General features: G+C 68.6%; 49 protein-coding genes (1 of these 49 running past the window's edge). 31 read left to right on the top strand and 18 right to left on the bottom strand.

The features are described from left to right. A protein-coding gene (locus C1I89_RS21745; protein ID WP_102774615.1) for an aspartate aminotransferase family protein crosses the window boundary here: on the bottom strand, positions 1–939 show its 5' portion. Its footprint begins 243 nt before the window's first position; only the first 939 of its 1,182 coding nucleotides appear in the window; the start codon lies at positions 937–939; its stop codon lies off the left edge, out of view. A gap of 229 nt (positions 940–1,168) precedes the next feature. On the opposite strand from C1I89_RS21745, the gene C1I89_RS21740 reads away from it, so the two are divergent. Beyond that, positions 1,169–1,459: a DUF3579 domain-containing protein gene (locus C1I89_RS21740; RefSeq protein ID WP_102774614.1), complete on the top strand. Its 291-nt coding sequence runs from the start codon at positions 1,169–1,171 to the stop codon at positions 1,457–1,459. A gap of 57 nt (positions 1,460–1,516) precedes the next feature. Here the strand turns inward: C1I89_RS21740 and C1I89_RS21735 are convergent, their stop codons facing one another. Next, entirely contained in the window at positions 1,517–2,215 is a 699-nt protein-coding gene (locus tag C1I89_RS21735) for a GntR family transcriptional regulator (RefSeq protein ID WP_102774613.1), read from the bottom strand. 157 nt (positions 2,216–2,372) lie between these two features. On the opposite strand from C1I89_RS21735, the gene C1I89_RS21730 reads away from it, so the two are divergent. Both C1I89_RS21730 and C1I89_RS21725 read left to right on the top strand, forming a co-directional pair. After that, complete coding sequence (locus C1I89_RS21730) at positions 2,373–3,083, top strand: aspartate/glutamate racemase family protein (protein WP_102774612.1); 711 nt, start codon at positions 2,373–2,375, stop codon at positions 3,081–3,083. Between the two features lie 4 nt (positions 3,084–3,087). Continuing rightward, positions 3,088–4,281, top strand: a complete 1,194-nt coding sequence (locus C1I89_RS21725; protein ID WP_102774611.1) for an amidohydrolase family protein — start codon at positions 3,088–3,090, stop codon at positions 4,279–4,281. 82 nt (positions 4,282–4,363) lie between these two features. Here C1I89_RS21725 and C1I89_RS21720 read toward each other — a convergent pair whose 3' ends face one another. The 3 genes from C1I89_RS21720 to C1I89_RS21710 all read right to left on the bottom strand — a co-directional run bounded on the left by C1I89_RS21720 (position 4,364) and on the right by C1I89_RS21710 (position 7,265). Beyond that, the gene (locus C1I89_RS21720; protein WP_102774610.1) at positions 4,364–5,641 is read right to left on the bottom strand and encodes a TRAP transporter large permease; all 1,278 of its coding nucleotides are present in this window, start codon (positions 5,639–5,641) and stop codon (positions 4,364–4,366) included. A gap of 32 nt (positions 5,642–5,673) precedes the next feature. After that, positions 5,674–6,174, bottom strand: a complete 501-nt coding sequence (locus C1I89_RS21715) for a TRAP transporter small permease (protein ID WP_102774609.1) — start codon at positions 6,172–6,174, stop codon at positions 5,674–5,676. Between the two features lie 116 nt (positions 6,175–6,290). After that, positions 6,291–7,265 (bottom strand): TRAP transporter substrate-binding protein, encoded by a 975-nt coding sequence (locus C1I89_RS21710; RefSeq protein ID WP_102774608.1) that lies wholly within the window; start codon positions 7,263–7,265, stop codon positions 6,291–6,293. Between the two features lie 114 nt (positions 7,266–7,379). Here C1I89_RS21710 and C1I89_RS21705 point away from each other — a divergent pair, with 114 nt between their 5' ends. The 9 genes from C1I89_RS21705 (at position 7,380) to C1I89_RS21665 (ending at position 16,197) form a co-directional block, all read left to right on the top strand. Further along, on the top strand, positions 7,380–9,911 hold the full coding sequence (locus tag C1I89_RS21705) for an ABC transporter permease (RefSeq protein WP_102774607.1): 2,532 nt from the start codon (positions 7,380–7,382) through the stop codon (positions 9,909–9,911). Continuing rightward, positions 9,911–10,336 (top strand): group II truncated hemoglobin, encoded by a 426-nt coding sequence (locus C1I89_RS21700; RefSeq protein WP_168202307.1) that lies wholly within the window; start codon positions 9,911–9,913, stop codon positions 10,334–10,336. Before C1I89_RS21705 ends, C1I89_RS21700 begins: the two co-directional genes overlap by 1 nt. Further along, on the top strand, positions 10,326–11,051 hold the full coding sequence (locus C1I89_RS21695; protein WP_102774606.1) for a 3-deoxy-D-manno-octulosonic acid kinase: 726 nt from the start codon (positions 10,326–10,328) through the stop codon (positions 11,049–11,051). The genes C1I89_RS21700 and C1I89_RS21695 overlap by 11 nt, the downstream gene beginning before the upstream one ends. Positions 11,052–11,162: 111 nt before the next feature. Further along, on the top strand, positions 11,163–12,266 hold the full coding sequence (locus C1I89_RS21690; protein WP_102774605.1) for a polyamine ABC transporter substrate-binding protein: 1,104 nt from the start codon (positions 11,163–11,165) through the stop codon (positions 12,264–12,266). A gap of 6 nt (positions 12,267–12,272) precedes the next feature. Beyond that, entirely contained in the window at positions 12,273–13,400 is a 1,128-nt protein-coding gene (locus tag C1I89_RS21685) for an ABC transporter ATP-binding protein (protein WP_102774604.1), read from the top strand. Continuing rightward, complete coding sequence (locus tag C1I89_RS21680) at positions 13,397–14,317, top strand: ABC transporter permease subunit (protein ID WP_102774603.1); 921 nt, start codon at positions 13,397–13,399, stop codon at positions 14,315–14,317. Before C1I89_RS21685 ends, C1I89_RS21680 begins: the two co-directional genes overlap by 4 nt. Continuing rightward, positions 14,314–15,123, top strand: a complete 810-nt coding sequence (locus C1I89_RS21675) for an ABC transporter permease subunit (RefSeq protein WP_102774602.1) — start codon at positions 14,314–14,316, stop codon at positions 15,121–15,123. The genes C1I89_RS21680 and C1I89_RS21675 overlap by 4 nt, the downstream gene beginning before the upstream one ends. Continuing rightward, positions 15,120–15,476, top strand: a complete 357-nt coding sequence (locus C1I89_RS21670) for an arsenate reductase (RefSeq protein WP_102774601.1) — start codon at positions 15,120–15,122, stop codon at positions 15,474–15,476. Before C1I89_RS21675 ends, C1I89_RS21670 begins: the two co-directional genes overlap by 4 nt. 16 nt (positions 15,477–15,492) lie before the next feature. Beyond that, a complete protein-coding gene (locus C1I89_RS21665; RefSeq protein ID WP_102774600.1) occupies positions 15,493–16,197 on the top strand; it encodes a DNA-3-methyladenine glycosylase in 705 nt (234 codons plus the stop codon). 192 nt (positions 16,198–16,389) lie between these two features. Here the strand turns inward: C1I89_RS21665 and C1I89_RS21660 are convergent, their stop codons facing one another. After that, positions 16,390–17,049, bottom strand: a complete 660-nt coding sequence (locus C1I89_RS21660; RefSeq protein WP_102774599.1) for a PhoP regulatory network YrbL family protein — start codon at positions 17,047–17,049, stop codon at positions 16,390–16,392. Positions 17,050–17,191: 142 nt separating this feature from the next. Here C1I89_RS21660 and rmuC point away from each other — a divergent pair, with 142 nt between their 5' ends. The 5 genes from rmuC to phoU all read left to right on the top strand — a co-directional run bounded on the left by rmuC (position 17,192) and on the right by phoU (position 23,512). Beyond that, positions 17,192–18,544 carry a DNA recombination protein RmuC gene (gene rmuC, locus C1I89_RS21655; RefSeq protein WP_102774598.1) on the top strand — a complete coding sequence of 451 codons (1,353 nt, stop codon included), beginning with the start codon at positions 17,192–17,194 and terminating at the stop codon, positions 18,542–18,544. A gap of 102 nt (positions 18,545–18,646) precedes the next feature. Further along, a complete protein-coding gene (locus C1I89_RS21650) occupies positions 18,647–20,176 on the top strand; it encodes an amidase (RefSeq protein ID WP_102774597.1) in 1,530 nt (509 codons plus the stop codon). A gap of 48 nt (positions 20,177–20,224) precedes the next feature. After that, positions 20,225–21,886, top strand: a complete 1,662-nt coding sequence (locus C1I89_RS21645) for an isovaleryl-CoA dehydrogenase (protein ID WP_102774596.1) — start codon at positions 20,225–20,227, stop codon at positions 21,884–21,886. Between the two features lie 38 nt (positions 21,887–21,924). Beyond that, the gene (rpiA, locus tag C1I89_RS21640; protein WP_102774595.1) at positions 21,925–22,605 is read left to right on the top strand and encodes a ribose-5-phosphate isomerase RpiA; all 681 of its coding nucleotides are present in this window, start codon (positions 21,925–21,927) and stop codon (positions 22,603–22,605) included. A 175-nt stretch (positions 22,606–22,780) separates the two neighbouring features. Continuing rightward, entirely contained in the window at positions 22,781–23,512 is a 732-nt protein-coding gene (gene phoU, locus C1I89_RS21635) for a phosphate signaling complex protein PhoU (RefSeq protein ID WP_102774594.1), read from the top strand. A gap of 6 nt (positions 23,513–23,518) precedes the next feature. Here phoU and C1I89_RS21630 read toward each other — a convergent pair whose 3' ends face one another. From C1I89_RS21630 to argA, 3 genes are all read right to left on the bottom strand, one after another. Next, the gene (locus C1I89_RS21630) at positions 23,519–25,462 is read right to left on the bottom strand and encodes a phosphocholine-specific phospholipase C (RefSeq protein WP_102774593.1); all 1,944 of its coding nucleotides are present in this window, start codon (positions 25,460–25,462) and stop codon (positions 23,519–23,521) included. 130 nt (positions 25,463–25,592) lie between these two features. Continuing rightward, entirely contained in the window at positions 25,593–25,865 is a 273-nt protein-coding gene (locus tag C1I89_RS21625; protein WP_102774592.1) for an oxidative damage protection protein, read from the bottom strand. A 100-nt stretch (positions 25,866–25,965) separates the two neighbouring features. Then, positions 25,966–27,324 carry an amino-acid N-acetyltransferase gene (argA, locus tag C1I89_RS21620; RefSeq protein WP_102774591.1) on the bottom strand — a complete coding sequence of 453 codons (1,359 nt, stop codon included), beginning with the start codon at positions 27,322–27,324 and terminating at the stop codon, positions 25,966–25,968. Positions 27,325–27,521: 197 nt separating this feature from the next. Here argA and hrpA point away from each other — a divergent pair, with 197 nt between their 5' ends. Beyond that, positions 27,522–31,418 (top strand): ATP-dependent RNA helicase HrpA, encoded by a 3,897-nt coding sequence (gene hrpA / locus C1I89_RS21615; RefSeq protein ID WP_102774590.1) that lies wholly within the window; start codon positions 27,522–27,524, stop codon positions 31,416–31,418. A 45-nt stretch (positions 31,419–31,463) separates the two neighbouring features. On the opposite strand, the gene lpxO is transcribed toward hrpA, so the two are convergent. Next, the gene (gene lpxO, locus C1I89_RS21610; RefSeq protein WP_102774589.1) at positions 31,464–32,363 is read right to left on the bottom strand and encodes a lipid A hydroxylase LpxO; all 900 of its coding nucleotides are present in this window, start codon (positions 32,361–32,363) and stop codon (positions 31,464–31,466) included. Positions 32,364–32,482: 119 nt separating this feature from the next. Here lpxO and dnaE point away from each other — a divergent pair, with 119 nt between their 5' ends. The 7 genes from dnaE (at position 32,483) to C1I89_RS21575 (ending at position 41,686) form a co-directional block, all read left to right on the top strand. Continuing rightward, complete coding sequence (dnaE, locus tag C1I89_RS21605) at positions 32,483–35,974, top strand: DNA polymerase III subunit alpha (RefSeq protein ID WP_102774588.1); 3,492 nt, start codon at positions 32,483–32,485, stop codon at positions 35,972–35,974. Beyond that, positions 35,971–37,071, top strand: a complete 1,101-nt coding sequence (locus tag C1I89_RS21600; protein ID WP_102774934.1) for a glycosyltransferase family 4 protein — start codon at positions 35,971–35,973, stop codon at positions 37,069–37,071. Before dnaE ends, C1I89_RS21600 begins: the two co-directional genes overlap by 4 nt. Beyond that, the gene (locus C1I89_RS21595; protein ID WP_102774587.1) at positions 37,068–37,916 is read left to right on the top strand and encodes a polysaccharide deacetylase family protein; all 849 of its coding nucleotides are present in this window, start codon (positions 37,068–37,070) and stop codon (positions 37,914–37,916) included. Before C1I89_RS21600 ends, C1I89_RS21595 begins: the two co-directional genes overlap by 4 nt. Continuing rightward, the gene (locus C1I89_RS21590; protein WP_102774586.1) at positions 37,913–38,665 is read left to right on the top strand and encodes a glycosyltransferase family 2 protein; all 753 of its coding nucleotides are present in this window, start codon (positions 37,913–37,915) and stop codon (positions 38,663–38,665) included. The genes C1I89_RS21595 and C1I89_RS21590 overlap by 4 nt, the downstream gene beginning before the upstream one ends. Beyond that, positions 38,662–39,771: a glycosyltransferase gene (locus C1I89_RS21585; RefSeq protein ID WP_102774585.1), complete on the top strand. Its 1,110-nt coding sequence runs from the start codon at positions 38,662–38,664 to the stop codon at positions 39,769–39,771. Before C1I89_RS21590 ends, C1I89_RS21585 begins: the two co-directional genes overlap by 4 nt. 66 nt (positions 39,772–39,837) lie before the next feature. Further along, on the top strand, positions 39,838–40,563 hold the full coding sequence (locus C1I89_RS21580) for a polysaccharide deacetylase family protein (protein WP_102774584.1): 726 nt from the start codon (positions 39,838–39,840) through the stop codon (positions 40,561–40,563). Further along, entirely contained in the window at positions 40,538–41,686 is a 1,149-nt protein-coding gene (locus C1I89_RS21575) for a glycosyltransferase family 4 protein (protein ID WP_102774583.1), read from the top strand. Before C1I89_RS21580 ends, C1I89_RS21575 begins: the two co-directional genes overlap by 26 nt. Before the next feature lie 14 nt (positions 41,687–41,700). Here the strand turns inward: C1I89_RS21575 and C1I89_RS21570 are convergent, their stop codons facing one another. From C1I89_RS21570 to C1I89_RS21560, 3 genes are all read right to left on the bottom strand, one after another. Beyond that, positions 41,701–42,123, bottom strand: a complete 423-nt coding sequence (locus tag C1I89_RS21570) for a hypothetical protein (RefSeq protein ID WP_102774933.1) — start codon at positions 42,121–42,123, stop codon at positions 41,701–41,703. A 106-nt stretch (positions 42,124–42,229) separates the two neighbouring features. Continuing rightward, on the bottom strand, positions 42,230–43,747 hold the full coding sequence (locus tag C1I89_RS21565; protein WP_102774582.1) for a tripartite tricarboxylate transporter permease: 1,518 nt from the start codon (positions 43,745–43,747) through the stop codon (positions 42,230–42,232). 3 nt (positions 43,748–43,750) lie between these two features. Beyond that, positions 43,751–44,236 (bottom strand): tripartite tricarboxylate transporter TctB family protein, encoded by a 486-nt coding sequence (locus tag C1I89_RS21560; protein WP_246842553.1) that lies wholly within the window; start codon positions 44,234–44,236, stop codon positions 43,751–43,753. A gap of 344 nt (positions 44,237–44,580) precedes the next feature. Here C1I89_RS21560 and C1I89_RS21555 point away from each other — a divergent pair, with 344 nt between their 5' ends. Then, positions 44,581–45,972 (top strand): sensor histidine kinase, encoded by a 1,392-nt coding sequence (locus C1I89_RS21555; protein WP_102774580.1) that lies wholly within the window; start codon positions 44,581–44,583, stop codon positions 45,970–45,972. Further along, entirely contained in the window at positions 45,965–47,287 is a 1,323-nt protein-coding gene (locus C1I89_RS21550; RefSeq protein WP_102774579.1) for a sigma-54-dependent transcriptional regulator, read from the top strand. The genes C1I89_RS21555 and C1I89_RS21550 overlap by 8 nt, the downstream gene beginning before the upstream one ends. Positions 47,288–47,345: 58 nt before the next feature. On the opposite strand, the gene C1I89_RS21545 is transcribed toward C1I89_RS21550, so the two are convergent. The 3 genes from C1I89_RS21545 to C1I89_RS21535 are packed head-to-tail and all read right to left on the bottom strand — an operon-like array spanning position 47,346 to position 49,366. Continuing rightward, positions 47,346–47,627: a YkgJ family cysteine cluster protein gene (locus C1I89_RS21545; protein ID WP_102774578.1), complete on the bottom strand. Its 282-nt coding sequence runs from the start codon at positions 47,625–47,627 to the stop codon at positions 47,346–47,348. Continuing rightward, positions 47,618–48,382 (bottom strand): YdcF family protein, encoded by a 765-nt coding sequence (locus tag C1I89_RS21540; RefSeq protein ID WP_102774577.1) that lies wholly within the window; start codon positions 48,380–48,382, stop codon positions 47,618–47,620. The genes C1I89_RS21545 and C1I89_RS21540 overlap by 10 nt, the downstream gene beginning before the upstream one ends. A gap of 15 nt (positions 48,383–48,397) precedes the next feature. After that, complete coding sequence (locus C1I89_RS21535; protein WP_102774576.1) at positions 48,398–49,366, bottom strand: glycosyltransferase family 9 protein; 969 nt, start codon at positions 49,364–49,366, stop codon at positions 48,398–48,400. 107 nt (positions 49,367–49,473) lie between these two features. Here C1I89_RS21535 and msbA point away from each other — a divergent pair, with 107 nt between their 5' ends. The 4 genes from msbA (at position 49,474) to C1I89_RS21515 (ending at position 55,116) form a co-directional block, all read left to right on the top strand. Further along, positions 49,474–51,249 (top strand): lipid A export permease/ATP-binding protein MsbA, encoded by a 1,776-nt coding sequence (gene msbA / locus C1I89_RS21530; RefSeq protein WP_102774575.1) that lies wholly within the window; start codon positions 49,474–49,476, stop codon positions 51,247–51,249. Between the two features lie 94 nt (positions 51,250–51,343). Beyond that, a complete protein-coding gene (locus C1I89_RS21525) occupies positions 51,344–53,149 on the top strand; it encodes a monovalent cation:proton antiporter-2 (CPA2) family protein (protein WP_102774574.1) in 1,806 nt (601 codons plus the stop codon). Between the two features lie 121 nt (positions 53,150–53,270). After that, entirely contained in the window at positions 53,271–53,501 is a 231-nt protein-coding gene (locus tag C1I89_RS21520) for a hypothetical protein (RefSeq protein WP_102774573.1), read from the top strand. A gap of 136 nt (positions 53,502–53,637) precedes the next feature. Then, positions 53,638–55,116, top strand: a complete 1,479-nt coding sequence (locus tag C1I89_RS21515; RefSeq protein WP_102774572.1) for a GGDEF domain-containing protein — start codon at positions 53,638–53,640, stop codon at positions 55,114–55,116. On the opposite strand, the gene C1I89_RS21510 is transcribed toward C1I89_RS21515, so the two are convergent. Beyond that, on the bottom strand, positions 55,113–55,814 hold the full coding sequence (locus C1I89_RS21510; protein WP_102774571.1) for a DUF3053 domain-containing protein: 702 nt from the start codon (positions 55,812–55,814) through the stop codon (positions 55,113–55,115). The genes C1I89_RS21515 and C1I89_RS21510 overlap by 4 nt on opposite strands. A 180-nt stretch (positions 55,815–55,994) precedes the next feature. Then, a complete protein-coding gene (gene rng, locus C1I89_RS21505; RefSeq protein WP_102774932.1) occupies positions 55,995–57,458 on the bottom strand; it encodes a ribonuclease G in 1,464 nt (487 codons plus the stop codon). Positions 57,459–57,671 lie beyond the last annotated feature (213 nt).

The following is a 57,671-nucleotide window of genomic DNA, read 5'->3' as shown; positions in this document are numbered from 1 at the left end:
GCGGGCCAGGGCGTCTTTCAGGTGGGCGCCCACGGTGTGGGCGTTTTCCAGCAGATTTTCGGATTCCAGGGCGTCCAGCACCGCCAGCCCGGCCGCGCACACCAGCGGGCCGCCGCCGAAAGTGGTGCCGTGGGTGCCCGGGGTGAGCACGCCGGCGGCGGGTCCGGCGGCCAGCATGGCGCCGATGGGCACCCCGCCGGCCAGGCCCTTGGCCAGGGTCATCACGTCGGGCCGGATGTCGGCCCACTGGTGGGCGAACCACTTGCCGGTGCGGCCGATGCCGGACTGGACTTCGTCGATCATCAGCAGCCAGCCGCGCTCCGTGCACAGGCGGCGCAATGCCTGCAGGTAGGCGATGTCGGACGGGCGGATGCCGCCTTCGCCCTGCAGCACCTCCAGCAGCACCGCCACCGTGCGCGGTTCGGCGTCGCCGGCGGCGCGCACCGCGTCGAGCTGGTTGTACGGCACCTGGATGAAGCCTTCGGGCAGGGGGCCGAAACCCTTGCGCGCCTTGTCGCTGCCGGTGGCCGCCAGCGTGCCCAGCGTGCGCCCGTGCCAGGACGAGTCCATGGTGATGATGTGGGCATGCGAGTTGCCGCGCTGGTAGGCGTAGTAGCGGGCCAGCTTGATCGCGGCCTCGTTGGCCTCGGAGCCGCTGTTGTTGAAGGCCACTTCCTGCATGCCGGACAGTTCGGCCAGGCGGGCCGCCAGCGCGGTCTGCTGCGGGATTTCGTAGATATTCGAGGTATGGATGAGGCGGGCGGCCTGCCCGGCGATCGCGGCCACCAGCGCGGGGTGGGCATGGCCCAGGCAGGACACGCCGATCCCGGCCAGCGCATCCAGGTACTTGCGACCCTCGGCGTCCCACAGCCAGACGCCCTGGCCGTGCGTGAACGATACCGGCAGCCGGGCATAGATGTTGGCCAGAGGCGAGGTCATTGCGGATCCTCCTGGGTAAGGCGGGGCGATTCGAGGGGCAGGTGGGCGCAAGTCGGGGTCGACTCGCGACCGGGCTTGCGGCCGGCCTTCCAAAACCCGCCTTTCTCCTGGGAAATCGGCGTTTTAAGGAGGGCAAAGGATCAATCATATACAATTCGCGGCGCAGGGCGCATGTTTGATCACGCCGAAGATCCGGCTTTCGTGAAGGGCGCGCTGTAGTGAAGAACTCATGGCAACTCGCGTCAGACAATTCGTAATTCATGGCGTTACCGAAAGCGGTAGCCGCTTCCGCCCCAGCGACTGGGCGGAACGGCTCGCCGGCGTAATGGCACAATTCCGCCCCGCCGGCTGTGCCGGTAACCACCTCACTTATTCGCCCTATGTGCTGCCGGTCGTGATCGACGGCGTGCGCGGGATCGTGGTCGACCAGCGGCTGCGCGACCTGGAGCCGCTGGCGTACAAGTTCGTGGTGGATTTCGCCCACGACAACAAGCTCAAGACCGAAGAACGCGAAATCTAGGTCCCCACACCAAAAAAGCGCCCCAGACCGGGCGCTTTTTCATTGGGCCGCCCGCGTTCAGGCGCCGTAGCGGTCGAGGATCTTGCGGATATCGCGCTCTTCCGGGGCCGCGCTCAGCAGCGCGCGGGCGGTGACGGCCTCCAGGTGGTGCTCCAGCAGGCGCAGCACCCGCCGTTCGTCGCGCGCGCGCAGGCCGGCCACGATTTCGCGGTGCTCGCTCACCGCGCATTCGCTCGAATGCGGCCGGCCGTAGAGGGCCAGGATCAGCGAGCAGCGCGACACGGTCTCGTTGACGTAGCGCGCAAATACGGCATTGCCCGACAGCTCGGCCATCAGGATGTGGAATTCGCCCGAGAGGCGGATCGATTCGTTGACGCTGCGCCCGCGGGCTGCTTCTTCCAGCGCCAGGTGGCGCTCCAGCCGCGCCAGGCCGGCCTCGTCGATGTGTTGCAGCAGCCGGCGGGCGACGTCGCGCTCCAGGCAGCGGCGCGCCTCGAAGATGTCGTGCGCCTCTTCCAGGCTGGGGCGCGCCACCGCGGCCCCGCGGTTGGGGCGCAGGTCCACCAGCCCTTCGCTGAACAGGCGCGTCAGCACGCTGCGCACGATGGTCCGGCTGACGCCGTAACGTTCGCCGATGATGTCCTCGGGCAGCTTGTCGCCCGGCAGCAGCGCCTGCTCGATAATGGCCCGGCGCAAATTTTTGTATACGATTTCGTTGCGATTGGCGGGGGCGTCTGCCGGCGCGGGGGAGGTCATGGTGGGGTCGGCTCCTGGGCCGGCAACGCGGGCCGGCCCGGAAAGAATACTACAACGGCGGATCAGGGTTAGCGATAGCTGGCTGCGGCAGTGCCAGGCTATACATCGCCGTCCAAAAATCGTATACATTTATTTATACAAAAACTCAGGCCCGATCATGTCCGCAGCCCCCGATACCGCCACCCCGCCAGCCGCCGCGCCCCGCCGGCTGCTGGTGGTCAACGGCAACACCACCGCCGACCTCACCGCCAGCCTGGCCGGCCAGGCCCGCGCCTTCCTGGGCGAGGCCGCCCAGGTCCACGCCGTCACGGTCGGATTCGGCCCCGCCTACATCGCCAGCCGGGCCGAGGCGGCCATCTCCGCCCACGCCGTGCTCGAAACCGTGGAACGCCAGTTCGCCCAGGCCGCGCAGCCGTTCCATGCCTGCGTGCTCGCCTGTTTCGGCGAACCCGGCATCGGCGCGGTGCGCGAGCGCGTGGACGTGCCCGTGGTGGGCATGGCCGAGGCCTCCATCATGAGCGCCATGCAGCGCGGCGATCGCTACGCCATCGTGACGGTGGGCCAGCGCTGGCCCGCCATGCTGCGCGAACAGATCCGCCAGCTGGGCGTGGAGGCGCGCTGCGCGGGCATCCTGGCCCTGCCGGGCCATGCCCTGGATTACGCGTCGCGCACGCCGCAGTCGGCGCAGCGGGTCAGCCAGGCGCTGGACGCCGCGGTGGAGCAGGGCGCCGACGTGGTCATCGTGGCCGGCGCCGCGCTGGCCGGCTACCTGCCCGGCCTGCCGCGCCAGCCGCAAGTCCCCATCATCGACTCCTACCGCGCCGCGCTGGCGCAGGCGCTGGCCCTGGCGTCCCTGGAACGGAAGTAGAACCATGCAGAACGCCACCCTGTTTACCCGCGTTCGCCCCGCCGGCGGCGAGATGACTTCCGTGCTGGTGCGCGACGGCCGCATCCACGCCCTGGGCGGCCCCGCCCCGCAGGGCGTGCCCGTCGTCGATGGCGGCGGCGCGCTGCTGCTGCCCGGCCTGATCGACGCCCACGCGCACCTGGACAAGACCCTGTACGGCATGCCCTGGTACCGCAACGAGGTGGGCCCGCGCCTGATCGACCGCATCGAAAACGAACGCGCCGCAAGGCGCGAACTGGGCCTGGACCCCTGCCGCCAGGCCGCCCGCCAGATCGTGATGTCGATCGCCGACGGCACCAGCCACATCCGCTCGCACGTGGACGTGGACACCGACCTCGGGCTGGCCGCCATCGAAGGCGTGATGCGCGCCCGCGAGCAGTACCGCGACGCCATCGACGTGGAAATCGTCGCCTTCCCGCAAAGCGGCCTGCTGATCCGCCCCGGCACGCTGGAGCTCATGGACGAGGCGCTGCGCATGGGCGCCGAGGTGGTGGGCGGGCTGGACCCCGCAGGCATGGACCGCGACCCCAAGGGCCATCTGGATGCGCTCTTCGGCCTGGCCGAAAGGCACGGCAAACCCATAGACATCCACCTGCACGAAGCCGCCGAACTCGGCGCCTTCACCATGCAACTGACCATAGACCGCGTGCTGGCGCTGGGCATGCAAGGCAAGGTCACGCTGTCGCACGCCTTCTGCCTGGGCATGCCCGACACCCAGGCCGTGCAGGCCCTGGCCAACGGCCTGCTGGAAGCCGGCATCCGCATCGTCACCACCGGCTCGGCCTCGCGCCCCGTCCCCAGCGTCGCCCGCCTGCACGCCGCCGGCGTCACGGTAGGCACCGGCAACGACGGCATGCGCGACACCTGGGGCCCCTACGGCAAGCCCGACATGCTGGAACGCGCCATGCTCGTGGGCCTGCGCAACAACTTCCGCCGCGACGACGAACTCGAACTGGCCCTGCACACCGCCACCTACGGCAACGCCCGCGTGATGGGGCTGAAAGACTACGGCCTGGCCCCGGGCTGCCACGCCGATTTCGTGCTGGTGGACGCCGAAACCGTACCCGAAGCCATCGTCGCCCGCCCACAACGCAAACTGGTCGTAAAGCGCGGCCAAATCGTCGCCCGAGACGGCCAGGCGCTAGCCAAGGCGCCGTAGACAAAAAGGCCGGCCCTAAAAAACAAGGCCGGCCAGAAAATCACTTTAGCGATTCATGAAATCACGAGTGTGATTAAAGCCATCACTTGGCGTACACCAGATCCCGTAATCCCAGCGACAGCCCCGGCCAGTAAGTAATCACGAGCAGGCAGACCACCACCACCCCCACGAACGGAATCAACGGCTTGATCAACCGTTCGAGAGGCAGCTTGGCCACCGCGCACGCCGCGAACAGATTCACCCCGAACGGCGGGGTAATCATCCCCAGCGCCAGGTTCACCACCATGATCACCCCGAAGTGCACCGGCTCCACCCCGAACTTCAGCGCCACCGGCAGCAAGAGCGGCGCCAGCACCACGATGGACGCCGAGGTCTCGATGAACATGCCGATCAGGAACAGCGCCGCATTCATGCCCATCAGGAACGTGAACTTGGTGTCGAAGATCTGCGCCAGCCACACGCCCAGCGCGTCCGGGATCCCGGCGCGATTCAGCAGGAAGCTGAAGACACCCGCATTGGCGATCACGAACATGATCACCGCCGTCGACACCACCGACTTGTGCAGCGTCTGCGACAACTGCCTGAAAGTCAGCCGGCGGTAGATGAACTTGCCCACCACCACCGCGTACATCACCGCCACCACCGACGCCTCCGTCGGCGTGAAGATCCCGCCGTAGATGCCGCCCAGGATGATGACCGGCATCAGCAGCGCCAGCCACGCGTTCTTGAACGCCGGCCACAGCGGCAGGCGGCCTTCGCCGTCGCGCTTGCCCAGGCCGTTGCGCTTGGCGTAGAGCCACACGTAGAGCATCAGCGCCGCGCCGATCAGCACGCCCGGCATCACGCCAGCGATGAACAGCTCGCCGGTCGAGGTGTCGGTGGACACCGCGAACAGAATCATCGGAATCGACGGTGGAATGATCACGCCCAGCTCGGCCGCGCTGGCCTGCAGCGACGCGGCGAAGGGCGCGGGATAGCCGTGCCGGATCATGGCCGGAATCAGGATCGCGCCGACGGCGAAGGTGGTGGCCACGCTGGAGCCGGCCACGGCGGCGAAGATCATGCAGGTCAGCACGCAGGTGCAGGCCAGCCCGCCCTGGATGCCGCCCACCACGCTCTTGGCGAACTCCACCATGCGTTCGGAAATGCCGCCGGCTTCCATCAGGTTGCCGGCCAGGATGAAGAAGGGGATCGCGACGAGCGGGTACTTGTCCAGCGCGGCGAACAATTGCTGGGCCACCACCAGCCAGGGCAGGTTGGCGGCGCCGACTCCCGCCAGGCTGGCCAGGCCGATCGACACGGCGACCGGCACGGACAGCCCGAAGAAAATCAGCATCGAGACAATCATGAGTTGGGACATAACGATATCTGCGCTTGTGTTCTATGGAGGGCTCAGCCTTGGGCGTCGTTGCGCACCGGCACGTCGTCTTCCTCGCCGGCGCACCAGCGGGCGAGCACGGCGATGGCGGCGAGCGTCGCGCCCACCGGAATGGCCAGGTAGATCCAGGAGATCGAAATGTCCAGGCTGGGTACGGTCTGGAAGCGCACGCGGTAGGTCATGTTGCCGCCGATCCAGGCCAGAAAGCCCAGGAAGCCGGCGCAGATCAGGCCGATGACCGCTTCGAGCGCGCGGCGGCGGGCGCCGCCCAGCATGTTGCGCAGCAGTTCCACGCTGATCATGGCGCCGTGGCGGAAGGCCAGCGCCACGCCCAGCAGCACGGTCCAGATCAGGAGGGCGCGGGTCAGCACCTCGCTCCAGTCGGCGGGCGATTGCAGCACGAAGCGGGCGATCACTTGATAGAAGGCGGCGGCCGCGGCGGCCACCAGCAGAAGTTGGGCGAAGACCGAGACCAGCTTGAACAGGCCGCGGTCGAGAGCGCGAAGCAAACGCATGATGTATCCCGTTGGCGAGGTACGCGAAGGGTGGGGGACGAAAAACGGCGGGACCGCGATCCCGCCGCCTGGGACGAAACGCCCCGGGTAGGGGCGGGTCCCGATCTTCCTACTGATTACTTGGTGTCGCGGATCGCTTCGATCAGCTTCTTGTCGAACTTCTTGTAGTACTCGGGGTAGGCCGGCTCGACGGCGGCGGCGAAGGCGGCGCGGTCGACCTCGCTGACCTGCATGCCTTCCTTCTTCAGCTGCTCCACGCCGGTCTTCTCGATGTTGTCGACGTAGGCGCGCATGGCCTGGGCCGATTCCTTGCCCGCCTTGTCGAAATTGGCCTTGTCGGCGGCCGACAGGCCTTCATAGACGTTGGCCGACATCAGCACCAGGGCCGGGCCGTACACGTGGCCGGTCAGCGACAGGTACTTCTGCATCTGCGACAGCTTGGCCGAGGTGATCACCGACAGCGGGTTCTCCTGGCCGTCGATGGTGCCCTGCTGCAGGGCGGTGGCCACTTCGGGCCAGGCCATGGGCGTGGGCAGGATGCCGATCTGGCGGAAGGCCGTGATGTGGATCGGGTTCTCGGTGGTGCGGATCTTCAGACCCTTGGCGTCGGCCGGGGTCTTGACCGGGCGCACGTTGTTGGTCAGGTGGCGAAAGCCCTGCTCGCCCCAGGCCAGGGCGATGATGCCGCGGCCGGGGAACTTTGCCAGCATGTCCTGGCCTATCTTGCTGTCGAGCACTTTACGGGCGTGGTCCAGGTCGCGCAGCAGGAAGGGAATGTCGAAGACCCCGGTTTCGGGCACGAAATTCAGGGTGGCCCCCGTCGAAACGATGGCCAGGTCGATCGTGCCGATCTGCAGGCCTTCGATGACTTCGCGTTCGCCGCCCAGCGCGCTGTTGGCGAACTGCTGCACCTTGAACTTGCCGTTGGTGGACGCCTCGATGGACTTGGCCATGGCGTCGGCGCCGGCGCCGTAGTGCGACGACGTGGACAGCGCATAGGCCATCTTCAGGGTGGTCTGGGCCACGGAGGGCAGGGAGGTGGCGGCCGCGCAGGCGGCCAGAATCGTGGCGGCAAGCCAGGATTTACGCATAATCTTCTCCAGGGGTGAGACTTTGATCTTTGTATTTTGGGGGCGGCACAGCCTCCCGCCCCGGGATGATATCGGGATTCGGCCCCGATCTTGGCCGTTGGTTAACATTGCGGAATGATGGATTTCCCTGATATGTCGCGGGCCGGGCGCCCGGGTTTCTGGTCCACCCTGCGCCTGGGCGCCCGCATGATGATGCGCGACGCCCGGGCCGGCGAGCTGCGCCTGCTGGTGCTGGCGCTGGTCGTGGCGGTGGCCGCGGTGACCAGCGTGGGCTTCCTGGCAGACCGGGTCGGCCGCGCGCTGGAGCGCGACGCGGGACAGATGCTGGGCGCCGACCTGGTGCTGGACGCCGACGAGCCGGTGCCGCCCGCCTTCCTGGAGGAGGCCCGCGGGCGCGGCCTGGCGGTCTCCAGCACCTGGCAGTTCCCGTCCATGGTGGGCGCCGGCGACGGCGCGCAGCTGGCCGCGCTCAAGGCGGTCGAGCCGGGCTATCCGCTGCGCGGGGCGCTGCGGGTGGCCGATGCGCCGTTCGCGCCCGACGCGACCACGCGCGAGATCCCGCCCGAAGGCTCGGTGTGGGTCGACGCGCAGCTGCTGGCCCTGCTGGACCTGAAAGTGGGCGACAGCCTGAACGTGGGCGACGCCCGGCTGCGCGTGGACCGCGTGATCACCTATGAACCCGACCGCGGCATGCAGTTCGTGAACGTGGCGCCGCGGGTGCTGCTGCGGGCCAGCGACCTGCCGGCCACCGGCCTGATCGCGCCGGGCAGCCGCATCGGCTATGCCTTGCTGGTCGCCGGCCAGCCCGACGCCGTGGCCGGCTATTCGGCCTGGCTCAAGCAGAACCTCAAGCGCGGCCAGAAGCTGGCCACGCTGGAATCCGGCCGTCCGGAAGTGCGCCGCACGCTGGACCGGGCGCAGCGCTTCCTGTCGCTGGTGGCGCTCCTGGCGGTGCTGATCTCGGCGGTGGCCGTGGCGCTGGCGGCCGGGCGCTACATGGCGCGCCATCGCGACGGCGTGGCGGTGATGCGCTGCCTGGGCGCGCAGCAGTCGCAGGTCGCGCGCATGCTGACGCTGGAGTTCACCCTGGTGGGCCTGTTCTCGTCGGCGGCGGGCTGTCTGCTGGGCTTCGCGGTGCACCAGGTGCTGGTCGTGCTGCTGGGATCGCTGATCGACACGGCCTTGCCGGCGCCCTCGGCGATTCCGGCGCTGCAGGGGCTGTTGACCGGCCTGCTGCTGTTGCTGGGCTTCGCCTTGCCCGCGCTGGCCCAGTTGCGCCACGTGCCGCCGGCCCGCGTGCTGCGGCGCGACGCCGACGCGCTCAGCGCGCGCAGCGCCCTGGGCTACGTGCTCGGCGCCGCCGGCTTCGCGCTGCTGATCTGGTGGTTCGCCGGCGACGCCAAGCTGGGCGCGGTGGTGGCCGGAGGCTTTCTGGGCGCGTTCGCGGTGTTCGCGCTGGTGGCCTGGCTCTGCATCCTGGGCCTGGCGCGGGTGCGCCGGCTGGCCGCCGGCCTGCCGGCGCTGCGTTTCGCGCTGGCCGGGGTGGTGCGGCGGCGCGCCGCCACCATCACCCAGGTGTGCGCGCTGGCGGTGGGCCTGATGGCGCTCCTGCTCCTGACCATGACGCGCACCGACCTGATCCAGGGCTGGCAGCGGACCCTGCCGCCCGACGCGCCCAACCGCTTCCTGATCAACGTGCAACCCGACCAGCGCCAGGCCGTGACGGACGCGCTCACGCGCGCGGGGCTGGGCCGCATCGCGCTGGCGCCCATGGTGCGCGGCCGGCTCATCGCCATCAACGGCAAGCCGGTCGGTCCGGACGACTACGAGGAACCGCGCGCCAAGCGGCTGGTGGACCGCGAGTTCAATCTTTCCTATGGCGAGACGCTGCCCGCGTCCAACCGGATCGAGGCCGGCCGCTGGCTGGCGCCCGGCTCGGCCGAGGTCTCGCTCGAATCCGGGCTGGCCAGGACGCTGGGCATCGCGCTGGGCGACAAGATGACCTTCGACGTGGCCGGCCAGCAGGTCGAAGTGGACGTCTCCAGCATCCGCCGGGTGGACTGGGATACGATGCGGGTGAATTTCTTCGCCATCCTGACCCCCGCCGCGCTGGCCGACATGCCCCAAAGCTGGATCACTTCTTTCTACCTGCCGCCCGAAAAGGCCTCGGTGCTGCCCGAGCTGGTGAAGGAATTCCCCAACCTGACGGTGTTCGACGTGGGCGCCATCCTGCAGCAATTGCAGTCCGTGCTGAACGAAGTGGGCCGCGCGGTGCAGCTGCTGTTCCTGTTCACGCTGGCCGCGGGCGTGCTGGTGCTGTCGGCGGCGCTGACCGCCACGCGCGACGAGCGCATGCGCGAGGCCGCGGTGCTGCGCGCGCTGGGCGCCACCCGCAGCCAGCTGGCGCGCTCGCAGCGCATCGAATTGTGGGCCGTGGGCGGCCTGGCCGGCCTGCTGGCGGCCGCCGGCGCCACGGCCATCGCTTGGGCTTTGTCAACCCAGGTATTCGATTTCACGATTACGCTTAGCCTCTGGCCGTGGCTGGCGGGCATCGTCGCGGGCATGCTCGGCGCCTGGGCGGGCGGCGCGCTTGCCCTGCGCGGCGTCCTGCGCACGCCGCCCCTGGTCACCCTCCGAGAAACCTGATGACGTCTTCCGTCCAATCCATTACCGAACCCGTGGAAAACTCTTCCCACAGCATTTTCGACCTGCTAGGCGGCGAGGCCGGCGTGCGCGCCCTCGTCGATCGTTTCTATGACCTGATGGACATGGAACCCGACCTGAAGGAACTGCGCGCCGCTCACGGCCCCAGCCTGGACAGCGCGCGCGACAAACTGTTCTGGTTTCTTTGCGGCTACTTCGGCGGCCCGGACCACTACATCGAGCGCTTCGGCCATCCGCGGCTGCGCGCCCGCCACCTGCCGTTCTCGATCGGCGAGGCCGAGCGCGATCAGTGGGTGACCTGCATCGGCCGCGCCATGCAGGACCGCGACATCGAGCCCGCCCTGGTGGACCGGCTGCTGCAGTCGTTCTACGGCGTGGCCGACTGGATGCGCAACCGTGAAGGCTGAGGCCGCCGCCCGCCGCCAGTCCTGGCCCGGCCCGCTGGCCGGCGCCATGCTGTCCGACGCCGCGCGCCTGCCGGACGCCGGTCCGGAGCTGTTCAACCCCGGCCATTACGGCGAACAGGCCCGCCCGGTCGACGCCGGCGGACGCCAGGCGGCTTGGTTCGTCCAGGGCCAGGGCTGGCAGGGCGTGCTGCGGCGCTACCGCCGCGGCGGCATGATCGCCCGCATCAGCCGCGACGCCTATCTGTGGAACGGCGAGGACCGCACCCGCAGTTTCCGCGAATTCCGCCTGCTGGCCGCCATGCGCGCCCAGGGCCTGGCGGTGCCGGCGCCGCTGGCCGCCGCGTATTGGCGGCAGGGCCCGGTCTACCGCGCCGCCATCGTGGTCGAGCGCATACCCGGCGTGCGGCCGCTGGCCCAGGCGCTGGCCGAACCCCTGTGGCAGCCGGCGGCCGAGGCCATCGTGCGCATGCACCGGGCCGGCGTCTGGCACGCCGATCTCAACGCCTTCAACATCCTGGTGGGCAGTGACGGCCAGGTCTGGCTGATCGATTTCGATCGCGGCACGCAGGGCACGCTGTCGGAGCGGCAGCGCCAGGGCAACCTGGAGCGCCTGCGCCGCTCGCTGCGCAAAGTCGCGGGCGAGGACGGCGAACGCTTCTGGCTGCGCCTGCGCGACAGCTACTGGACCGCTTGGGGCGTGGGCATCCAGCCCTGAGGCCGCCGGGCCGATCCCCCGGCAAAGTTGGGCAGGCGATCGCTAAAAAGCTTTATCATTTCGCCTTTTAGGACTCCTGTCACATACACGGCATAACGCAAGGGGCTGGTAATGAAACTACGGGCGGGCATGCGCTGGGCGCTGGGAACGATGTTGGCTGCCGCGGCGACATCGGCGGCGGTCGCGCAGAACAAGGTCGTCAACGTCTACAACTGGGCCGAATACACGGCGCCGGACACGATTCCGGGTTTCGAGAAGGAAACCGGCATCAAGGTCCGCTATGACGTCTACGACAGCAACGACACCCTGCAGGCCAAGCTGCTGGCCGGCAAATCGGGCTATGACGTCGTTGTCCCGTCCACGCACTACGCCTCGCGCCAGATCGAGGCCGGCCTGTTCCAGAAGCTGGACAAGTCCAAGATCCCCAACTGGAAGAACCTCGACCCCGAGGTCATGGCGCTGGTCGCCTCGGTCGATCCGGGCAACGAGTACGCCATTCCGTGGGGCTACGGCACCAACGGCCTGGGCTACAACGTCACCAAGGTCAAGCAGATCATGGGCGACGGCGTCGACCTGGCCAGCTGGGACATGATCTTCAAGCCCGAGAACGCCGCCAAGCTGAAGGAATGCGGCATCTCCATGCTGGACGAGGCCGCCCAGGTGTTCCCCGCCGTGCTCAAGTACCTGGGCAAGGACCCCAACAGCACCAGCGCCGACGACTACAAGGCCGCGCTGGACGTGCTGATGAAGATCCGCCCGTACATCCGCCAGTTCAGCTCCTCGGGCTACATCGACGAGCTCGCCGTGGGCGACCTGTGCATGGTCTACGGCTTTTCCGGCGACGTGATGATCGCCCGCAAGCGCGCCCAGGAGGCCAAGAAGCCCTACGAAGTGAACTACTTCATTCCCAAGGGCGGCGCGCCGGCGTGGTTCGACCTGATGGTCATCCCCAAGGACGCCCCGCATCCCGAGGAAGCCCACGCGTTCATCAACTACATCGAAACGCCCAAGGTCCACGCCGCCATCACCAACACCATGTTCTACCCGAACGCCAACAAAGAGGCGCGGCAGTACGTGGTCAAGGACGTGGCCGAGAACCCCATGATCTACCCGCCGGCCGAGGTCTCCAAGACCCTCTACGTGATCAAGGCGCTGCCCTTGAACATCCAGCGCCTGCAAAACCGGATGTGGTCCGAGCTGAAGTCGGGAAGATAAGTCATCATGAGCGAAAGCCGTTACTCGGCGCAGCACTCGACCGATCCGGACGAGTTCGTCCGGATCTCCGATGTCGTAAAGATTTTCGGCGACGTGGTCGCCGTCCGTTCCGTCAACCTGTCGGTCAAGCGCAACGAGATCTTCGCCCTGCTGGGCAGCTCGGGCAGCGGCAAGTCCACGCTGCTGCGCATGCTGGCGGGCTTCGAGGAAGCCACCTCGGGCCAGATCCTGCTCGACGGCGAGGACATCACCCACGTGCCGCCGTACCGACGGCCCGTGAACATGATGTTCCAGTCCTACGCGCTGTTCCCGCACATGACGGTCGAGGCCAACGTGGCCTTCGGCCTGAAGCAGGAAGGCGTGGACCGCGCCGAGATCCATGACCGCGTGTTCGAGGCCCTGGACCTGGTGCAGATGGCCGGCTATTCGCGCCGCAAGCCCAGCCAGCTTTCGGGCGGCCAGCAGCAGCGCGTGGCCTTGGCGCGCAGCCTGGTCAAGCGTCCCAAGCTGCTGCTGCTCGACGAGCCCATGTCGGCGCTGGACAAGCAGATCCGCCAGAAGACCCAGATCGAGCTGGTCAAGATCCTGGAGCAGGTCGGCGTGACCTGCATCATGGTCACCCACGACCAGGAAGAGGCCATGACCATGGCCCACCGCCTGGCCGTCATGACCGAAGGCCAGATCGTCCAGTGCGGCTCGCCCCAGGACGTCTACGCGTTTCCGAACTCGCGCTTCGTGGCCAGCTTCATCGGCTCGACCAATATGTTCACCGGCACCATCGTGGTCGACGAACCCGACCACGTCGCCATCGAGTGCGGCGAGCTGACCCGTCCGCTCTTCGTCAACCACGGCGTGAGCGAACCGCTGGGCATGGAGGTCCACGTCTCCATCCGCCCCGAGCGCCTGGTGGTCTCGCGCGAGCAGCCCGAAGGCGAATACAACTGGGCCCACGGCATGGTCAGCCACATGGCCTGGATGGGCAGCTACGCGCTCTATCAAATCCGCCTCGATTCGGGCAAGACGGTCGAGGCCAGCGTGCCCAGCCAGCTGCTCGCCCAGATGGACGCGCCCGGCATCGACGAAGAAATCTTCGTCAGCTGGGACGCCGACAGCGCGACGGTGCTGGCGTCATGATGCGCTTCTCGCCCCGCGACTGGCTGCCCTCGGGCCGCGCGCTGGCGGTGGTGCCGCCGTACGCCTGGCTGGTGCTGTTCCTGCTGGTGCCGTTCCTGCTGGTCTTCAAGATCAGCTTCGCCGAGCTGAAGTTCGGCATTCCGCCCTATACCTCGCTGGCGGAATTCAAGGACGAGGCGGTGCAGTTCAGCCTGCACCTGCGCGGCTACATCCTGCTGTTCACCGACAGCCTGTACTTCGCCACCTACCTGAACTCGGTCAAGATCGCCGCCGTCACCACGCTCATCTGCGTGCTGATCGGCTATCCCATCGCGTACTACATCGCGCGCTCCTCGCCGTCGGTGCGCAACCTGCTGCTGCTGGGCGTGATCCTGCCGTTCTGGACCTCGCTGCTGCTGCGCGTCTACGCCTGGGTGGGCATCCTGCGCAACGACGGCCTGCTCAACAACCTGCTGCAGGGCCTGGGCATCATCTCCAGCCCGCTCGAAATCTACCGCACCGACGTCGCGGTCTATATCGGCATGGTCTACGCCTATCTGCCGTTCTTCATCCTGCCGCTGTACGCCACGCTGGTGAAGATGGACCTGCGCCTGCTGGAAGCGGCCTACGACCTGGGCGCCAGGCCCTGGCAGGCGTTCTGGCAGATCACCGTGCCGCTGTCGCGCCAGGGCGTGATCGCCGGCGCCATGCTGGTGTTCATCCCGTCCGTCGGCGAATACGTGATCCCGGAAATGCTGGGCGGGGCCAACACGCTGATGATGGGCCGGGTCATGTGGAACGAGTTCTTCAACAACGCCGACTGGCCCATGGCCTCGGCCGTGACCTGCGTGATGGTGCTGCTGCTGCTCGTGCCGCTGGTGGTCTTCCAGTACAACCAGGTCAGGCAGCAGGAGCAGGCCGCCGGAGGCCGCAAATGAACGGACCCAACAAGACTTTGCGCGGCGTCGTGCTGGGGCTGGGGTACTTCTTCCTGTACGTGCCCATCATCAGCCTGATGGTGTTCTCGTTCAACGAGTCGCCCACCGTCACGTCCTGGACCGGGCTGTCGTTCCGCTGGTATGAGTCGCTCTTTAACGACGACGCGCTCTTGCGCGCGGCCTGGCTGTCGTTTCGCATCGCCGCCCTGACCGCCACCGCCGCCGTCATCATCGGCACCTGGGCCGGCTACGTGCTCGGGCGCATGGGGCGTTTCCGCGGTTTCGCGCTGTACGTGGGCATGCTGAGCGCGCCGCTCGTCATCCCCGAAGTGGTGCTGGGCATTTCGCTCTTGCTGATGTTCGTGGAGCTGCGCGGCACGCTGGGCTGGCCGGCCGAGAACGGCATGTTCACGATCTGGGTGGGCCACGTGACCCTGTGCATGGCCTTCGTGGCGGTCATCATCCAGACCCGCATCCGCGACCTGGACCGTTCGCTCGAAGAAGCCGCGCTGGACCTGGGCGCCACGCCCATCACCGTGTTCTTCCGGATCACGCTGCCGCTGATCGCGCCGGCGCTGGCCTCGGCCTGGCTGCTGTCCTTCACCTTGTCGCTGGACGACGTGGTGCTGGCTTCGTTCCTGTCCGGCCCCAGCTCCAGCACGCTGCCCATGGAAGTCTTTTCGCGGGTGCGCCTGGGCCTCAAGCCCGAGATCAACGCGCTGGCCACCCTGTTCATCCTGGCGGTGGGCACCTGCGTGATCCTGGCCAACCGCATGCAATGGCGCAAGGAGTCCGAACCCAAATGAAGCAAACCACCCTGTATGGCCTGACCAAGTGCAGCACCTGCGTCAAGGCGCGCGACTGGCTGACCGAACATGGCGTAGAACACGAATTCGTGGACTACCGCGACCATCCCGTGCCCGCCGCCACCCTCAAGGCCTGGGCCGGCAAGGTCGGCGGATGGGAAAAGCTGGTCAACCGCGCTTCCATGACCTGGCGCAACCTGCCCGAAGCGCGCAAGACGGCGCACACCGACGCGCAATGGAGCGAACTGATCGCGGACTTCCCGGCGCTGGTGCGCCGGCCGGTCACGGTCACGCCGGACGGCGAGGTCAGCGTTGGCTTCAGCGAAAAGCGCTACGGCGAACGCTTCGCCTGAGGCGGCCGGCTCAGGCGTGGGCGCGCGCAAGCTGCCCGACGCGTTCTTCGACCGCGACGCGGCGCAGCTGGCGCGCGAGCTGCTGGGCAAGGTGATCCGGCATCGCGTCGGCGACCTGTGGCTGGCGGCGCGCATCATCGAGACCGAGGCCTACTACCTGGAAGAGAAGGGCAGCCACGCCTCGCTCGGCTACACCCACAAGCGCCGCGCGCTCTTCATGGACGGCGGCACGGTCTACATGTATTACGCCCGCGGCGGGGATTCGCTGAACTTCAGCGCGGGCGGTCCCGGCAACGCCGTGCTGATCAAGTCCGGCTATCCCTATACCGACGCGCTGTCCGGTCCGCGTTCGCTGGCCCGCATGCAGGAACTGAACCCGGACGCGCAGGGCCGGCCGCGGCCGCCGGGACGCCTGTGCGCCGGCCAGACGCTGCTGTGCCGGGCGCTGGGGCTGAAGGTGCCGGACTGGGACGCGCGCCGCTTCGACGCTCGCGGCCTTTACGTGGAAGACGTCGGCGAGGCGCCGGCGGCGCTGATCTGCACCACGCGGCTGGGCATACCGCAAGGCCGCGACGAACACCTGAGCTACCGTTTCGTGGACCCGGCTTATGCCGCCTTCTGCACCCGCAATCCGCTGCGGCGCGGCCAGCGCGCCGGCCACGACTATGTGTGGGTGGACCGCCAGGGCGTCGTGCTGGAGCGGGCGCCTGACGCGGTTTGATGGGGGAATGCCGGCTTTCGCCGGCCGATGGGTTCCGCGCGTTTGACGGTTTCGTTCTTGCGGATGGCATCTCGCGCTGCACCCATCCTACGGCATGTCGCGGGTGGTCGTAGGATGGGTGCAGCGCGGCAAGCCCCGCCAAAAAAATCGGATGCCCAACGCGCGGAACCCATCGGGCGTCCCAATCCGCCCCTAACCCAGGCGCGCCTGCAGGCGCGCGCGCATGGACGTGGACTTGCGCTCGATGCGGCGGCGGTTCAGGCGCTTGCTCCAGGCGTATACCGGGATCAGCGGCAGCCCGCCGAAGCCGTCGATCAGGTACAGGCCGGGCTTGCCGTCGGCGTTCAGGCCGCAGGCGATGTTGCTGGCGGAAATGTCGTGCAGCACCACGTGGGCGTCGGCCAGGTCTTCGAAGAACTCGTCGAGCTGCGCGTTCAGCGCCGCGTCCAGCTTGCCCTGGTAGGCCAGGTCGGCGACGGTGGGGGCGATGTTGCCCTCGGCGTCGCAGATCTTCTCGACGAGCAGGCCCAGGCCGAGCGTGGTCTGGGCCACGCCCAGGATGCGGGCCATGGGCACCTGCCACACGCCCGAAGGCCGGGTGGTGGTGGTGACGTATTCGGAGATCTCGTTCAGGTAGACGCGGTAGGCGCTTTCGCGCTGGTACTGCTTGTACCAGCGCTTGAACGGGCGCGTCTCCAGGTACACGGCGCGGGCGCGCATGTCCATGACCTTGACGAGCAGGGACGGCATGTGCGGATGCTGGAAGATATGCCGGTCGTGACCGGTGGCGAGCGGCGTTGCGGCGTCCAGATCCAGCGGGCCGAAAACCGACTGGAACGAAGCCGCGGACATACAGGAGAAAGGATCGGCGGGATTCAAGGCTGAGACCTGTTTGGTTGGTCCTGAGTGTAATCCCGTTGGCGGCCAAAAGCAGTCGGGCAACTCCGGATCGGGCGGCGACGGCCCTACAATCCTGGCTTTGGAGACGCATGCTTTGAACGATATTCTGCTTTGGGTCGCCGCCGGCGGCGCGGTGCTGGCTTTTCTGGCGGCCTTGCTGGCCTGGCTGCGGCCGCCCGCCCGGGACGCGCGCCTGGACGCGCTGCTCGACGGGCTGGAACGGACCGAGCGCGCGCTGCGCGCCGAGATCGCGGAAGGCCAGCGCGGGCTGCGCAGCGAATTCGCCGAAGGCCAGCGCGCGCTGCGCGCCGAAGCCGCCCAGTCTCAGGACGAACTGCGCGCGGGCCTGGCGCGCGACGCCCAGGCCGCCCGCGCCGAGTCGGCGCAATCGCTGGCGCGCTTCGCCACGGGCTTCTCGGAACAGCTGCAAGGCCTCATCCAGATCAACGAGCGCCGCCTGATGGAAGTGCGCGCCACCGTCGACCAGCGCCTGCAGGCGTTGCAAACCGACAACAGCGCCAAGCTCGAGGAAATGCGCCGCACCGTGGACGAGAAGCTGCACGCCACGCTGGAGCAGCGCCTGGGCGAATCCTTCAAGCTGGTGTCGGACCGGCTTGAAGCGGTCCACAAGGGATTGGGCGAAATGCAGGCCCTGGCCGCCGGCGTGGGCGACCTCAAGCGCGTGCTGACCAACGTCAAGTCGCGCGGCACCTGGGGCGAAGTGCAGCTCGCCCGGCTGATCGAAGACAACATGACGCCGGACCAGTACGCCAGCAACATCAAGCCCGTGCCGGGCAGCGACGCGGTGGTGGAATTCGCCATCCGCCTGCCGGGCCGGGGCGAGGGCGCGGGTCCGGTCTGGCTGCCCATCGACGCCAAATTCCCCAAGGAAGAATACGAGCGCCTCATGGACGCGCAGGACGCCGCCGACGCCGAAGGCGTGAAGACCGCCGGCGCCGCGCTGGGCCGCGCGGTCGAGCTGCAGGCGCGCGCCATCGCCGCCAAATACGTGGCGCCGCCGCACACCACCGACTTCGCCATCATGTTCCTGCCCACGGAAAGCCTGTATGCCGAAGTGCTGCGCCGTCCGGGCCTGCTCGACCGGCTGCACGACCTGCGGGTCAACGTGGCCGGCCCCAGCAATCTGGCGGCGCTGCTCAACAGCCTGCAAATGGGGTTCCGCACGCTGGCGATCGAACAGCGTTCGTCCGAAGTCTGGCAGGTGCTGCGCGCGGTCAAGACCGAATTCGGCAAGTTCGGCGACGCGCTGGCCAGCGTGAAGAAAACGCTGGACACCGCCAGCAACAAGATCGGCCAGACCGAGGTGCGCACGCGCGCCATGCTGCGCAACCTGAAAGACGTGGAGGCGCTGCCCGAGGCCGACGCGCGGCTGCTGCTGGGCGAAGCCGGCGACGAGCCGGAGCCGGACGAACCCGGGCCGCGCTGAGCCCTCGGTCCGGGGCTGGCGGGCATGCCCTTGTTGCCCGCTGCTTGTGCCGATATCCTGGGGGCTACGGCAATTCGCCGTCGATACCAGGAGCATCGCAGCATGAGCACCGCCGAACGCCATGATTCCTCCCCCCTCGACGCGACGGCGCTGGGCGCCGACATCGCGCTGGGGGTCACGACCGCGCAAGCCGCCATGCAGCAGGCGCTGGACCGGGTGGCGGCCCGCAACCCCGCGATCAACGCGGCCTGCGGCGTGCAGGCCGAGACCGGCCTGCACCTGGCGAAACTGCTGGACGACGAACTGGCCGCGATGCCCGCCGGCCAGCGGCAGGCGCAATTGCAGCGGCGTCCGTTCCTGGGCGTGCCCACCTTGCTCAAGGATCTCGGCACCGCCGCGCTGGGCCTGCCCAGCGCCATGGGCTCGGTGCTGTACGGCCAGGTCGAATGGAACGTCGACGCCGAACTCGTCAAGCGCTACCGCCGCGCCGGCCTGATCCCCTTCGGCCGCAGCACCAGCGCGGAACTGGGCCTGAGCCCCACCACCGAATCGCCCGTCTACGGCCCGGCCACGCAGAATCCCTGGAAGGCCGGCCACAGCGCCGGCGGCTCCAGCGGCGGCGCGGGCGCGGCGCTGGCCAGCGGCATGGTGCGCATCGCGCACGGCAGCGACGGCGGCGGCTCGATCCGCATCCCGTCCTCGTGCTGCGGCGTACTGGGCCTGAAGCCCTCGCGCGGGCTGATGCCGCTGGGTCCGCTCAAGGGCGAGGGCTGGGGCGGCCTGGCCACCGAACACATGATGACGCTGTCGGTGCGCGACTGCGCCGCCGCGCTGGACATCAGCGCCGGCGCCGACGTGGGCGCGCCGTACGCCGCACCGGCCCAGCCGCCCGAGTCCTATCGCACGGTCGTGGCGCGGGTGGCGGCCGATCCGTACGCGGCCGCGCGCCGCCGCATCGCGTTCGTCACCACCACCTACGAAGGCGAGGCCATCCATCCCGAAGTCGCGGCCGTGGTGGACGAGGCCGCCCGTTTCTTCGCCGGGCTGGGCCATGAGCTGGCGCCGGCCGCGCCGCCGGTCGGCTCCGAAGAGGTGCTCTCGCCCATGCTGCCCCTGATCGCCAGCGCGGCGGCCAACGCCATCGACGCTTTCGTCGGCGCGCGCGGCAAGCGGCTGGCCGCCGACGAGCTGCAGCCCACCACGCTGGGCGCGCGCGAATACGCGCGCGCCATCTCCGGCGCGCAATACGTGGCCTGCGTGGACACCTGCCACGAGATCACCCGCCGGGTCGGGCGCTTCCTGGCGCGCGAAGGCGCGCAGGGCTACGACCTGTTCCTCAGCCCGGTGCTGGCGCAGCCGCCGGCGCCCATCGGCCGCTATGCCATGGACAACGCCGACTATCTGGCCTACCGTCTGGGCAAGAAGGGCGTGATCGGCTATTCGCCGTTTGCGCCGCTGGCCAACCTGACCGGCATGCCCGCCATCTCCATTCCCTACGGCATGTCGTCCGACGGCCTGCCCATCGGCATCCAGCTGATGGGGCCGCTGGGCAGCGAGGCCCTGCTGCTGGAGCTGGCCGCGCAGGTCGAGGCGCTGCGGCCCTGGGCCCTGGTGGCGCCCATGGCCCGCTGAGGCCGGCGCGCCGCGCGGACCCGCGGCAAGACACACGGAGGCTCGCCCATGCCATCGTTCGAGACGCACATCGTGTTCAACCAGGTCCCGCCCCTGGAGGACTATTCGCTGTACGAGACCGACCCGGCGCTGCGCGCAGCGGTAAGCCGCGAGGGCGCGCAGGCCTGGGCCGGCGAGCTGGCCGAGCACGGCGCCTGGCTGGGCCGCGCGCAGACGCTGGAAGCCGGCGCGCAGGCCAACCGCCATAAGCCGCAACTGCACAGCTACGACCGCAGCGGCCACCGCATCGACCACATCGAATTCCATCCGTCATGGAACCTGCTGATGAGCGGCATCATGGCGCGCGGCCTGCACAGCCGGGCCTGGCAGCATCCCGAGCCGGGCGCGCAGGTGGCGCGCGCGGCGGCCTACCTGATGCAGGGCCAGGTCGAGGCCGGCACGCTGTGCCCCACCACCATGACCTTCGCCGCGGTTCCGCTGCTGCAGCGCGAGCCGGCCGGCGCCGTGGACTTCGGCGGCCTGTGGCTCAACGCCCTGTACGCGCGCGAATTCGACGGCGCCGACGCGCCGCTGGCGGCCAAGCGCAGCGCCCTGATCGGCATGGGCCTGACCGAGAAGCAGGGCGGCTCCGACCTGCGCGCCGTGACCACGCGCGCCGCGCCGCTGGGCGCGCCGGGCCGCGGCAGCCCCTACCGGCTGGTGGGGCACAAATGGTTTTTCTCGGTGCCGCAGGCCGACGCGCATCTGGTGCTTGCGCAGACCGACGAAGGGCTGGGCTGCTTTTTCGTGCCGCGCTGGATACCCGACGGCCCGCGCAACGCCGTGCGCGTGCGGCGCCTGAAGGACAAGCTGGGCAATTGCAGCAGCGCCAGCGCCGAGGTCGAGTTCGAAGACGCCTGGGGCGTGCTGCTGGGCGAACCGGGCCGGGGCCTGGTCGCGCTGCTCGAAATGGCCGCCACCACGCGGCTGGACTGCGTGCTGGGCAGCAGCGCGCTGCTGCGGCAGGCGCTGGTGCAGGGCGTCCATCATGCGCGCCACCGCCACGCCTTCGGCAAGCCCCTGCTCGAACAGCCGCTGATGCGTAATGTGCTGGCCGACCTGGCGCTGGAAAGCGAGGCCGCCACGGCGCTGGCCTTGCGGCTGGCGCGCGCCGTGGATGAACGCGCCGACGCCGGGGCCCGCGCCCTGGTCCGCGTGGGCACGCCCGCCGCCAAGCTCTGGGTCTGCAAGCGCGCCGTCGCCGCGGTGGCCGAATGCATGGAAGTCTGGGGCGGCAACGGCTATGTCGAAGACGGCCCCATGCCCAGGCTTTACCGCGAAACGCCGGTCAATTCCATCTGGGAGGGCTCGGCCAACGTGATGGCGCTGGACGTGTTGCGCGCCCTGCAGCGCGAGGAAGAGGCGCTGCCGGCGCTGGAGCGCGAACTGGCCGCGGCGCGGGGGCAGAACCGGGACTTCGACGAAGCCCTGGCGCGCTGGCGCGCGCTCTTGGCCGATCCGGCTCAGGCGCCGTTCCAGGCGCGGCGCATCGCCGCCGGCCTGGCGCGCCTGTGGCAGGCCGCCTTGCTGATCCAGCACGCCCCGGACGCCGTCGCCCAGGCCTTCGCCGCCAGCCGCTTGCGTCCCGATGGCGGCATCTTCGGCGAACTCGACGCGGGGACGGATACCCGGGCGATCCTGGCGCGCGCCTGGCCCGCCGCCGCGTGCTAAATTTCCCGGCTCGACAACCCTTTGCGCATTTTTTCGCCATGCTCACCCAGCAAGAACTCAAGCAGCAAGCCGCCGACGCGGCCCTGGAACTCGTTGAACAAGTCGCCGGCCCGGACGTCGTCATCGGCGTGGGCACCGGCTCCACCGCCGACCTGTTCATCGACGGCCTGGCCCGCTTCAAGGACCGCATCGGCGGCACGGTGGCCAGCTCGGAGCGCAGCGCCGCCCGGCTCGCCGGCCACGGCCTGAAAGTGCTGGATCTGAACGACGTCGCCGGCATGCCGATCTACGTGGACGGCGCCGACGAGATCGACGCCAACCTGCACATGATCAAGGGTGGCGGCGGGGCCCTGACGCGCGAGAAAATCGTGGCCTCGGTGGCCGACCGCTACATCTGTATCGCCGACGAATCCAAGCTGGTGCAGACCATGGGCAAGTTCCCGCTGCCCGTCGAAGTCATCCCCATGGCCCGCGAATCCGTGGCCCGCGCCCTGGCGGCCCTGGGCGGCCAGCCCAGGCTGCGCGAAGGCTTCGTCACCGACAACGGCAACATCATCCTCGACGTCGCCGGCCTGTCCATCACCGACGCCCCGGGCCTCGAAGCCCGCCTGAACAACCTGCCCGGCGTGGTCACCTGCGGCCTGTTCGCGCTGGCCGGCGCCGACGTGGCGCTGCTGGCCACCCAGACCGGCATCCGCCGCCTGGACCGCAAGGCCTGAGCCGCCGCCCGTCCGGGCGCCGCAAACCCCGGACCGCCACGCCTTGCGGGCGGTCCGGGGGCGATTCATAATCCTGTCACACTTGGGTCATAACCTTGCCGGCTGTGCAAGCCCAGCTCATAACACCTTTCAATGTCGGGGCAGTGCAATGAGATCAACCACGCAGGGAGCCCGGATGTCGGAGCACACTAACAAACAGTTCGACGCGGATCTGGAAAGCGTCCGTTCGCAGTTCTTGCAAATGGGCGGCTTGGTGGAAGCCATGATCCAGGAGGCCATCGACGCGCTGGCCAGCGGCGACCTGTCGCTCGTCGAAAAAGTCCGCGAGCGTGAAAAGGAAGTCAATCGCCACGAAGTGGAGATCGACGAAAGCATCAGCCGCATCCTCGCCCGCCACCAGCCCACCGCCATCGACCTGCGCATGCTGATGGCCGTGTCCAAGATGCTGACCGACATGGAACGCTCCGGCGACGAAGCCGAAAAAGTCGCCACCGTCGCCCGCCGCATCCACGAGGGCGAGATGCGCCACATCCCCGTCATCGAACTGCGCCACATGGCCGCCGCCGTGCGCACCATGCTGCACCAGGCCCTGGATGCCTTCGCCCGCCTCGACCCCATCCAGGCCGCCGCCGTCGTGCGCAGCGACAAGGAAGTGGACAAGGAATGGAAGGGCGCGCTGCGCCACCTGATCACCTACATGATCGAAGACCCGCGCACCATCTCGCGCGCCATCGACATGATCTTCGTCGCCCGCGCGCTGGAGCGCATCGGCGATCACGCCAAGAACATGTCCGAACGCGTCATCTACATGGTCAAGGGCGCCGACGTACGCCACACCGGCGTCAAGAACACCGAACGCCTGGCCCGCGGCGACGAAGACACGCCCGAAGACCAAAAGCCCGAGTAGGCCGGGTCACCCAAGCGCCAACACCGTTGCAGCCGAAAGCCGGGGATCGGCCACCCCGGCTCGGCGCCCATCCACTCGCCCGGCCATCCGCCGTCCGAACCCCGGCAGCGCCGGCGCAGCAATCTCCACGTCATACCAGCCCGATACGTGGGGGCAATCAAGCGCCACCTCGCCCGCGCCAGGCAAGCGAACCGCGGTTTTCCATCCATCGCCCATCCGCGAAGCGAGCTCCACCTCCATCGCCGCTTCCCCGCGATTCGCCAGCCGGACCCGTATGCCGCCGGCATCCCCGCGAACCGGCCGAGCCTCCAGAAGCGCCGAATTCCCGCGGAACCGCCGATGAAACCCATCCGGCCCCAGCACCCACAAATCGTAGGCTCCGTCCGCATCCACCGCCCAGCCGTCCTCCAGGCGCGCTCCCGCGCCCAGCGTGTACCGCCGTGGCGCCCGGTCCAGCGCCAGCCGGTCATACACATGCAGCACGGCGGCTGCCGTCCCCGCATTGCGCAAGGTCAGCCGGTAATGCCTGCCGTCGCCGGCCATCGTTCCCTCGACCTCCAGCGCATACGGCAGCGGGCATGAACGGCGTCCGCCGCCGGCAGTCACCTGTCCGCGGTCCCCGGCGAAATCGAAAGCCGCCGTCAGGTCCCCCGTCACCGCCCGTCGCCAGGCGCTGATGTTGGGCTCGGCCACCCCGAACCTGGCCTCCAGGAAACGGATCACCGAAGTATGGTCGTACACCTGCGAATCGACCCAGCCGCCGCGGCTCCACGGTGAAATCGCCAGCATCGGCACCCGCGGCCCCAGCCCGAACCCGCGTCCGTGCAATCCTGGTGGGTCGTCCGGCGTGCCCGCGCTGGGGCCGACCCGCGCGTCGTGGTACTCCCCGTCCAGCTCCACCGTGGACAGGCCGCCCGACGAACCGTCGAGGGTGCGCGCCGGCGGCGCCGGCGGCGGCATGTGGTCGAAGAAGCAATCGTTTTCGTCGTACGTGACGAAGAACACGCAGCCGCTCCAGACCTCGGGGTTGCGGGTCAGGATGTCCAGCACGCGCTCCGTATACGCGCCGCCCCGGCGCGGCGACGACACTTCCGGGTGCTCGGAATCGGCCGTGGGCGCGATGATCCACGACACCTGCGGCAGCGTGCCCCGGGCCACGTCGCGGGCCAGGTCGTCGAGCGTGCGGGTCGTCAGCCCGCGTTCGCGCAGCGGCGCCTCGGCCGCGCCGCTCTCGTGTTCGCGGCGGTACTGTCTGAAGCCCGCCAGCGGGTTGTCGTGATAGTTGTCCGCCATGTCCTGGTAAATGCGCCAGTCCACCCCCGCGGCCTGCAGGCGCTCGGGGTAGGTGGTCCAGGCATAGCCTTCGCCGGCCGGCCCCAGCCGGTCGAAGGTGTTGACCAGCGCCGGACCGCCGGCCAGCCCGGCCGGGTCGTTGGTGCCGGTCCACAGGAACAGCCGGTTCGGATTGGTGCCGGCGTGTATCGAGCAGTGATAGGCGTCGCACAGCGTGAAGGCCTCGGCCAGCGCGGTCTGGAAGGGCACGTCGGCGGCCTCGTAGGCGCCCATGCCCAGCCGGCTCTTGGCCGGCAGCCACTGGTCCATGCGGCCGTCGTTCCAGGCGCGCTGGGCGTCGTCCCAGGTATGCGGCGTGATGTAGCCCACCGGCGTGTCGGCCGCGTACTGCGCGCGCAGCGCATAGGGCCGCACGCGCGCCGCGCCGTCGGCTTGCGTCAGCACGTCGCCCGCGGCCGTGGGCGCGGGCAGCGGATCGGCAAAGCCGCGCACCCCGGGCAGGGCGCCGAAATAATGGTCGAACGAGCGGTTCTCCTGCATCAGGATCACCACGTGGCGCACGTCCCGCAGCGTGCCGCTGCGGCGGTCGGGGGCGATTTCCAGGGCGCGTGCGATCGAGGCAAACGTGGCGGCGGTGGCGGACAAGGTGTTTTCCATGGGAGCGGCGGACGATAAGGCTATCTTAAGCTGCGGCGCGGCCGGGGCCGAAAGCGCGAAGCCCCTCGCGCTGCGAGGGGCTTCGGGGGCGGCGCCTGCCTGGCGGGCGCCGCGGGCCGGTGGGCCGGATTCAGGCCGAAGGCGGAACGTAGCCCTGGGCTTCGACGTTGCCGTCTTCGAACAGGAAGCGCTCCATCTGCTGCTGCAGGTATTTGCGCGCCCGGGCGTCGGCCAGGTTCAGGCGGTTTTCATTGACCAGGCGCGTCTGGATGGCTTTCCATTCTTCCCAGGCTTCCTTGGAGATGCTTTGCCAGATGCGGGTGCCGAGTTCGCCGGGGTAGGGCGGGAAATCCAGCCCTTCGGCTTCACGCTTCAATTTCACACAGTTGATGATACGAGCCATGATTACGCTGCCGGAAAAATAAATAAGGCCTCATTTTAGCGGGCTTGGCGGCCGGCGGCCGCCAAGCCCCTTCGGGCTCTGCGGTCAGGGACCGCGCCGCCTACAGTTTCTTGATGAAGACCAGGCTGTTGCGCGAACGGTTGTAGTTGTTCTGCTTTTCGCGCGGCAGGTCGGCGATGCCGCCCTGCACGAAGCCGCGCTTCATGAACCAGTGCGAGGTCCGGGTGGTCAGCACGAAGAGCCGCTTGGCGCCCGCGGCGCGCGCGCGCGATTCCATGTGGCGCAGCAGGATCTCGCCTTCGCCGGAGCCCTGCCATTCCGGGTGCACGATCAGGCAGGCCATTTCCGCCATCTGTTCCTCGGGGAAGTTGTGCAGGGTGGCGCAGCCGTAGATGACGGCGTCGTGCTCCAGCACCGTGAAGTTCTCCACGTCGCGCTCGACCACGCTGCGCGGGCGCGGCACCAGCGTGCCGTCGGCCTCCAGCGGCTCGATCAGGCTGAGGATGGCGCCCACGTCGTCGATGGTGGCCGGGCGCAGATCGTCCAGCGTGTCCTCGACCACCATGGTGCCCACGCCGTCGTGGGTGAAGATCTCCAGCAGCACGCTGCCGTCCAGCGTGAAGGGCAGCAGGTGCGCGCGGGCCACGCCGCGCTTGACCGCCAGGGAGGCGCATTGCAGGAAGGCGTGGGTTTCCTCGTCCAGCGTGCCGGCGGCCAGCAGCGCGTCGGCGTCCACGCGCGCCAGTTCGGTGTCCAGCGTGCCGTCGTCGTTCATCACGCCCGGCGAGCCGGACAGGAAGATGAGCTTCTCGGCGCGCAGCGCCACCGCCACGCTGGTGGCCAGGTCTTCCATCGCCAGGTTGAAGGCGTCGCCCGTGGGCGAGAAGCCCAGCGGCGACAGCAGCACCACGGACGAGGCTTTCTCGATGGCGAACTTGAGCGCGTCGATGTCGATCTTGCGGACCTGGCCGGTGTGCTTGTAGTCGACGCCGTCGATCACGCCGGCCGGGCGCGCGGTGACGAAATTGCCGGAGATCACGCGGATGTGCGAATGCGACATGGGCGTGTTCGGCAGCCCCTGGCTGAAGGCGGCCTCGATGTCCAGGCGGATTTCGCCGGCGGCTTCCTTGGCGCATTCCAGCGCGGCGGCGTCGGTGGGCGACATGCCGCGGTCGAACTGCTGGGTGAACCCCTTCAGGCGCAGCTGCTCATTGACCTGCGGACGCGAGCCGTGCACCAGCACCAGGCGGATGCCCAGCGAGGACAGCAGCGACAGGTCCTGCACCAGCGCGTTGAGCGCGCCGGCCTGCACCAGCTCGCCGCCGAACGCCACCACGAACGTCTTGCCTCGGAACGCATGCACGTGCGGCGCCACGTCGCGGAACCATCGGACGAACTGGGCGGGCGCGAATTCTGGGGCTTCGAGGGCGGAAACGGTGTCTGGTTCCAGGTCGGGCATGATGGTGGGAGGGATTCCTGAGAGTCGTCGAGAACGCGGCCTCATGCCGCGTCATGGCACCGTCGCGCGGACGGCGTGGCGAAATTATATGACCGCCGGGGCCTGTCCCGCAGGCCCGATCCGCGACGCGCCGCGGCCGGCCGGGGGCAGGCGGGCGCGCGAAAATTTATAATGGCGGGCTAACCGGACTATCGTACATGCCTGAATCCTCCAGCCCGCGGGCGCCCAGGGCCGCCGTGGCAAACGCGCCCCGGGCGCCGCGTCCCGAGCGGCCCATCCCCGCGGTGACCTATCCCGAAGACCTGCCCGTCAGCGCGCGGCGCCAGGAGATCGCGCGCGCCATCGCCGGCCACCAGGTCGTGATCGTCAGCGGCGAGACCGGCTCGGGCAAGACCACGCAGCTGCCCAAGATCTGCCTGGAACTCGGCCGCGGCCGCCAGAAGATGATCGGCCATACCCAGCCGCGCCGCCTGGCGGCGACCTCGGTGGCCAAGCGCATCGCCGAGGAGCTGAATACGCCCATGGGCGAGGTGGTGGGCTACCAGGTGCGCTTCAACGACCGCACCGGCCCGAACGCGTTCATCAAGCTGATGACCGACGGCATCCTGCTGGCGGAGTCGCAGCGCGACCCGCTCTTGCGCCGCTACGACACCATCATCATCGACGAGGCGCACGAACGCAGCCTGAACATCGATTTCCTGCTGGGCTACCTCAAGCAGCTGCTGCCGCGCCGCCCGGACCTGAAGCTCATCATCACCTCGGCCACCATCGACGCCGAGCGCTTCGCCCGCCACTTCGCGGCGTCCGAAGACCGGCCGGCGCCGGTCATCGAAGTCTCCGGCCGCCTGTATCCGGTCGAGGTCCGCTACCGTCCGGTGCGTGAAGAGCCGGCCGAAGGCGAGGCGCCGGCCGCCGGCAAGCCCGGGCGCGAGCGCATGTCGGGCGACGAGGAGCGCGACCTGATCGACGCCATCGTGGACGCCGTGGACGAATGCGCGCGCCACGGCCCGGGCGACGTGCTGGTGTTCCTGCCCGGCGAGCGCGAAATCCGCGAATCGGCCGAGGCGCTGCGCAAGCGCCATCCGGCCGGCACCGAGGTGCTGCCGCTGTACGCCCGGCTGTCGCAGGCCGAGCAGGAGCAGATCTTCCATCCGCGCACCAATGCGCGGCGCATCGTGCTGGCCACCAACGTGGCGGAAACCTCGCTGACCGTGCCCGGCATCCGCTTCGTGGTCGACAGCGGGCTGGCGCGCGTCAAGCGCTATTCGTGGCGCAACAAGGTCGAGCAGCTGCGCATCGAGCCGGTCAGCCGCGCCTCGGCCAACCAGCGCGCCGGCCGTTGCGGCCGGGTGGGGCCGGGCGTCTGCATCCGCCTCTACGACGAGCAGGACTTCAATAACCGCGCCGCGTTCACCGATCCGGAAGTGCTGCGCTCGTCGCTGGCCTCGGTCATCCTGCGGATGAAGTCGCTGAAGCTGGACGATATCGAGCAGTTCCCGTTCGTGGAGGCGCCACCGGGGCGCGCGGTGGCCGACGGCTACCACCTGCTGCAGGAGCTGGGCGCCATCGAACTGGCCGCCGCCGCGAACGAGGACGCCGACGGCGCGCGCACCGGCGCGGCCTTCGCCCTGACCCGCACCGGCCACGAACTGGCCAAGCTGCCCGTGGACCCGCGCATCGGCCGCATGATCCTGGCCGCGCGCGAACACCAGTGCCTGGCGGAAATGCTGATCATCGCCTCGGCCCTGTCGGTGCAGGACCCGCGCGACCGCCCCATGCAGGAGCGCGAGGCGGCCGAGGCCGCGCACGCCAAGTTCGCCGACGACAAGTCGGAGTTCATCTCCTTCCTGAAGCTGTGGCGCTGGTACGGCGAACAGGTGCAACACAAGGCCTCGCAGCGCAAGCTGGTGGCCCTGCTGCGCCAGAATTTCCTGTCGCCCATCCGGCTGCGCGAATGGCACGACGTGCACACCCAGCTTGCCGCCCTGGTGGGCGAGCAGGGCTGGCGCGTCAACCAGACCGAAGCCACGTACGAACAGCTGCACCTGGCGCTGCTGTCGGGCTTGCTGGGCAATATCGGCTTCAAGAGCGACGAGGGCGGCCACTACCAGGGCGCGCGCGAGATCCGCTTCCACATCCATCCGGGTTCGCGGCTGGTGAAGAAGGCGGGGCGCTGGATCGTCGCCGCCGAACTGGTGGAGACCACCCGGCTGTATGCCCGCTGCGTGGCGCGCATCGATCCGGCCTGGCTGGAGAAGGTCGCCGCGCACCTGATCCGCCGGAACTGGTCGGACCCGCGCTGGGAGAAAAAGGCCGGCCAGGTCGTGGCCAACGAACGCGCCACGCTGTACGGGCTGGTGGTCTATTCGGGCCGGCGCATCCATTACGGCCGCGTCAATCCGGCGCACGCGCGCGAACTGTTCATCCGCCAGGCCCTGGTGCCGGGCGAGATCGACACGCGCCTGCCTTTCGTGGCGCACAACCGCAAGCTGATCGCCGGCATCGAGAAGCTGGAGCACCAGACCCGCCGTCCCGACATCCTGGTCGACGACGAGCTGATCTACGCCTTCTACGACCGCCAGCTGCCCGAAGGCATTTCGCAGACCGCCACGCTGGAGAAGTGGGTGGCGGGCCTGGACAAGGAAACGGCCGCCAAGCTGCTGCTGACGCGCGACGAGCTGATGCGGCACGAAGCGGCCGGCGTCACCACCGAGGTGTTTCCCAAGAAGGTGGAATGGCAGGGCGTGTCCATGGCCCTGGACTACCACTTCGAGCCCGGCTCGCCGCGCGACGGCGTGACGCTGTCGGTGCCGCTGTTCGCGCTCAACCAGATCGACCCGGCGCGCTGCGAATGGCTGGTGCCCGGCATGCTCAAGGAAAAGGTGCATCTGCTGCTGAAGTCGCTGCCGCAGAAGCTGCGCCGCCATTGCGTGCCGCTGCCGGATTACGCCGCCGGGTTCTACGAGCGCTGGTTCGAGCGCCTGGGCGATCCGCAGCAGGGGCTGGTGGAGGCCATCATCGCCGACATGTGGGACCAGGTGCAGGTCCGTCCGGCGGTGGGGGATTTCAAGCTGGAAACCCTGCCGGCGCACCTGTTCATGAACTTCCGCGTGGTCGACGAGCACGGCCGCATGCTGGCCGCCGGCCGCAACCTGGCGCAGCTGCGCGCCGAGTTCGGCAAGCAGGCGCAGGCCACCTTCCAGCAGCTGGCGGCCAGCGACACCCAGGTCGCGCAGGCGCTGGCGCACGAGAACCTGACCTCCTGGTCCTTCGGCCCGCTGCCGGAGATCATGGAGATCAAGCGGCGCGGCCAGTCGGTCATCGGCTATCCGGCGCTGGTCGATCGCGGCGCGCACTGCGACCTGGACGTGTTCGACGATCCGGACGAGGCCCGCAAGCACCATCGCGCCGGCCTGCTCAGGCTGTTCCGGCTGGGCCTGCGCGAACAGGTCAAGTTCCTGGAAAAGAACCTGACCGACCTGACCCGCATCAGCATGCTCTACATGACGCTGGGCACGCAGGAAGAGCTGCGCGACCAGATCATCGACTGCGCGCTGGGGCAGGCCTGCCTGGCCGAACCCTGGCCGGTCGACGCGCAGCAGTTCGAGGCGCGCCGCGCCGAGGGCAAGGGCCGGCTCGGCCTGCTGGCCCAGGAAGTGGCGCGGCTGGCGGGGGCGGTGCTGACCGAGTACGCCGCGGTGCTGCGCAAGCTGCCCCAGGCCAAGCCGCACGCCGCCGCCTACGCCGACCTGCAGGCGCAGCTGGGCGCGCTGATGCCGAAATGGTTCATCCGCGACACGCCCTATGCGCAGCTGGCGCACTTCCCGCGCTACCTGAAGGCGGTGCAGGCGCGTATCGACAAGCTGCGCGCCGACCCGGCGCGCGACGCCAGGCTGGTGGGCGAGATGGCGCCGCTGCTGACGCAATACCAGCGCGCGCGGGCGGCGCTCAAGGGCGCGCCCGATCCGCGCCTGGACGAGTTCCGCTGGCTGCTGGAGGAGTTGAGGGTGGCGCTGTACGCGCAGGAGCTGCGCACGCCGATGCCGGTTTCGGTGAAACGGCTGATGAAGAGCTGGGAATCGTTGCAGCGCTAGCGCCGGCCGCGGGCGCCGGGGAGTTCCGGCGCCCGCGGGCGATTACTACAGCGCCAGGAAGCCCACGATGACCAGGGCGATCAAGCCGAACTTGGTGGCCTTGTAGACCGTGCGGTTCCAGGCCTTGAAGGCCTTGCGCTTCTGGTCGATGACCCAGTGCGCGTGCGTCAGCTTGTTGATTGCGCCGGTCTGGTCGCCGCCGTCGTTGGGCGAGCTGGCCGCCGACATCACGACCCGGCCGAACCAGCGGTTGAAGGCTTCGGCCCAGCGCCACTTCAGCGGACGCTCCACGTCGCAGAACAGGATGATGCGGCTCTGTTCGCTGCGGTTGTAGGCCTCGTGCACATAGGTTTCGTCGAACACCACGCTTTCGCCGTCGCGCCAGCTGTAGGGCTCGCCGTCGACGATGATGTGGCAGCGGTCGTCGTTGGGCGTGACCAGGCCCAGGTGGTAGCGCAACGAGCCGGCGAACGGGTCGCGGTGGCGGTTGAGCTGGCCGCCGGGCGGCAGTTCCGCGAACATGGCGGCCTTGACCTTGGGCAGGGTCTTCAGAATGGCGACCGTCTTGGGGCAGAGCTCCTCGGCCGAGGGGTGGCGCGCGTCATACCACTTCAGGTAGAAGCGCTTCCAGCCGTATTTGAAGAAGGAATTGAAGCCGATGTCGTTGTGCGCGTCGGCGGCCTTGATGCGGCGCAGCTCGGCCATCTGCATCGCTTCCTCGCGGATGGTCTCCCAGTTGTCGTCCAGCACCTTGAGCTCGGCGATCTCGCTGGTGGTCAGGTAGGGGGTGGGCGGCACGCGCGAGGCCAGCACCATGAAGGCGTTGACCGGGGCCAGCAGGACGGAGTGATCGAGCATCTGCCGGCCCAGCGGCAGCCTGACGCGGCCGCGGAAGTGCGCAAACAGGATGGCGGCCAGCCATATCCCGGGAATTAGCCATTTCATACGTGAATCTCGTGCAGCAATCGGTGGAGCGGGGACAGGGGCTATTGTTACACAGGCGGCCGCCGACGCCCCGTTACGCGGCGCCCGGCGCAGGGGCTTTGACCGGTACAATTCCGCCTATGTCCGAAGCCGTAACAAACCCGTCCCCATTTGTTCATCTGCGCGTTCACTCCGAGTTCTCGGTCGTGGACGGCATCGTGCGCATCCCCGACCTCATCAAGCGCGTGGCCAAGCTGGGCCAGCCCGCCGTCGCCCTGACCGACCTGTCGAACCTGTTCGGCCTGATCAAGTTCTACAAGGGCGCGCGCGGCGCGGGCGTCAAGCCCATTGCGGGCTGCGACGTGTGGCTGTCCAACGACGACGATCCCGCCAAGCCTTTCCGCCTGCTGCTGCTGGTGCGCAACCACAAGGGGTATCTCAACCTCTGCGAACTGCTCACCAAGGCCTTCCTGACCAACCAGGGCAAGGGCCGCGCGGAAATCCGGCGCGAATGGCTGCAGGGCCAGGAAGGGCTGATCGCCCTGTCGGGCGGGCGCGCGGGCGACGTGGGCCAGGCGCTGGAGGCCGGCAACGCGGTCTCGGCGCTGGCGCTGGCGCGCCAGTGGGCGCACCTGTTCCCGGGCAGCTATTACATCGAACTGCAGCGCGCCGGCATGGACGGCGACGAGGCCTATACCCAGGCCGCGATGCGGCTTGCCTCCGAGGCCGGCCTGCCGGTGGTGGCCACGCATCCGGTGCAGTTCCTGGATGCATCCGAATTCCAGGCGCACGAGGCCCGGGTCTGTATCGCCGAAGGCGAGATCCTGGCCAATCCGCGCCGCGTGCGCCGCTTCAGCAAAGAGCAGTACCTGCTCAGCTCCGAGGAAATGGCGCGGCGCTTCGCCGACGTGCCCTCGGCGCTGGCCAACACGGTGGAAATCGCCAAGCGCTGCAACCTCAGCCTGGTGCTGGGCAAGCCGCGCCTGCCCAACTTCCCCACGCCCGAAGGCGTGTCGCTGGACGACTACCTGGTGCAGTTGTCGGAAGAGGGCCTGGAAAAGCGCCTGCGCTTCCTGTTCCCCGACGACGCCGAACGCGAGTCCAAGCGCGAGCAGTACTACGAACGCCTGCGCTGGGAGTGCAAGACCATCATCCAGATGGGCTTTCCCGGCTACTTCCTGATCGTGCAGGACTTCATCAACTGGGGCAAGAACAACGGCGTGCCGGTGGGGCCGGGGCGGGGCTCGGGCGCCGGCTCGCTGGTGGCCTACGCGCTGGGCATCACCGACCTGGACCCGATCCGCTATGACCTGCTGTTCGAGCGCTTCCTGAATCCCGAGCGGGTCTCCATGCCCGACTTCGATATCGACTTCTGCCAGGACAACCGCGAACGGGTCATCGACTACGTCAAGGAAAAATACGGCCGCGCCGCCGTCAGCCAGATCGCCACGTTCGGCACGCTGGGCGCCAAGGCCGTGGTGCGCGACGCGGGCCGCGTGCTGGACATGCCCTATATGTTCTGCGACGGTCTGTCCAAGCTGATCCCGTTCAACCCGATGGACCCCTGGTCGCTCGAACGCACCCTGAAGGAAGAGCCCGCCTTCAAGGACCGCTACGACCAGGAAGAGGAAGTGCGCGCGCTGGTCGACCTGGCCCAGCCGCTCGAAGGCCTGACCCGCAACATCGGCATGCACGCCGGCGGCGTGCTGATCGCGCCCGGCAAGCTCACCGACTTCTGCCCGCTGTACTGCCAGCCGGGCCAGGAGAACAGCGCCGTCTCGCAGTTCGACAAGGACGACGTCGAGGCCGCCGGCCTGGTGAAGTTCGACTTCCTGGGCCTGCGCAACCTGACCATCCTGGACTGGGCCGTGCGCTACGTGCGCCAGTTCAACGAGGACAAGCGCGACTTCGACGTGATGGCGCTGGCGCTGGACGATCCGGCGGCCTACAAGATCCTGTGCGACGCCAACACCACCGCCGTGTTCCAGCTGGAATCGCGCGGCATGAAGGAGCTGCTCAAGAAGCTGCGGCCCAACACCTTCGAAGACATCATCGCCATGCTGGCCCTGTACCGTCCGGGGCCGCTCGAATCCGGCATGGTGGACGACTTCGTCAACCGCAAGCACGGCCGCGCGGCCGTGGACTATTTCCACCCGGACCTGGAAGCGACCCTCAAGAGCACCTACGGGGTCATCGTCTACCAGGAACAGGTGATGCTGATCTCGCAGATCATCGGCGGCTATTCGCTGGGCGGCGCCGACCTGCTGCGCCGCGCCATGGGCAAGAAAAAGCCCGAGGAAATGGCCAAGCACCGCGAACTGTTCGAGAAAGGCGCCAAGGAAAAAGGCCACGATCCGGACCTGGCGGTCAAGCTGTTCGACCTGATGGAAAAGTTCGCGGGCTACGGCTTCAACAAGTCGCACTCGGCCGCGTACGCGCTGATTTCCTACCAGACGGCCTGGCTCAAGGCCTACCATCCCACCGAGTTCCTGGCCGCCACCATGTCCTCCGACATGGACGACACCGACAAGGTCCAGACCTTCTGCCGCGACGCCCAGGAAAACGGCGTCGAAGTGCTGCCGCCGGACGTCAATTTCTCGGGCTACCGCTTCGAGCCGGTGGCCGACAAGCACACCAAGAACGGCAAGCCGCCGCGCACCATGCGCTACGGCCTGGGGGCGGTCAAGGGCACCGGGCAGGGCGCGGTCGAGGACATCCTGCGCGCGCGCAAGGAAGGCGGCCCGTTCCAGAACCTGTTCGATTTCTGCCGCCGCGTCAGCAAGCACGCGGTCAACCGGCGCACCATCGAAGCGCTGATCAAGGCCGGCGCGTTCGACACCATCGAGCCCAACCGCGCGGCCATGCTGGCCTCGGTGCCCACCGCCATGGAAGCGGCCGAGCAGGCCGCGCGCAGCGCCAACCAGGCCTCGCTCTTCGGCGACGACAGCAGCGACGTGGTGGCCGGCGAACTGGCCAAGGTCGCGCCCTGGGACCTGCACAAAAAGCTCACCGAGGAAAAGACCGCGCTGGGCTACTACTACAGCGGCCACCTGTTCGACCACTGGCGCGACGAAGTGCGCCGCATCGTGCCGATGCAGCTGGCCCGCGTCGAGCCGCAGCGCGACCTGCAATGGATGTGCGGCGTGCTGGCCAGCGTGCGCGTCATGATGACGCGGCGCGGCAAGATGGTGTTCGCCGTGCTCGACGACGGCACCGCGCAGGTCGAGATCTCGGTCTTCAACGAACTCTACGAAAAGCACCGCAACCGCCTGCGCGAAGACCAGCTCGTCATCGTGCAGGGCAAGGTCAGCAACGACGATTACTCCGGCGGCATGCGCATCGTTGCCGAGCAGCTCTACGACCTGCAGCTGGCCCGCGAGGCCCGCGCCAAGTCGCTGCGCGTCAAGCTCAACGGCAGCGCCGACGCCGCGCGCCTGCGCCAGATGCTGAACCCGTTCCGCGCCGAGCCCGAGAACGGCATTCCCGGCGTGCCGGTGGACATCGTCTACTCCAAGAACAATTTCCTGTGCACGGTCCGGCTGGGCGAAGAATGGCGCGTCCGCATGGCCGACACCTTGCTGGCGAACCTCAACGAATGGACCAAGCCCGACGGGGTGGAGGTGACCTACTGATGCCCCTGCGTATTGTTCACTCGGAGGCCGCCACCAGCTTCGGCGGCCAGGAAGGGCGGATCTTCAAGGAAATGACCGCCATGCGCGCGCGCGGCCACCACATGGAGGCCATCTGCCAGCCCCAGGCGCTGCTGGCCGAACGCCTGTCGGAAGCGGGCTTCGCCGTGCACACGCTGGAAATGGACGGCGTGGCCAACTACATCAAGGGCGTGGCCACCATCCGCGGCATCCTGCGCGAGGGCCGGTTCGACGTGCTCAACACGCACAGCCGGCGCGACACGGTGATCGCCGCGGCCGCGGCCCGGCTGGCCGGCACCCCGCTCATCGTGCGCACCCGCCACCTGTCCAACAAGGTCGGCTCGCTGTGGTCCTATACCCGCCTGCCGCACCGCGTCACCACGGTCAGCGACCACGTGCGCCAGCACCTCATCGAGCGCGGCGTGCCTGCCGAGAAAGTGGCCACGGTCTATTCGCCCATCGTGCTGCCGCCGCCGGTCGAGCGTTCCACGCTGCGCGAGGAGCTGGGCCTGGCCGATGACGACATCGTGGTCGGCTGTGTGGCCGTGATGCGCGCCACCAAGGGCCACAAGGACCTGATCGACGCGATCGCGCCGCTGATGGCCAGCCGCCCCAAGCTGCACCTGGTGTTCGTCGGCGGCGGCTCGCCCGTGTTCGAGCAGACCCAGGCCTATGTGGTGGAACTGGGGCTGCAGGACCGCATCCACCTAATGGGCATGCGGCGCGACGTGCCCAACCTGCTGGCCGGCTTCGACCTGTTCGCGCTGGCCACCCAGCAGGAAGCGTCAGGCACGGTGTACGTCGAGGCGCAGGCCAGCGGCCTGCCCGTCATCGGCACCGACGTCGGCGGCGTGTCCGAGATGTTCCGCGACGGCGAGACCGGCATCCTGGTGCCGCCCAAGGACCCCGAGGCCCTGAGCGCCGCGCTGGTGCGCCTGATCGACGACGCCGGCCTGCGCCGCCGCATGGGCGAGGCCGGACGCAGAATGGTCTGGGACGAGGGCGTGTTCTCGCCCGCGCGCCTGGCCGAAACCACCGAGGCCGTCTACACCCGATGGCTGGCGGAGCGCGCCGGATGAACGCGCCCAACGTTCCGGTGCTGATGTACCACCACGTCACGCCGGCCGGCGGCATGATCGCGGCGACGCCCGACGTATTCGAGGCGCAGATCGCGCGCCTGGCGCGCGCCGGCTACCAGTCGCTGTCGGCCGCGCAGTTCGCGGCCTACCTGGCCGGCGGCGAGGCGCCCGAGCGGTCGGTGCTCATCACCTTCGACGACGGCTACCTGAACAACTGGGTGCATGCGCATCCGGTGCTGGCGCGCCACGGCATGCGCGCGCTGCTCTTCACCATCACGGGCTGGATCGGCGACGGCCCGGTGCGCCCGCACGCCGGGCAGGGCGGCCCCTTGCCCGCCACCCCGGATCACGACGCCTGCAAGCAGCTGGTGGCGGCGGGGCGGGCCGACGAGGCCATGCTGCGCTGGAGCGAGATCGAGGCCATGCAGACCGCCGGCACCTTCGAATTCCATTCGCATACCCACACCCACACCCGCTGGGACAAGGTCTGCGGCGCGGACATCGAGGCCAAGCGCGCGCGCATCGCCCAGGAACTGCAGGACTCGCGCGACACGCTGATGCGCCGGCTGGGCTCGGTCAGCGACCACCTCTGCTGGCCGCAAGGCTATTTCGACGACGACTACGTGGCCGCGGCCCGCCAGGCCGGATTCCGCCACCTGTACACTACCGACCCTTTCGGCCAGAACGCGCCTGGCGCAGACCCCGAGCACATCTACCGTTTCGCGGTGCGCAACCAGGGCGGAAGCTGGCTGAACCGGCGCATCTGGCTGTCGCGCGACCCTTTCTGGGGGCCGCGCTTCCATGCCTGGAAGGCCTGGAAAAAGCGTCTTAGGAATCGCCGATGAAGCTATCCGTCATCATCATCACCAAGAACGAAGCGGCCAATATCGCCGCCTGCCTCAAGTCCGTGGCCTTCGCCGACGAGTTCATCGTGGTCGACTCGGGCAGCACCGACGGCACCGTGGAACTGGCGCAGGCGCTGGGCGCGCGCGTGGAAATCACGTCGGACTGGCCGGGTTTTGGGCCCCAGAAGAACCGCGCGCTGGACCTGGCGACGGGCGATTGGATACTGTCCATCGACGCCGACGAACGCGTGACGCCGGAGCTGGCCCGGGAAATCCAGGAAGCGCTGCGCGCTCCGCGGGCCGACGCCTACGAGATCGCGCGCCTGTCGAATTTCTGCGGCCGCGACATCCGCCACAGCGGCTGGTGGCCCGACTACGTGCTGCGGCTGTTCAAGCGCGGCACGGCGCGCTTCACGGACGCCGCCGTCCACGAGCGGGTAGTGCCGGCTCAGGGCCAGCCCCTGCGGATGCGCGGCTATTTCCAGCACTATCCGTACGACAACCTGGAGGCCCTCATCACCAAGGTCAACCGCTACTCGTCGGACGCCGCCGCCATGATGTACGCCAAGGGCAAGCGCACGTCGGTCTTCGGCGCGCTGGGGCACGGCTTCTGGACCTTCGTGCGGATCTACCTGATCCGGCGCGGGTTTCTCGACGGCAAGCACGGCCTGGTGCTGGCCGTCACCGCGGCCGCGGGCAGCTTCTTCCGCTATTCGAAGCTGATGTTCCTGGCCGAAAAGCAAAAGTGAAGATCCTCTACACCAACTTCCACGGCCGCAACGGCGGCGGCCACGTGACCTACATCATCAACTTGGCCCGCGCGCTGGCGGGCAGCCACCAGATCACGATCGCCACGCCCGAGGGCAGTCGGCTCTACCGCCAGGCCCGCGCCATCGCCGGCGTGACGGCGGTGCCGATGCAATATACGTCCCGTCCGGCCGCGCTCTTCGGCGAGCGCGCGCAGCTGCGGCGCCTGATCCGCGAAGGCGGTTTCGACCTCATCCACTGCAACGGCTCGGCCGACCACAAGCAGGTCATGTTCGCCACGCTGGCCCTGCCGCGGCGCCCGCGCATCGTCTTCACCAAGCACAACGACCACCCGGTGACCAGCCTGGGCAACTGGCTGCGCGCCCGCCTGGCCACCGACCACAGCATCGCGGTCAGCGACTACGTGCACGGCCTGATGTCGCGCTCGCCCTACCGCAGGCATCCCATCACCACGATCCGCCACGGCATCGACACCGACTATTTCGCCCCGCCCGAGCCGGCCGGCCTGGACGAACTGCGCGACCGCATCTTCGGGCCGGGCTGGCAGGGCAAGCTGCTGCTGGGCAGTTCCGGCGGCACCGATTACGACAAGGGCTGGCTGGACCTGGTGGCTGCGGCCGCGGCGCTGCCGCCGGCCGACCGCGCGCGGGTGCTGCTGATGGTGGCCGGCGATCCGCCCTCCGAGGCCAAGCTCGCGCGGGTGCGGGAGCTGGGCATGATCGACCAGGTCCGCTTTCCGGGCCTGCTCGACGACGTGCGGCCGGCGCTGGCGGCCTGCGACGCCGGCTTCGTGCTGTCCTACCGCGAGGCGCTGTCCTTCGCCTGCCGCGAAATCATGGGCCTGGGTCTGCCGGCCCTGATCAGCGACGTCGGCGGCCTGCCCGAGAACGTCACCGACGGCGAGGACGGCTGGATCGTGCCGGTGCGCGACGTCCCGGCCATGACCGCGCGCCTGCGCTTCATGCTGGACAACCCGCAAGCCGTGCGCGCCATGGGCGCCCGGGCGCGCGAGACCGCCGTGCGCGATTTCAACCTGGCGCGTTTCGCCGACGCAACACTGGATGTTTACCGGCGCGCCTTGGGGTAAAACAGGACCAGGCAGCCGGCGCTGCCCCGTCCTCTTTCCCGTGGTGTCCCCGTATAATTCCGGGCTATGTCTATCCCCATACTCATGTACCACCAGATCGGCGAGCCCAACCCCAAGGGCACGCCGTATCGCGGGCTGACGGTACACCCCGCCAGCTTCGCCCGCCAGATGCGCTGGATGCGCCGGCTGGGCTATCGCGGCCTGTCGATGCGGGACGTCATGCCCTACGTGCGCGGCGAGCGCCAGGGCAAGGTATTCGGCATCACCTTCGACGACGGCTACCGCAACGTGCATCACAACGCGATGCCGGTGCTGAGCGAGCTGGGCTTTACCGCCACCAACTATTTCGTGGCGCACCAGTTCGACGGCGGCAACGTATGGGACCTGCAAAAAGGCATTCCGTTTTCGGCCCTCATGACCGTCAACGAAATGCGGGAATGGGCGCAGGCCGGCAACGAGGTCGGCTCGCACACGCTGGACCACGTGCATCTGCCCGAAATGTCGCCCGACGAGGCGCGGCGCCAGATCGTCCAGTCCAAGGAAGAACTGGAACAGGCGCTGGGCGCGCCGGTCACCGCCTTCTGCTATCCCTACGGCGATCACGGCCCGGAACACCGGGCCATGGTGCGCGAGGCCGGCTACGACAACGCCACGCTCACGCAGCGCGGCCTGGCGGCGGCCAGCGACGATCCCTACGGCCTGCCGCGGGTGACGGTGGCGCGGTCCACCAACATCGTTCGATTCCTGCAGAAGTGTCTGACCCGGTATGAAGACACCCGCCGGCGCCGCTGAGCGGCGGCTACGCATCGCGCTGCTGGTCGACCGCTTCGGCAATCGCTTCGGAGGCGCGGAAGCCTATGGCGTGGAGCTGATGCGGGTGCTCGGCCAGCGCCACGACGTCTCCGTGGTGGCGCGCGACTTCGATAGCGACCTGCCGTTTTCCTTCCTGCCGGTGCGCTTTCCGGTCTGGCTGCCCAGCTGGATGCGGGTGCTGTATTTCGCCTGGCGCGCCGACCGGCTGACCCGCGGGCGCTACGACATCGTGCATTCGCATATGAACGGCTGGGCGGGCGAGATCCAGGTCATGCACGTCACGCCGGTGCGCTACAACCGCCTGACCCGCGCCCGGCCGCTGCAGCGCGTGGCCGCCTGGCTCAGCCCGCGCCTGGCCACCTATCTGCTGCTGGAAAAACTGCGCGTGCGCAGGGCGCCGGCGCGCCGCGTGGTCGCGGTGTCCGGCCTCATCATGGAGCAGCTGCACCGCAGCTACGGTCCGCAGCTGCCAGTGGACATCATCGCGCCGGGCGTCAAGCTGCCCACGGCCGAGCAAAAGCAGGGGCGCGACGACACCCGCGCCAGCCTGGGCTGGGACGCCGACACCATCGGCTGCCTGCTGGTGGCGCGCAATCCGCTGCGCAAGGGGCTGCCGGCGCTGCTCGACGCGCTGGGCCAGCTGCCGCCGCGCTACCGGCTGCTGGTGGTGGGCGCCGACCAGCCCACCCGCGACCGCGTGCGCGCCGCCGGCGCCATCGCAGGCCGCGTCACGCTCATCGATCCCACGCCCGACGTGGCGCGCTATTTCAGCGCGGCCGACATCTACGCCCATCCCACGCTGAACGACAGCTACGGCATGGCGCCGCTGGAAGCCATGTCGCACGGCCTGCCCGTGGTGGTCAGTTCGCCGGCCTACTGCGGCTTCGCGCAGTACCTGTCGGCCGGCAAGGACGCGCTCATCCTGCAGGACCCGCGCGACGGCGCGCAACTGGCGCAGGCGCTGGAGCGCCTGGGTTCCGAACCCGAGCTGCGCGCCGCGCTGGCCGAACGCGGCCTGGCGATCGCCTGCGAGCAGAGCTGGGAAGCGGTGGCGGCGCGCTACGAGGCGCTGTATCGGAAAGTGCTGGTCGAGCGCGGGTGAACGGGCCGGCCCGGCTACACCCGGGCCACTTCGATCCACAGCCGCGTCATGACGACGTGGCGCACCAGGTCGTACAGATGCGCGGGCGCGGCGGCCGGGACCAGCACGCGGCGGATCAGGGCGCTCAGGTCCACGCGTATGCAGGGCGGCCTGGCGGCGGCGGAACGATGCCGGGCGATCGCGCGCAGGCGGATGCGGCCGCGCGCCGGGCTGTCGATATGGATTTCCGCGGCCTCAGGGCTCAGCACCGCATCGCGCAGGGCCTCCAGCGTGCTGCAGACATAGATGCCGGAGGCGTCGCCGGCGTCGTGCTGCGGACCGTTGCGCCATTCCAGCGTGCCGAGCAGCGCGGCGCCCGCGGCGGGCTCGGGCGGCTCGAAGCGCAGATGGCTGAATTCGAGCAGCTCCATGAACTCGATGAATGGCAATCTGCGCATCAGGACCTGTTCGCGCGGCCTTGCGATGGCGGAAATCCCCACGACTTTCTCCCGAGAACAAGGCGCGCAAGCGCCGGGCAGGCCCTTGCGCGCCGGCCTGCCGAGGCTAGCGGGCCTGCGCCGCCTCCAGCGCGCGCACCCGCTTCTTGTCGCGCACGGCCGAAAAGATCAGCCAGACCGCGAGCGCGCCGATGGCATAGATGAAGCCCGCGCTGATGGGGCGGTCCACGAAAATGGCCATGTCCCCGCGCGACAGCAGCAGCGCCCGGCGGAAATTCTCCTCGACCATCGGCCCGAGCACGAAGCCCAGCAGCAGGGGGGCAGGGGAGAAGCGCAGCTTGAGGAACAGATAGCCGACCAGGCCCAGGGCAAGCACCATGCCCACGTCGAAGAGCGCGTTGTTGGTGCTGTACACCCCGACGCACACGAAGAACAGCGCCGACGGAAACAGGTACTTGTACGGCACCTTCAACAGGCGCGCCCACATGCCGATCAGCGGCAGGTTCATGACCACCAGCAGCACGTTGCCGATCCAGAAGCTGGCGATCAGGCCCCAGAACAGGTCGGCGTGCTCGGTCACCATCTGCGGGCCGGGCTGTATGCCGTGGATGATCAGCGCGCCCAGCATCAGCGCCATGACGGAGTCGCCCGGAATCCCCAGGCTCATGGTGGGAATGAAGCTGGTCTGCGCGGCCGAGTTGTTCGCCGCTTCCGGTCCCGCGATCCCTTCGATGGCGCCGTTGCCGAAGCGCTGCGGCGTCTTGGACACGCGCTTCTCGATGGCGTAGGACATGAACGAGGCGATGGTCGCGCCGGTGCCGGGAAGTATGCCCAGCACGGCGCCGATGGCGCTGCCGCGCACCACCGGCATGGCCGATTGCCGGATGTCGCCCGGTTCGGGCCGCACCGACATCTTGACCTGGGTGCCCACGGTGGTCGCCTTGCCGATGCGGTTGACGTTGGCGAAGAAGTCCGCCAGGCCGAACAGCCCCATCGCCAGCGCCACCAGCTGTATGCCGTCGCTCAGTTCGATCACGTTGAAAGCGTAGCGGATGGTGCCGGTGTTGACGTCGGTGCCCACCACGCCCAGCAGCAGGCCCAGGAACACCATGGCCACGCCCTTGACCGCGGACCCCTTGGCCAGCGTCGCGCCGGCGAACAGGCCCAGCATCATCATCGAGAAATACTCGGCCGGCCCGAACTTGAAAGCCACTTCGACCAGCAGCGGCGAGAACAGGATCATGACCATGATGCCGGCGCTGGCGCCGACGAAGGAAGCCATGACCAGCATGAACAGGGCCGATCCCGATTTGCCCTTGCGCGCCAGCGGGTTGCCGTCCAGACAGGTGACGGCGTGCGAAGGCGTGCCCGGCAGGTTCAGCAGTATGCAGGTGATGCCGCCGCCGTACTGCGCGCCGTAATAGATGCCGGCCAGCATCATGAGCGCCGCGACCGGCGTCATGGCGTAAGTGAGCGGCAGCAGGATGGAAATGGCGGCGAGCACGCCCATGCCCGGCAGCACGCCGATCATGTTGCCCATGAACACGCCGAACAGGGACCACAGCAGGTTGTTCCACTGAAAGGCGACGGAAAACCCTTGCAATACGTTGTCGAATAGATCCATGGCTCAACCCCAGCGCAGCATCGGGAACTGCAGCTGCAGCCCCCAGGAAAACACGATGGCGCCGAAGACCGTCATCGCCGTGGCCAGTATGGCGGCCGATTTGACCGAGTTCGACGTGTCTCCCATCGCCGAGACGAACACCAGCGCGAACGTGGCCGGCAGAAAGCCCAGGTAGCTGCCCAGCACGATGAACAGCGCGATGCCGGCGGCGATGCATGCCATGCCGCGGATACGGTCGCGCCGCGCCGGCTGCGGCAGATGGTCGTTGACCAGGTCTTCCTGGAGCTCGTCGGGATCGGGCGCGAGCGGAATCAGCAAGCCCAGCGCGACCAGGAAACATCCCACCAGGAATGGAAAGTATCCCGGCCCCATGCGGGCCAGTTCGCCGATGCTGTATGAAGTGGCTTCGAGTATGGTCAGCGCGCCGCAGAGCGCGATGAACGCGCCTCCCCACAGATCGCGCTTTCTGGAAAATATGGTGCTGCCCACGGCGTGCTCCCCTTTTTTGTTGACGACATGCTCCGGCGTGCAGCCGTGCATGCCCGAGTAGTCGGCACTTTAGGAAGACCGGCTTCCAATTCGCTTTCAGCAAACAGACGGAAAAATCCGGGATAACCATGAATGGGAAAGCGGGGCGCGACGCCGTGTTGCCGCCCGTGAACATCGTGAACATCGCGATGTTCGCGAAAGTGAACAAGCACGGCCCGCGCACGGGCCGGCGCCGCTGCTGGCACGGGATTTGCCGGGCGCCGTCCCGCTTGCCAAAACTTGCATGTCCAAGGGCCATTGCGGGCGCGGCATAATCCCTGTTTCGTCGTTCGCCGCCGCCCGCCATGCTTCGCCTGCCGCTCACCACCAGAATTCCGCTCGCGGTCTCGCTGCTTTTTCTCGTGATCTCGGCCGCGCTCATCTCGCTGGCCCTGCATGGCCTGTCGCGCCAGTTCGACCGCCAGATCGACAATCTCGGCCAGGTGTATCTGGACGGACTCTCGGCGGCGGTCCTGCCGGCGGTGCTGGCCAATGACGCGGACCAGATGGTGGAGGTGCTCAACCGCGCGCTGGACACGCACCTGGGCGTGGTCGACAGGACGCTCGCCGTCGTGGCCCCCGGCCAGCGCGTGCTTGCCCACGTCGCCCGCTATCCGGAAGTCGAGCCGGTGCCGCTGGCCTCGATCGCGCAGCCCGCGGGCGCCTTGCTCGGCGCCGGCGCCAATGGCGTGTGGACCTGGCGGCTGCTCGACGCCGAACGGCCGCAGCTCGGCAGCCTCGTCGCCAACCTGGACGTCGGCGACTTCCAGCGGCAGCGCGCCGAGCTGGCCCTGGAGCTGGTGCTGGTCGGCCTGGTCGTCAGCCTGCTCGGCGCGCTGGTCTGCTACGGCATGGCGCGGCGCCTGCAGCGGCCCATCACCTCGCTGACCCAGGCGCTGCGCGCCGCGCGCGCGGACCGGCCGCAGACCATGGCCTTGCGCACCACGGACCCGGAGCTGGCCGAACTCATCGCGGCCTACAACTGGATGGCGCAGAGCGCGCGCGAGCGCGAAGCGCTGGCGCAAAGGCAGGCGCGCCTGGAACGCGAAGCCGTGCTTGGCCGCATGTCGGCGGCGCTGGCGCACGAAGTGCGCAATCCGCTGGGCGGCCTGCGCACCGCGGTCCAGACGCTCAGGCAGTTCGGCGAACGCCGCGAGGTGCGCGACGAGTCGCTGGATTTCATCGAGCGCGGCGTGCAGGCCCTGCAGGCCGTGGTCGACGCGAGCCTGCGCACCTTCCGCCCCGGCGAAGCGCTGCTGCGCGCCGAGGACATCGCCGACATACGCCTGCTGGTCAGCGCGCAGGCGGACAATCGCGGCGTCGGCGTCGCGCTGCATTGCGACGGGATGGACGCGGCGGCGACCTTGCCGCTGCCCGCCGCGACCGTGCGCCAGCTGCTGCTCAACCTGGTGCTGAACGCCATCGCGGCCTCGCCCGCGGGTGCGCAGGTGCGGGTCTGCGCGCGGGCGCGCGGCCAGGCGCTCGCGCTGCACGTTTGCGACGGCGGCGCCGGCCTGCCCGCCTGCGCCATGCAGGCCTTGCGGGGCGGCCAGGCCGGCGGCGACGGCATCGGCCTTCGGGTGTCCGCCGATCTCATCAAAACCATGCAGGCGCGCCTGCGCGTGACGCGGCATCGCGCCGGCACGCGCATTTCGGTGCGCCTTCCCTTTCTACCGCCGGAGGCCCGTGGTGAATGACATCCAGGTTCTGCTGATCGAGGACGACATGGTGCTGGGCGGCGCCTTGCTGCAGCGCCTGCGGCTCGAAGGCATCGCCGCCCAGTGGGTGCAGAGCTGCGCGCAGGCCGTGGAGATTTTCCGCCGCACGCGCATCCGGCCGGCGTTCGTGCTGGCCGACATCCGCCTGCCGGACGGCTCGGGCGAGGACCTGTACCGCCGCCTGATTCCGTACCTGGCGCAGACCACCGTGGTGTTCGCGACCGCCTATGGCGATATCGCCCAGGCCGTGCGCCTGGTCGCGGCCGGCGCCAACGATTACCTGACCAAGCCGTACGACGCCGACACGCTGATCGCGCGCATCCGCGCGGTGCTGGCCGCGCAGCCCGACAGCGCCGGCGCGCAGGTATTGGAGAACCCGTTCGCCCTGGACCATTCGACCGCGGCGCTGGCGCAGGAACTCGAACGCCTGGCCCCGAGCGCGCTGCCGATACTGTTCGAAGGCGAAACCGGCGCCGGCAAGGACCGCGCGGCCCGCTATTGCCACTGGCGCTCCGCGCAGGCCGCGGGGCCGTTCGTCGCCGTCAATTGCGCCGCCCTGGCCTCCGACCTGGTCGAAAGCGAGCTGTTCGGCCATGCCAGAGGCGCGTTCAGCGGCGCCAGCGCGGCCCGCGAGGGCCTGTTTTCGCAGGCCTCGGGCGGCACGCTGTATCTGGACGAGATCGCCGAACTCAGCCCCAAGGCGCAGGCCGTCCTGCTGCGGGTGCTGGAAAACGGGGAATACCGGCCGCTGGGCGAATCCGGCAGCCGCCGGGCCGACTGCCGCATCCTGGCCAGCACCTGCGGCGATCTCGACGCGGCGCTGGCGCAGGGCGCCATGCGCGCCGACCTGTTCTACCGGCTGGCCGTCGCTCGCGTCGCGCTGCCGCCGCTGAGAAACCGTCCGGGCGCGCTCGCCGCGCTGGCCCAGGCCATCCTGGGCGAACAGAACGCCGCCGACGTCCGGCTCGCCGACGACGCGCTCGCCGCCCTGGCCGCCCACGACTGGCCCGGCAACATCCGCGAAATGCGCAACCGTATCGCCCGCGCCATCGTCATGGCCGACCGCCGCACGCTGTCGGCCAGCGACCTGTTTCCCGAAAGAAAACTCAATGACGAGAGCCCGGTGCTGGCCGTCACCCGCCTGGACGCCGAACAGCGCGCCATCCAGCAGGCCATCTCCGAGTCGGGCGGGCATATGGGCCTGGCGGCGAAACGGCTGGGAATATCCAGAACCACGCTCTGGAAGAAACTCCGCACGCGAGCGTCCCGGGACGCGGAAACGGAGGAACCGTAGGCTGGGTGCAGCGCGAGATTTCCTGAACAAGAACCCACTGTTCAGCGCGCGAAACCCATCACCCCCCCGGCCGGGTCGCCCGCTCCAACTCCCCCAGCCAACGGATCGCATGCTCTCGATCGGCGCCGCACATCTCCGCCTGGGGCTGCAGGCCGCCGCAGAAATCCGGGCGCGACGGCTGGCCGAAGATGGCGCAGCGCATGTCCGGCAGCAGCTGGACGCAGGGCACGCCGGCCGGCTTGCCCTGGGGCATGCCGGGAATCGGGCGGGTGATGGACGGCGCGATGCAGCAGGCGCCGCAGCCGGGCCGGCAGTCCAGCGGGGCCGCGCTCAGACCCATCCGCGCAGCCAGTAGACGAACAGGCCCGCGTATTCCTTGATGATGGAGCGGCTGGCGTCGAAGGTGCGCTGGTCGGGCAGCCACAGCGGCAGCGAGCCGTCGGCCGGCGCCACGATCTGCGGCGGGGTGGGGGCGGCGATGGCCTGCACGCCCTGCTTGGAGAAGGCCGCCATGGCGCGCGGCATGTGCAGCGCCGAGGTCACCAGCAGGATCTTGCCGATGCCGCGGGCCTTGAGCTTGTCTTCGGTGAGCGCGGCGTTCTCGTAGGTGGTGCGGCTGGAGTTCTCCAGGATCAGCGCCGATTCCGGCACGCCCTGCTGGCGGATGTTGTGGGCCATGCCGCGGGCTTCGCTCACGTCGCCCTCGAGCGCGCCGCCGGACAGCAGCACCTTGGGCGCGCGGCCGGCCAGATAGAGTTCGGCGGCCGTGTCGATGCGCACGATGGCCGTGCTTTTGTCGTAGGGCAGGAACCAGTTGGCGCGGCCGTTGGCGGTGTTGCCGCCCAGCACCACGATGGCGTCGGCGGTGGGGGATTGCTCGGGCGGCAGGTGCGGGTAGCGGGATTCCAGCGCGCCGCCCAGCCATAGCGAGGTCGCCGGCAGCGACCAGGCCAGCGCCCACAGCAGGCCGGCCGCGATCAGCGCGCCGCCGGTCTTGCGCAGCCGGAACAGGCCCAGCACCAGGCCCACGGCGACCAGGGCCATGCACAGGTTGGCGGGGATGATCAGATTCGCGAGATAACTCGAAAGAGGCATTTACAGTCCTGATTACTACGTCTCGTGCAGCAGGCTTGTGGCTTGCTGCACGGCTTGCTCGACCGACGGCCAGGCGTTGTCCGTGCCGAGGCAGACCGCCCGCGGCGACCACGGGCCGGTGCGTCCCGGCCGGGTCACGCCGAACAGGGTCAGCTCCCGCGCGGCGGCGGCCGCGGCGACGTGGGACACGCCCGAATCGTTGCAAATCACCAACGCCGCGCTGGCCGTCAGCGCCGCGAAGGCGCCCAGGGAAAGCGGCGGCAGCAATTGCGCCGTCGGGGCATTGCGCCGGGCCTCCTCGGTTTCGGCCGGAGGGGGGCACATTACCACGGTATGGCCCTCGGCCTGGAGGGCGCGGGTAAGTGTATCGAATCCCGGCCAGACCTTGATCCTGCCCTTGTGCAGGCCGGTGGCGGTGGGCGCGATCAGGACGAAGCGGCGGCCGGCCAGCCCGGCGGCTTCCAGGGCCTGGGCGGCGGCCTCGCGGTGCGCGGCGGTCAGGGGCAGGTCCAGGGTCGGGCCGGGATCGGCCGGGCCGGCGGGCAGGCCCCAGCGCTTCAGGGCCTCGCGGGTCAGGTAATGCCAGGACTGGACCGCGTGCAGGGAGTCGTCGGGCTTGGTCACCGGCCAGCGCAGCAGGAAGCTGCGGCCGTCGTCGCGGTAGCCCGCCGAGGGCAGGCCGGCCAGCCGGAACACCAGGGCGCTGGACAGCGAATCCGGCAGCAGCAGGCCGCGGGCATGCCGGCCCTGGGCGCCCAGGGCGCGCCGGTGGGCGCTGACGGCGGCGCGGTCGGGGCCGACCTTGCCCCGCATCGGGATGAAATCCTGCTTGGCCACCCCGTCGAGCAGGTCGCGCGCCCACGGGCGGGCGCAGATCACCAGGGGCAGCCCGCTGGCGTGCAGGGCGCGCAGGCTGGGCAGGCTCATGCAGACATCGCCCACCCAATTGGGCAGCCGGACGTACAAACAACTGATATCGGACATGGAGGGGCGCACAGGGCGCGTTAGGGCTAAGCGGGGCGCAACCGGCGGCGCGTGTGCGCGCAGCCGGTACAATTCTCGCCACAATTGTATAAAAGCGAGTGATCCCTTTGAATTCTGCCGCACGCCATGCGCCCGCGGGCTCCCAGCCTGTCAAAGCCGAACTCTGGAGGCGGATCTACAGCCGCGTGGGCTCTTACTGGAAGGGCTTGCTGCTGGCCATCCTGCTGATGGCGGGCGCGGCCGCCACCCAGCCCGTCCTGGCCGTCATCATGAAGCCCTTGCTCGACGGCGGCTTTTCGGGGGCCAAGCCCTACTACGTCTGGGCGCTGCCGCTGGCGGTGATCGGCCTGATCCTGCTGCGCGGCATCTGCAACTTCTTCAGCGACTACCTGCTGGCGTGGGTCGCCAACAACGTGCTGCTGGGCATGCGGCGCGACATGTTCGAGCGCCTGCTGGGCCTGCCGGACGCCGATTTCAAGCAGGGCGACACCGGCCGCCTGCTCAACCGCTTCACCATCGACGCCGGCAACGTCACCGGCTACGCCACCGACGTCATCACGGTGCTGGTGCGCGAGACCCTGGTGGTGGTCGCGCTGATCTGCGTGCTGCTGTACATGTCCTGGGTGCTGACGCTCATCATCCTGATCATGCTGCCCGTCTCGGTGCTGATCTCGCGCTTCTTCATCCAGCGCCTGCGCCGCATCAACCGCGAAACCGTCAACATGAACGCCGAGCTGACCCGCGTGGTCGGCGAGGGCATCGACGGCCAGCGCGTCATCAAGCTGTTCGACGGCTACGAGGTCGAGCGCGGACGCTTCGACTTCGTCAACCGCCGCCTGCGCCGCTTCGCCATGCGCACCGCCACGGCCGACGCCGCGCTGACGCCGCTGACCCAGGTCTGCATTTCGATCTCGGTCGGCGCGGTCATCGCGGTGGCGCTGAGCCAGGCCAACAGCGGCGCGCTCACCGTCGGCAGCTTCGCCTCGTTCATGGCCGCGCTGGCCCAGATCTTCGACCCCATCAAGCGCCTGACCAACGTGGCCGCGCGCATGCAGAAGATGCTGGTGTCGGCCGAAAGCGTGTTCACCCTGATCGACCAGACGCCCGAAGGCGATACCGGCACCCGCACCCTGGCCGAGCCGGTGCGCGGCAAGGTCGAGTTCCGCGCCGTGTCGCACCGCTTCCCGGATGCCGACCGCGACACCGTCAACGACGTGTCCTTCGTGGTCGAACCCGGCCAGACCGTGGCCCTGGTGGGGCGCTCGGGCAGCGGCAAGACCACGCTGGTCAACATGCTGCCGCGCTTCGTGCTGGCCGACAGCGGCCAGATCCTGGTCGACGACGTGCCCATCGGCGAGCTGACGCTGCGCAGCCTGCGTTCGCACCTGTCGCTGGTCAGCCAGGACGTGGTGCTGTTCGACGACTCCATCGCCGCCAACGTCGGCTACGGCGCGCTGGGCAACTCCAGCGAACAGAAGGTGCGCGACGCCCTCGCGGCCGCCAACCTGCTGGAGTTCGTCGAAGGCCTGCCGCAGGGCCTGAACACGCCGGTGGGCGAGAACGCCGCGCGCCTGTCGGGCGGCCAGCGCCAGCGCCTGGCGATCGCCCGGGCGCTGATCAAGAACGCGCCCATCCTGATCCTGGACGAGGCCACCTCCGCCCTCGACAACGAATCCGAGCGCCAGGTCCAGGCTTCGCTGGAGCGCCTCATGAAGGGCCGCACCACGCTGGTCATCGCCCACCGCCTGTCGACGGTGCAGAACGCCGACCGCATCATCGTGCTGGACGCCGGCAAGATCGTGGAGCAGGGCGCGCACGCCGAGCTGCTGGCGGCCAACGGCCTGTACGCCTCGCTCTACAAGATGCAGTTCCGGGAAGACTGAAGCGGCAGGGGGCGTTCGCTTCCTGTCGCATTTCCGGATTGCCAATCCGCGGGATAGCCGGAAAATTGCCGCTAGGTACACCCAGGAGCGCTCCATGTCCCTGCCTTCCGACGGCAATCAGCTCGTCAACGTCGTCGTCCTGTTGGGGGCTGCCGTGGTGGCGGTTCCCTTGTTCAAGCGGCTGGGCCTGGGCTCCGTCCTGGGCTACCTGGCCGCCGGCCTGGTGATCGGCCCGTTCGGGCTGGGCTTTTTCTCCGATCCCAAATCCATCCTCCACGTCGCCGAACTCGGCGTGGTCATGTTCCTCTTCATCATCGGGCTGGAAATGCAGCCCTCGCGCCTGTGGAAGCTGCGCGGCGAAATCTTCGGCCTGGGCGTGGCGCAGGTGCTGGCCTGCGGCGCGCTGCTGACCGGCGTCGGCCTGCTGGCCGGGCTGTCCGGGCCGGCCGCCTTCATGGCGGCGATGGGCTTCGTGCTGTCGTCCACCGCCATCGTCATGCAGATCCTGGGCGAGCGCGGCGAGACCGCCAGCGCGCAGGGCCAGCGCATCGTGTCCATCCTGCTGCTCGAAGACCTGGCCATCGTGCCGCTGCTGGCCCTGGCCAGCCTGCTGGCGCCGGCCGGCGGCGCCGAGCAGGGCGACCCGTGGCTGCAGGCGGCCATCGCCATGGGCTGCATCCTGGCGCTGCTGGCGGCGGGCCGCTGGCTGCTCAATCCGCTGTTCCGCCTGCTGGCGGCCGCGCACGCGCGCGAAGTCATGACCGCGGCCGCGCTCCTGGTGGTGCTGGGGGCGGCGCTGCTCATGGAACTGGGCGGGCTGTCCATGGCCATGGGCGCCTTCCTGGCCGGGGTGCTGCTCTCGGAATCCACCTTCCGCCACCAGCTCGAGGCCGAGATCGAGCCGTTCCGCGGCATCCTGCTGGGGCTGTTCTTCCTGGGCGTGGGCATGTCGCTGGACCTGGCCGCCGTGGCGCGCGAATGGCCCCTGATCTTGGCGGCGGTGGCGGTCTTCATGCTGGTGAAGTCGCTGGGCGTGTACGCGGTGGCGCGGGCCCTGCGCGCCAGCCACGCCGAGGCGGTCACCCGCAGCGCCCTGCTGGCCCAGGGCGGCGAATTCGCCTTCGTGCTGTACGGGGCGGCGGCCGCGGCCGGCATCTTCGACGCGCATACCGGCGCCGTGCTGACGGCGGTCGTCATCATCTCCATGGCCTTGACGCCCTTGTGCGTGCTGGCGCTGCGCTGGCTGCTGCCCAAGCCGGCGCCGTCCATGGAAGGCGTGGACGTGGCCAAGGACCTGGACGGCTGCGTGCTGATCGTGGGTTTCGGGCGCTTCGGCCAGATCGTGACCCAGGCCATGCTGGCGCGCGGCCTCAAGGTGTCCATCCTGGACACCGACACCGACGCCATCCGGGCGGCCGCCAAATGGGGCGTCAAGGTGTACTACGGCGACGGCACCCGGGTCGACATGCTGCGCACCGCGGGCGCGGAGAACGCCCAGGTCATCCTGATCTGCATCGACAACCCGGTCTCGATCAGCCACATGGTCAAGCTGGTCAAGGCGGAATTCCCGCTGGTGAAGGTGGTGGTGCGCGCCTACGACCGTATCCATTCGCTGGCGCTGGCCAAGGAGGGGGTGGATTACCAGGTGCGCGAGACCCTGGAATCGGCGCTGGTCTTCGGCGAGGCCGCGCTGCGGGCGGTCGGGGTGCCGCCCGACGAGGCCGCCGAGGTGGTCCAGGACGTGCGCAGGCGCGACACCGACCGCTTCGAGCTGGAAGTGGCCGGCGGCCTGTTCGCCGGCCGCTCGCTGCTGTACGGCAACATGAGCGCGCCGGCCGACGGCCGCAACGACAAACCCGACCGCGAAACCGGCGCCGCCCCGTCCACGCCCACGGCATGAATCACTATTTCCTTTTATATGCGTTACGTTACGCATCATTTCATGCGCAAGCGCGGGCGAGTGCGGTAGATTAATCCGCACAGACGCTTCGATCATGAAGCGCGTTTGCCAGGGGAATGCCATGCTGCAATCGGATCGGATTTCCACGACGCCGCACGCCGTCGGCGTAGAACTGGCGCGCCGCCAGGCGCTGGCCTTGCATTGCGGGTTTTCCGCCGGATCCATGCGCCGTCTGCTGTCGCAGACCGGCGGCGCCGGGCCCGCGTGGTCGATCGGCGCGCACCGCGAGACCGACAGGGCGCGGGGCGCCAAGGCATTTCCGTTCCGCATCGGCGCGCCGGCGGCGTCCTGACGATTGCATGTGCTGCGTCCCTTTTTTACGGCCGGGATCTTGCGTCCCGGGCCGGGTGTCGGCATCATCGGCGGCGTGAGTCGCCCGTGCGCATGAGCTGCGACATCCCGACCTCCCTTGCGTAGGAGCGCCGTATTTGAAGTCACGCAGGTTTCTACATCGCGCGCTGTACGCCCTGGCGGTGCTGCTCGCGGCCGGAATCTGCGCCGCGTCCGTGGCGCTGCTCTGGATCGACCGGCGCGACACCTGGGAGGCCGCGCGCGTGTCGGCGCGCAACATCACCGGCGTGCTGTCGGCCGACATCAGCCGCACGGTGCAGTTCTACGACCTGTCGCTGCAAGGCGTGATGGAGCGCCTGGCCGAACCCGGCCTGGAGAACCTTGCGCGGGCCACGCGCCAACGCTTCCTGTTCGACCGCTCGTCCACGGCCGAGTACCTGGGCGCCATCGTGGTGACCGACAAGGACGGCAATATCCGCTACCACTCCGGTTCCCTCGAGCCGCCGACGCTGAACTTCGCGGACCGGGACTTCTTCCAGGTGCATCGCGACGCCGGCGACGTCGGTCTCTATGTCAGCAAGCCCTATCACAGCCGCCTGCGCGAAGGCGACGAAAGCATCACCATCAGCCGGCGCCTGTCCAATCCGGACGGCAGCTTCGCCGGCATCGTGGGCGGTTCGCTGCGCCTGGCCTATTTCCGCGACCGGCTGGCGGCGCTGTCGATCGGCGAGGGCGACGAGATCACCATCTTCCGCAACGACGGCGTGGTGCTGCTGCGCAATCCCTATTCCCTGTCCGACCTGGGCAGCAATATCGGCATGTCGCCGGATTTCCAGCAGTTCCTGGTCCGCCGCGAAGGCTCGTTCGTGGGGGTGCTGTCGCCGGACGGCATCAATCGCCTCTATACCTTCGATGCCATCGAGGACACGCCGCTGATCCTCGACGTGGCCATGGACGTGGACGAAGTATTCGAGCCCTGGACGCGCCGCGCCGTGCTGGTGGTGGCGGTCACCGCCGCGCTGTTCCTGTCGGTGATGGCGTTGATCGTGCTGTTTCGCCGCGAGATGCGCCTGCGGCAGGCGGTCGAGGCGCAGCTGGCGGCGCAGGCGCAGACGGACGGATTGACCGGCATGCCCAACCGCCGCGCCTTCGACGAGGCCCTGGCGCGCGAATGGCGCGACGCGCGCCGCGAGCAGACGCCGCTGTCGCTGCTGTTCCTGGATGCGGACCACTTCAAGCGCTACAACGACCGCTATGGCCATCCGGAAGGCGATGAACTGCTGAAGGTGATGGCGCTGGCGCTCAAGCAGAAAGCGCGGCGGCCGCGCGATCTGGCGGCGCGTTACGGCGGCGAGGAATTCGTGGTGCTGCTGCCCGACACCGGCCGCGAGCGCGCCGCGGCCGTCGCCGAAAGCATCCGGCAGACCATCGCCGGGCTGCGCGTGCCGCACGAGGCGAGCGAGGCCGGCATCGTCACGGTCAGCGTGGGAGTGGCCACCGCCATCCCGCGGGCGGACGAATCGGCGGCCGGCCTGGCGGCGGCGGCCGACGCCGCCCTCTACCAGGCCAAGCACGCGGGCCGCAATCGCGTGGCGGTGGCGGGCGAAGCCGCTTAGCGGCCGATCATCACGGCCTGCATGCGCGTCTGCGCCTGCTGCACGTTCTTGGCCTGCGCGTTCAGGTCCTGCAGCAGCTTGTTCAGCTCGGCCTGCACGGCGGGGTCCTGCACCTTGACCACCGGGCCGGACATATCGATCTGCTTGGCGTGCGCGGCCACGTAGTCGGCGATCTTCAGGCTGGCGTCGAAGGTCGCGTTCAGCTGCGGCAGCGTGTCGCGGAAGGTGTCGGCCGGCAGGCTCACGGTCTTCTCATAGGCCTTGTCGTAGACGGCCTTCAGGTCCTCGGGCTGCTTGAGCTTCGCATGCGCGGCGTCGGCCTTGGCCTGTTCCGCCTGCAGCGCCGTGCCCATGTCGTTGAGCGAGGCCTGCACTGACTTCAGGTCGTCGCGGCGCGCCACGATATCGTTGAGCGAGCGCACCGAGCCCTTCTGCATGATGCCCGACAGCGGCTTGACCGAGGCGTCCATGCCGGCGTTGAAGTCGGTGATGACGGCGTAGTGGGCGGCGTAATCGCCAAAGGACTTCTTCTCCTCGTCCGTCAGCTGCGGCACGCGCACGCCGGGCTTGTCCACGATGCGAGTCTGCAGGAACTGCGTGAACGCGGCACGCTGTTCAGGCTCCTTGTCGCCGCAGGCGGCCAACACCAGCGGCAGCGCGGCGGCCAGCACCAGGAACGGACGGAATAGGGACTTCATCGAATAGACCTCCGAAAGCAAAAGAAAGGGCGCGAGGCGGGTTCTGCCCCGCAAAGCGCCCGCAGCTTATCGGCTGGAGGTTTTCGTCGCCATTGGTTTCAAACTTCATTTCAAAAGAAGCCTTAAGAAACATAATTCATACACAATGACGTGAATTCCTGCGGCTAACCTGTTAACGGTCTAGACCAGAATGATGTCGTACTGCTCCTGCGTGTAGCGGCTTTCCACTTCCAGCGACACGCGCTTGCCCACGAAATCGCCCAGCATCGCCAGGTGCTGGCTTTCTTCTTCCAGAAACAGGTCTATCACGTCCTGCGAGGCCAGGATGCGGAATTCCTTGGGGTTGAACTGCCGCGCCTCGCGCAGGATTTCGCGCAGGATTTCGTAGCACACGGTGCGCGGCGTGCGCACGTTGCCGCGCGCCTCGCACATGGGGCAGGGCTCGCACAGCTGGTGCGCCAGCGAATCGCGGGTGCGTTTGCGGGTCATCTCCACCAGGCCCAATTGCGTGAAGCCATTGACCGTCATGCGCGTGCGGTCGCGCGACAGCGCCTTCTTCAGTTCGGCCAGCACGGTGTCGCGATGGTCCTGATCTTCCATATCGATGAAGTCCAGGATCACGATGCCGCCCAGGTTGCGCAGGCGCAACTGCCGCGCAATCGCCTGCGCGGCTTCCAGGTTGGTCTTGAAGATGGTGTCGTCGAAATTGCGCCCGCCCACGAAGCCGCCGGTATTGACGTCCACGGTGGTCAGCGCCTCGGTCTGGTCGATGATGAGATAGCCGCCCGATTTCAGGTCGACCCGGCGCGACAGCGCGCGGGCGATCTCCTCGTCCACGTTGGCCGTGTCGAACAGCGGCCGCTCGCCGCTGTAGTGCTGGATGCGGCCGACCACCGAAGGCGTGTAGATGCGCGCCCATTCGAGCATGGCGGCGCTGGTGGTGCGGGAATCGACCAGGATGGAACCGGTCGCCGGCCCCACCATATCGCGCAGCACCCGCTGCGCCAGCGTGAGGTCCTGGTGCAGCAGGGCGGGGGCGGGCTGGCTGCGGGCGGCGGCCTGCACGCTGGTCCAGAGCTTGCGCAGGTACTCCAGGTCCGCCGTCAGTTCGTCGTCGTTGGCGCCTTCGGCCTGGGTGCGCACGATGAATCCGCCTTTCTCGTCGGCGGGCATCAGGGCCTGCAGCCGTTCGCGCAGCTGGATGCGTTCGGATTCGTCATCGATCTTCTGGGAAATGCCGATGTGCGGGTCATGGGGCAGATACACCAGCATCCGGCCCGCCATGCTGATCTGGGTCGACAGGCGCGCGCCCTTGGTGCCCAAGGGGTCCTTGACCACCTGCACCATGATGGTCTGTCCCTCGAACAGCAGCTTCTCGATGGGCGTGGGCGTCAGGCCCTGGCTGCGTTCGCCGCGGTTTTCGCGCAGATCCGCGATATGGATGAAGGCGGCGCGCTCCAGCCCGATATCGACGAACGCGCTCTGCATACCCGGCAACACCCGGACCACCCGCCCCAGATAGATATTGCCCACGTGGCCGCGCTGGATGCTGCGTTCCACATGGAGTTCCTGCACCGACCCTTGTTCCACCAGCGCAACGCGGGTCTCGAAAGGCGTGACATTGATCAGGATATCTTCGCTCATGGCGATGGCGGGGGGCATGGGGGAATCGTCTCCAATTTTGGATGCAGCGTACATGGCGAATAGTAAACGTACCTATTTCCCAGGCAAGCTCGAAATGGAACCTGGTTCCGCATGCCTATATATAGGGGAGCAAACGCAATCCCTGCGTCGGGCGAGGGCTTGCCACACGGGTTCGAAACTTGTGCTATAGTTTCGCTCCTTCGCAGTTCGGAC

It is taken from the genome of Achromobacter pulmonis, assembly GCF_002885955.2.
Classification (GTDB): Bacteria; Pseudomonadota; Gammaproteobacteria; order Burkholderiales; family Burkholderiaceae_B; genus Achromobacter; species Achromobacter pulmonis_A.
The sequence above is the reverse complement of the archived record's forward strand: the minus strand, read 5'-3'. Positions and strand labels throughout refer to the sequence as shown.

Coding starts and splice junctions, on each gene's coding strand:
- C1I89_RS21595 (WP_102774587.1), top strand. CDS start 37,068: ATGAACGCGCCCAACGTTCCGGTGCTGATGTACCACCACGTCACGCCG.
- rpiA (WP_102774595.1), top strand. CDS start 21,925: ATGCTCACCCAGCAAGAACTCAAGCAGCAAGCCGCCGACGCGGCCCTG.
- C1I89_RS21705 (WP_102774607.1), top strand. CDS start 7,380: ATGATGGATTTCCCTGATATGTCGCGGGCCGGGCGCCCGGGTTTCTGG.
- C1I89_RS21680 (WP_102774603.1), top strand. CDS start 13,397: ATGATGCGCTTCTCGCCCCGCGACTGGCTGCCCTCGGGCCGCGCGCTG.
- C1I89_RS21535 (WP_102774576.1), bottom strand. CDS start 49,366: ATGTCCGATATCAGTTGTTTGTACGTCCGGCTGCCCAATTGGGTGGGC.
- phoU (WP_102774594.1), top strand. CDS start 22,781: ATGTCGGAGCACACTAACAAACAGTTCGACGCGGATCTGGAAAGCGTC.
- C1I89_RS21715 (WP_102774609.1), bottom strand. CDS start 6,174: ATGCGTTTGCTTCGCGCTCTCGACCGCGGCCTGTTCAAGCTGGTCTCG.
- C1I89_RS21575 (WP_102774583.1), top strand. CDS start 40,538: ATGAAGACACCCGCCGGCGCCGCTGAGCGGCGGCTACGCATCGCGCTG.
- C1I89_RS21580 (WP_102774584.1), top strand. CDS start 39,838: ATGTCTATCCCCATACTCATGTACCACCAGATCGGCGAGCCCAACCCC.
- C1I89_RS21520 (WP_102774573.1), top strand. CDS start 53,271: ATGCTGCAATCGGATCGGATTTCCACGACGCCGCACGCCGTCGGCGTA.
- C1I89_RS21645 (WP_102774596.1), top strand. CDS start 20,225: ATGCCATCGTTCGAGACGCACATCGTGTTCAACCAGGTCCCGCCCCTG.
- C1I89_RS21650 (WP_102774597.1), top strand. CDS start 18,647: ATGAGCACCGCCGAACGCCATGATTCCTCCCCCCTCGACGCGACGGCG.
- C1I89_RS21630 (WP_102774593.1), bottom strand. CDS start 25,462: ATGGAAAACACCTTGTCCGCCACCGCCGCCACGTTTGCCTCGATCGCA.
- C1I89_RS21685 (WP_102774604.1), top strand. CDS start 12,273: ATGAGCGAAAGCCGTTACTCGGCGCAGCACTCGACCGATCCGGACGAG.
- argA (WP_102774591.1), bottom strand. CDS start 27,324: ATGCCCGACCTGGAACCAGACACCGTTTCCGCCCTCGAAGCCCCAGAA.
- C1I89_RS21735 (WP_102774613.1), bottom strand. CDS start 2,215: ATGACCTCCCCCGCGCCGGCAGACGCCCCCGCCAATCGCAACGAAATC.
- C1I89_RS21660 (WP_102774599.1), bottom strand. CDS start 17,049: ATGTCCGCGGCTTCGTTCCAGTCGGTTTTCGGCCCGCTGGATCTGGAC.
- rng (WP_102774932.1), bottom strand. CDS start 57,458: ATGAGCGAAGATATCCTGATCAATGTCACGCCTTTCGAGACCCGCGTT.
- C1I89_RS21675 (WP_102774602.1), top strand. CDS start 14,314: ATGAACGGACCCAACAAGACTTTGCGCGGCGTCGTGCTGGGGCTGGGG.
- C1I89_RS21740 (WP_102774614.1), top strand. CDS start 1,169: ATGGCAACTCGCGTCAGACAATTCGTAATTCATGGCGTTACCGAAAGC.
- C1I89_RS21730 (WP_102774612.1), top strand. CDS start 2,373: ATGTCCGCAGCCCCCGATACCGCCACCCCGCCAGCCGCCGCGCCCCGC.
- C1I89_RS21725 (WP_102774611.1), top strand. CDS start 3,088: ATGCAGAACGCCACCCTGTTTACCCGCGTTCGCCCCGCCGGCGGCGAG.
- C1I89_RS21690 (WP_102774605.1), top strand. CDS start 11,163: ATGAAACTACGGGCGGGCATGCGCTGGGCGCTGGGAACGATGTTGGCT.
- C1I89_RS21540 (WP_102774577.1), bottom strand. CDS start 48,382: ATGCCTCTTTCGAGTTATCTCGCGAATCTGATCATCCCCGCCAACCTG.
- C1I89_RS21670 (WP_102774601.1), top strand. CDS start 15,120: ATGAAGCAAACCACCCTGTATGGCCTGACCAAGTGCAGCACCTGCGTC.
- C1I89_RS21720 (WP_102774610.1), bottom strand. CDS start 5,641: ATGTCCCAACTCATGATTGTCTCGATGCTGATTTTCTTCGGGCTGTCC.
- C1I89_RS21590 (WP_102774586.1), top strand. CDS start 37,913: ATGAAGCTATCCGTCATCATCATCACCAAGAACGAAGCGGCCAATATC.
- dnaE (WP_102774588.1), top strand. CDS start 32,483: ATGTCCGAAGCCGTAACAAACCCGTCCCCATTTGTTCATCTGCGCGTT.
- C1I89_RS21700 (WP_168202307.1), top strand. CDS start 9,911: ATGACGTCTTCCGTCCAATCCATTACCGAACCCGTGGAAAACTCTTCC.
- C1I89_RS21570 (WP_102774933.1), bottom strand. CDS start 42,123: ATGCGCAGATTGCCATTCATCGAGTTCATGGAGCTGCTCGAATTCAGC.
- C1I89_RS21545 (WP_102774578.1), bottom strand. CDS start 47,627: ATGGGTCTGAGCGCGGCCCCGCTGGACTGCCGGCCCGGCTGCGGCGCC.
- C1I89_RS21525 (WP_102774574.1), top strand. CDS start 51,344: ATGTCCCTGCCTTCCGACGGCAATCAGCTCGTCAACGTCGTCGTCCTG.
- C1I89_RS21510 (WP_102774571.1), bottom strand. CDS start 55,814: ATGAAGTCCCTATTCCGTCCGTTCCTGGTGCTGGCCGCCGCGCTGCCG.
- C1I89_RS21625 (WP_102774592.1), bottom strand. CDS start 25,865: ATGGCTCGTATCATCAACTGTGTGAAATTGAAGCGTGAAGCCGAAGGG.
- lpxO (WP_102774589.1), bottom strand. CDS start 32,363: ATGAAATGGCTAATTCCCGGGATATGGCTGGCCGCCATCCTGTTTGCG.
- C1I89_RS21710 (WP_102774608.1), bottom strand. CDS start 7,265: ATGCGTAAATCCTGGCTTGCCGCCACGATTCTGGCCGCCTGCGCGGCC.
- C1I89_RS21555 (WP_102774580.1), top strand. CDS start 44,581: ATGCTTCGCCTGCCGCTCACCACCAGAATTCCGCTCGCGGTCTCGCTG.
- C1I89_RS21565 (WP_102774582.1), bottom strand. CDS start 43,747: ATGGATCTATTCGACAACGTATTGCAAGGGTTTTCCGTCGCCTTTCAG.
- hrpA (WP_102774590.1), top strand. CDS start 27,522: ATGCCTGAATCCTCCAGCCCGCGGGCGCCCAGGGCCGCCGTGGCAAAC.